The following is a 54,571-nucleotide window of genomic DNA, read 5'->3' as shown; positions in this document are numbered from 1 at the left end:
GAAGATAAATCTGAATTAGGTAGATTGTGAGTCTTGTATAGACGTTGCAGATTTTGCTGAACGTGCTCGTAGTGGGGTTCTAGCCGCAACGCTAATTGGTAGGCAGCGATCGCTTGAGGAATTTGATCCCCATAGGCTTCGAGAGCAATTCCCAATTTGCTGTAGGCTTCGGCCGACGGGCTGAGTTGAATTGCATCCCCATAAACCCCGATCGCGCCTGCTACATTCCCCTGAGCAAACAGCATATCGCCCAAGGTGATATAGTCTTCAGCCCCGTTGAGCTGTAGCTCGATCGGGTTAGGCTCTTGTTCAGCCTGCTCCTCAAATAGAGCCTGATCTCCAGAGGTCTCTCCAAAAGGATTCGCAGTCTCTCCAGAAAGCTGTTTAAACAAATCCAGAACGGCATCTCGATCGGCTTCATCTGGCTCCTCATAATGATCTATCTCGTCTGAATCGAGCGGAGCAGTCACCCTTAAAGGCATGGATGCCGATGGAACGGCGGGGCGATTCTCGATCGGGCGTTCTTCAAACCGAGTCTGAGCGGAATCAGGGTCAAGCGGAGGCTGCAAATAGCCATCAAAGTCAGGATGCAGATACAGAATCGGCAATGCCCAATACAACTGATTTGAGCCGTAGGAAGACAGTAGCCCTTGTCTTGCCCGACTTAAACTGAGGTCGATCGACGATCGCTGCCGCAAGTTGCGATAAAACAGACGACTCAAGGTCAGCGCCACATCGTCTGGAATGCGCTCTGCCATTGCCAACACAGCCGGAACACCTCGTCTCAGCAGTGCGTCTGCCAGGTTGCCATTTTCGGCTTCGCTCGTCGGGTCAGACGTAGCCGTGTAAACGCCTCGACAAGAGTTAAAAACTGCCATGCGGATGCCGTTGTTAACTAACAGACCCGCTAAATCGTCACCGCTCAAAACTTCAGTTAACCCCGTCTTATCGCTGACCAGATATAAATCGCCGCCCGACTCGCCCAGATTGCTGTGCCCTGCATAGTGCAAAACTTGATAGCAGCCTTGCTCTAGGGCTTGGGTGAGCTGCTCCCTGCCGGGCTGGTCAAGAATGGTGAGTTCGATCGCGGGCAAAGGCGCATTGCCCGATCGGGTCGCTTGCTCTCGCTGAAGTTCTTCATTCAGGTGATTGGCTTCTTGTCGGAGCGCCAAAACTTCTTGATCGGTAGGAGCCGCCAGCACCATGAGAATTTTGAGCGGTTGATTTTTCTCTAGAGTTGGCAGAGGTTGAGACTGCAACACCGTCGCCATTGGCGCAAACGCAGACTGATAGCGCGAGAAAATCACGTCAGTTCCGGTGGCGAGGGGGCGACCTCCCGCATTCAGCACTTCCCACGGCAGGCGAGGCAAACGATCGCCCCGCAGACCTAGCCGCAGCCGCAGATCTTCGCGTCGGTTTTGGGCAACCCCTTGGGCAGTCACCCAGCTATCGCGAATGGTGCCTTGAAATAGAGCGTTGTAGAGAGTTTGCCCTAATGTCAACAGGCTATGAGAAAGGGAAGATTCTGCCGGATCGCCACTCGTCGATCGCCCCGGAAAATGCCCACGCAGCAGCCCCAGTAAAGGATCGTGCATGAGTTGACCCGCTTGTGCCAGCCATTCATCGACGTTCCAAGTGACTAGCTCCTCGGCTAATGGCACCCCTGGCGACACCCGTTCTGTGCGAATCCAATACTCGTCTTCTCTGACCGGAGTCACAGAAATATAGAATTCCTGAGTCACAACTACTCTCCAAGAAGACCTAATCTATTAGCAATACCCAAATTTAACGATCGACTTTCCATATTCCTCATAACCACTGATAAAAGCGGCAGATCAGGCAAAATCTTTGAAATTCGGACCTTTTGAAGAATTTTTCAAAACTTCCTGTTTCCAGGATTACAAATTTTTGACCCTTCTTGCACACAATCTATAGCAATCCTGAATGATTTGTGGGATGGGCATCCTGCCAGTACAGGATAGAAGCCTTCCACAAAGCACAAAGGGCTTTATGCATGAATACTCTCGACGAAAAGTCGTTACCGAAAGTTCATTCAACTGGCGCATTTATTTCCGGGAAGCTGCGAAAACTCTGGAATTAGGAGTTGGTAGATGCACCCTGATTAAAATCCTCAGTCCATGCCTAGTGGATTGGGGATTCTTTTTATCTGGGGATGCGGTGACGCGGTGTCCGACTTTCCTAAAACCGCCCAAAAGCAGCCCTCACCCTAGCCCTCTCCCGCAGGTGAGGGAACCAGAGATCGGTTGAAAGTCCTTCACCCAGCGCTCCTGCCGTGTATACATAAGTCCTTTCGCTTCGTTGTGAGCGGCTTCTGCCCCCTAAATCCCCCCTTCTGGGGGACTTTGAAACTGAAAGTCTGAGGTCAAAGTCCCCCAGAAGGGGGGATTTAGGGGGCGACCTCCAGCAATCCGAACTTGAAGCAATTAGTGTATACACAAGCTCCTGCGGGAGAGGGATTTGGGGTGAGGGTTCTTAGTTGCATATCGCACGAGCTATCTCCCTTTGAGTGATATCTATCGCTGGGCAGAGTTATTAATCGTCTAAGCAACTGAAAATGTGTGCGGTTCTGCTGTGGTTTGGACACGATCGCCCCTTTCAGACCGATAAAAAATGCGCCCTTTCTCCCGATCGCTGAAGAATGTTGACCACCAATCGCTCTCACAAATCGGTTTGTTCACGGGTCTGCTGGTAATCACGATCGCGCTAGTCATCTTATATGTTTCAAGTGAGAAAACCTTTTATTGGTGGGATTACACCACTTATCAACGGCTGCTTGACGAAACGGAATCTGCCTTTCGCACTTCACCTCTTCGAGCGCTGATTAGCACTTGGCGATCGGCTGGAAGTGATTATGGCAAATACCCGACCCTATTGCTCTTGCCGTTGCGATTTGCGTTTGGAGAGTCTCGCTTAGTCTATATTCTCAGTGTGTCACTCGTCTATTTTGTGCCGTTTACTTTGACGTTGGCAGCGATCGCGACTCAACTCATCCCAACCGCTCAACCCAATCACGTTCGCTGGACAACAGTGTTAGTCACGATCGCCACTCCGATCGCTTGGGCACCGACTCTGCGCGGCTATGTTGATATCGGAGCCGCGTTGCTGATGGCGCTTGCAGTCTATGTTTATTTGCAAGATGTGAGGCTCAAATCTCGCAGGCAGAGTGTCGCGATCGGAGTTTTGTTGGGGTGTGCGCCTTTGTTTCGTCGTCACTATGCCTATGCCGTGATCGCATTTTTAGTCGCGTTGGGTTTGCAAGCGCTAATTGATGCGGCTTCTCAATGGCGGCAATCTCCTCGGCAGGCAGGTCGAGAGTTGATCAATCGGGGATTACACATTGGGCTGATTGTGGTCGTCAGTTTGGCAACGATCGTCCTGTTCGGCAGGCACTTTATTCTACGAATTCTGCACAACGACTTCAGCAGTTTATATACGTCTTACGAGGTTTCGCTCGGTCAAGGCTTGCAATATTATGGCATCTCATTTGGCTGGGTTGCCTGTCTGATCGCGGCTTTGGGCTATGCGATCGGGCTTAAAACTCGCATCTTATCCAGTTCTGCCGTTCGCTTTATCGTCTCGTTTTACGGGATGCTGTTTTTGCTGTGGGTGATCAAGGTGAAAACCATTGGCGTTCATTACACCACTCATTTCACACCCTTGATTATTCTCGGTTTGGTTGCCTTTGGCTGGACGATTTGGTTGACGCTGAAAAAAAATCGACGGCTCGCTTTAGGAATTTTTGTCGCCTATCTAGCCATTAATCTGATCATCGGACTGGCTCCGGTGAGTGGACTCGATCGCACGTTTCTGCGTCCCACTCGGTTCGGGATGAGCGTCCTTCCGGATAACACAGGCACTCCGTTAAGCGAGTTGTTTGCCGCTAACAATGCCCCGTTGCGGCGAACAGATTACAACGAAGTCGTGCGGTTAAATCGCTATCTGGTCAGCCTGACTCCTAATCACGAACCTATCTATATTGGCGGCTCTTCTGCTTTGTTTAACGGGAGTATAATCACTAGCACAGACCAAACTCTGCATCACAAACAGGTGCTAAATTTGCTGCCAGTCGAAGATGTTGACTCGCGAGATCGCTATCCGATCGATCAATTATTACAAGCAGAATACGTCGTCGTCGCAGAGCCATTTCAATATAACTTGCGCCCAGCCGAGCAAGATGTAGTCAAAGTAATCAACGAAATCTTTGCAACCCATTGGCAAATTGCTCAAGATTTTAAGCGGCTTCCTGAAGTGTTTCGGTTGACAAATGGGATCACAGTCAACATTTATAAAAGGCAGCGATCGACTTCTTTATCAACCGCTATTAACACCTTTGAAGCCATGCGGAACTTTGTCGGCTCATCGCGCCCTGGCGGTCAATTTGATTGGGTTGCGACCACCAGAACGTCAGGCTATTCACTTTGGGAACAAGCGGATGTTCTCAATCTGGCGACCAATTCAGACGCGAGCCAGTCCACTTCTTTTCTATACATCAATCCGCTTCCTAAGACGAGAGCAAAACTCACCGCAAAGATTCAGCCCAACGATCGCCCCTGCCGCCATCTAGTCACCCGTTTGGATGCCATCGATCGTCAGTCTCGCATTCTCAACACGGTTCAACAAGACCACGATCTAGCCCAACCGATCGAGCTTTCGCTGCTGATTCGCATCGAGGGCGCTGACTATTTGCTATTGACGATCGCTGAAAATTTGCAGAGCCACGATCGCTGCAAGCTCACGCTCAATTCGCTCAACATCATCCCAGACTAATCTAAAGTCATTACCTCTTCGTTTTGCGATAAAATTGAGTATGTAGTTATGTTTCTGCCGATCTCGTGAAGTAATCGGCGGCAGGAGACAAGCTTGTATAGAATGCGAATAGAAGTCTTTTCGCCAAAGCCTGAAACCAGACTAGAAGAGGATAGAACACAATGGCAGTTACACAGCCCCCTTTACCGTTTGCTAAAGACGCGCTTGAGCCATATGGCATGAAGGCAGAGACGTTTGATTATCACTACGGCAAGCATCACGCTGCCTATGTCACAAACCTCAACAACCTGATCAAAGATACTGAGCTTGACAGTAAGCCGTTAGAAGAAATCATCACCGCATCGTTTAAAGACCCGGCCAAGGTTGGGGTGTTTAACAACGCGGCTCAAGTTTGGAACCACACCTTCTTCTGGAACTGCCTGAAAGCGGGTGGCGGTGGCGCTCCGACGGGTGAAGTTGCTGAACGAATCAACAAAGACTTCGGCAGCTATGACAAGTTTAGAGAAGAGTTTAAGGCGGCCGCAACCACCCAGTTTGGTAGCGGTTGGGCCTGGCTCGTTGACGACGGTGGCACCCTCAAAGTCATCAAAACCCCCAATGCAGAAGACCCTCTCGCTTACGGGCAGAAAGCACTTCTCACCCTTGACGTGTGGGAACACGCCTACTACATTGACTTCAAAAATGCGCGCCCCGCGTTTATCGACAACTTCTTAGACAAGCTAGTCAACTGGGACTTTGTTGCCCATAACCTCGCTGCCTAGTCAGATTTAGTTGAAAGATAGGATAGTTAGACAGTCACGAAGCGATCGTGGCTGTTTTTTTGCAACTTGTGCTAGATAACACCCACAAATTCAACGAGTACGATATGGTAATTGTGTAAAAATTCTGATCCCAGGATCTTGAGTCCCTAGCCTATATGGACAGCAACAAACTCGCCCATTATATAGAAGCCACCAATGGCATCTCAAAACCCTGGCTATTAGCGCAACTGCGACTGATCAAATTAAAAGAGCGCCAATCGACCCTTTCACCCGAAGACTATGAAGCTGCGCTGGCAGATCTTCATCAAGACTTGATGAGTTTAGGCGAGTGGTGGGTTGGTCTTGAAGAGGAAGTATTTTAACCCCTATGCCCCGACGTAAAAAAGCTCTCGAAGAGATTAATCTCAGCGATCCGCAATATTACTTCAGCCGCGAAATGAGCTGGCTAGAGTTTAACAATCGAGTGCTGCACGAAGCGTTTGATCCTCGCACTCCTCTGTTAGAACGGCTCAAATTTATGGCAATTTATAGCTCTAACCTGGATGAATATTTCATGGTGAGAGTTGCCGCCCTTAAAGAACAAGTCGAAGCGCAGGTCAGCAAGCTCAGTGCCGATGGGCGCACCCCCCAAGAGCATTTAGACATGATCTATCAACGGCTGCGCCCAATGGTCGAAAAGCAGCATCGCCATTTTGAGCAAGCGTTGCGCCCTCAATTAGCGGCTCAGGGCATTTATCTGCTTGACTATATTGATCTCAATCAAGAGCAGCGCACCTATCTGCAAACCTATTTTGAGGAGCAGGTGTTTCCGGTCCTGACCCCGTTGGCGATCGACCCCAGCCATCCGTTTCCCTACATCTCAAGTCTCAGCCTCAATTTAGCGGTGGTGGTCAAAGACGGCATCACGGACGAAGAATTATTTGCCAGGGTGAAAGTGCCCAAAGTTTTGCCGCGATTTATTCAGTTGCCGATCGAAACTCAAGATTTGCCCACATCGGTGCCAAAATCTCGCCCTCCCGTTTGGGCAGGCGTTCCCCTAGAGCAAGTGATTGCTCACAATTTAGATCCGCTCTTTCCAGGCATGAAGATTCAGGAATACTATCCGTTTCGCATCACCCGCAACGCCGATCTAGATCTTGAAGAAGACGAAGCCGAAGATTTGATGCTGGCGATCGAGCAAGAATTGCGAAAACGCCGCTTTGGAGGTTCTGTAGTTCGCATCGAGCTTCAGCCCTCAATGCCCGAAGGCATCCGCGCAATGCTCATGCAGGAAATGGGCTTAACCTCCAACGATGTCTACGAAGTCGAAGGATTGCTCTGTCTGCGAGATCTGTTTGGGCTGATAGACCTACCCGTGCCCGAACTCAAAGATCCGCCTTGGAGTCCGGTGACACCGCCCCGACTCAAACGAGTCAACGAAATCGATATCGAAGATCTTGCCGAAAGCGAAGAAGACTTTTTCTCGGTGATTCGCAAACAAGATTTGCTGGTGCATCACCCTTACTATTCGTTCTCTAGAAGTGTGCAGCGATTTATTACTGAGGCGGCTCACGACCCAAGCGTCTTGGCCATCAAGATGACGCTCTATCGCACCTCTGGAGATTCTCCGATCGTCAGCGCTTTGATCGCGGCGGCTGAAAACGGGAAGCAAGTGGCTGCGCTCGTCGAACTCAAAGCCCGATTTGATGAAGAAAACAACATCCTCTGGGCAAGAAAGCTAGAAAGTGCAGGAGTTCACGTCGTTTATGGGCTAGTCGGACTGAAAACTCACACCAAACTCGTGTTAGTCGTGCGGCGCGAAGAAGGGAAAATTCGTCGCTATGTCCACATTGGCACGGGAAATTACAATCCCAAAACCGCCCTACTCTATACCGATCTGGGAATGTTTAGCTGTCACAACGATCTCGGCGCTGACCTGACCGATTTGTTTAATTTCTTGACAGGCTATTCGCGTCAGCAGTCTTATCGCAAATTAGTGGTGGCTCCGGTCAATTTGCGCGATCGCCTCCTCACCCTAATTCACCGCGAAATCGACCATCAGCGCAATGGTGGTCACGGGCGGATCGTTGCCAAAATGAATGCTCTCGTTGACCCTAGACTGATCGTTGCCCTTTATGAAGCCTCTCAAGCGGGTGTCTCGATCGATCTGATCGTCCGGGGAATCTGCTGTTTGTGCCCCGGTGTGAAGGAGGTCAGCGAAAATATTCGCGTGGTCAGCGTGGTCGGTCGGTTTTTGGAACATTCGCGGATTTTTTACTTCCATAACAATGGTCAAGAAGAAATCTTGATGGGCAGTGCAGATTGGATGCCTCGCAACCTCGATCGCCGGGTCGAAGCGGTGGTTCCGATCGAAGACCCTGATCTGATCAAAGACCTAGAAGAAATTCTCGGCATTATGCTGGCAGACAACCGCCACGCTTGGGATTTGCAGCCCGACGGACGATATGTTCAGCGTCGCCCCACCAATGGCAGCCCCGAACAAAGCTCGCAAAAAATCTTTATGGAGATGGCGCAGCAGGCAACCGCTATATAAGGGGTCAGGGGTCAGGGGTCAGAGGTCAGAGAAGTCACTATGTTTAACTGATTGAACTAAAGAAAACTCGCGCAGAAATGAGCAAGAGGCAACGGGTGCTCAACTCCGGTTGCCTCTTGTTTTGTTTGAAATCTTTGTTCCCATAATATTTCTGATCTAAATCTGCACATCCCCGATCTAAACTCGACACCCTTAATCAACAAAACCGTTTACTATAGCGCTTACATCCACCCCTATTTCTTCCATAAAGACACGAGAATTAGGTCAAAAAAAGCTAAAAATTTAGCTCATAAGCAAAAAATAACAACTTCAAATAAAAAAACAATCAAAAAAGCTCATCTTTCTTGAAAAAGATGTGAACAATGATCAAAAAGTAAGCTACAGTTGGATTCAAATTTTTGAATGTAAATTAGCAACCTTGCACCCAACCCAATGACAACTAAAGTTCCTACCACCCCCACTTCGGTTGACTTAATTCCTGTTGATCTCGACATTGACCCAACTGAACTAGAAGCCTTAGACAACGAAGAGTTGGAGCCAGAAGCCCTGGTGCGATCGGTGAAAGGGAAAACTAGCGATTATCTCGGTCTTACTGATGACTCAGTTGGGATGTTTCTACGAGAAATGGCCCGCTATCCTCTGCTGACTCAACCGCAAGAGATCGAACTTGCTAGAGAAATCGCAAAAGGCGGTGCCCAGGGTGAAAAGGCAAAGCGCAAACTCGTTCGCGCCAACCTTCGTTTAGTAGTTTCTATTGCTAAAAAATATCTTAATCGTGGCGTTCCCTTTCTTGACTTGATTCAAGAAGGAGCAATGGGGCTGATGAGAGCCGCCGAAAAATTCGATTATGAGCGAGGCTACAAATTCTCGACCTACGCATATTGGTGGATTCGTCAGGGCATTACCCGCGCGATCGCGTCTCAGTCAAGAACAGTTCGCCTCCCCGTTCACATGGTCGAAAAACTTAACCAGGTTCGCAAAGTGCGGCAAACGCTCACCCAAACTCTAGGACGTAAGCCTACTAAGCAAGAACTTGCCGGGGCGCTAGATATGGATGAGGACAAACTAGAACAAGTCTTAGATGTGAGCCAGCGTACGCTCTCACTTCACGCTTGGGTGGGGCGAGACGAAGACACTGAGTTGATGCAGCTCATTCAAGACGCTGACAACATAGCGCCCAATCAATCGCTTGATCACAATCTGCTCTGCGATCGCCTTAACTCGGTGTTAGACCATTTGAGCGATCGTGAACGAGAAATCATTAAGCTGCGGTTTGGCTTAACCGATGGACAGCACTACACCCTAACTGAGATCGGTGAGCGCTACCAGCTTTCTCGTGAGCGAGTGCGTCAGATTCAGGCAAAGGCAATGAGAAAATTGCGCCATCCTCGCCGTCAGGCTCTGCTCAAAGACTGGATGTAAAACCTGCCATAGACTCAGCAATATTGAATCTTAGTACTGGTTAATCCTTACGGTAGAGGACTCAATATGTGGAAACTGCTACATTCTACCTAAGTATTAAGCTCAATATTTCGGGTTCAAATGTTGTCTTGTGAGCGTCAAGTGTTGCGTGTATTAGTCGTCGATGATCATGAACTAACTCGTGTGAGCCTTAAGCATGCGTTGCAGCGGCAAGCAGGGATTGAGTTGGTGGGTTTGGCAAGCAACGGGCGAGAAGCGGTTGAAATGGCAGATCGTCACTTGCCCGATGTCATTGTCATCGATCTACAAATGCCCGTGATGGATGGGTTGAGCGCATCAACTCAAATCAAAGTAGATCATCCAAATATCAAAATTCTGGCTTATTCATCTCTAGAAGATCCTCAGACCGAAGTGATGCTTCAGACCGCAAAGGTTGACGCTTTTTGTAAGAAAGACATTGCCTTTCAGGAACTCGTGAAGGTGATCAATCGATTAGGTCAACGACCAGAAGAAGCCGATGCTTATTGAGAGCAAGTTATGACATGCCCTTTTATAAATAGTTGGCGGGCAAAAGAGTCAAATCTTTTGCCCGTCTGTTTGATTGACTTTATCTTGGAGTAATTGATAGCGTGTAAGGATTGCGTCCCTGGGCACGATCGCCCACATAGACCGAGTAGTTACCCTTAATCCAGCGCCCTGGAATCTCGATTTTGCCGCCCGACAAACTATCGGCTTGCACACAAACGGCTTGCCCTTTGACTCCAGTAATCAGCAGCGTCGGTTGACCAGCACCCTTGAGGCTGAAGCGAAGGTTGCTATCTGCGGTCACTTGAATTGTATGGTTAGGGGTGTCGGCAACAAACCCCGCACAGCTTGAATCTTTTTTGGTTCCGCCAGACGTGCCATTGAGCATCACTGCTGAAGAGTTTGGAGAGATTGCCACAATTTGACTAGAAGCAACTCCCGCAAGTGCTAGAACGGCAGCGATCGTCGTAGGCACCACTGACCAACGCTTAGATGATTTCATCGAATTCACCCCCCTAGAACTTGAAATACTTCACAGTTTTAGTATTACAAGTGACCACAGGACTGAACTGAGGGTTGTTACTCTTCCTAAAGTGGCACTGTTTTGATTGTTGATAAACAACAAAAAAATCTCGACTACGATGAGGTTCGATATCGTTCTAATAACTCTGATAGATAGTCGTATCCATCCACCCCGATCGCTTCAAGAATATACGATCGCTGTCCTTCTAACACTTGCTGAAATGAGTCGCCTAATCGCCCTTGCAAAATGGTGAGTAACCCAGCAGACTGTCGCCAATCGTTAGACCCCATTTGTTCAAGTTTATACATGGCTAGAGAGGCGGATAAGACTGCTTTACCATAGTTTTCTAGTTGATAAAACGCTTCAGCAAAATGAGCCAAATTGATCGCTTGAATATAGAGATCACCCGAAAATTCAGACGATCGAATGCCGCTCTCTAAAAACTTCAGCGCTTTTTCCGCTTCGCCCAAAATTACATAAGCATTGCCCAAACTGGTATAGCAAAGTGCCTTGCTTTGTCCGTCTCCTAATCTTTCCGAGCGTTCCAGTCCTTGTTCTAGATAGGCGATCGCTGTTTCATAAACTTCTGGTGCTGACTCAAGCTGTTGGGCTTGAAAGACCTCGCTGTAACCCAGATTTGCGAGGGCGTTGGCTTCTCCCATGAGATCGCCGCTTTGCCGACTTAAAATCAATGCCCGTTGGCTATAGCTAATCGCTTCCGCGTAGGCTTTTTCAGTCACACCAATGCGGCTGAGATGATTCAAGTTAGCAATTTCACAGGGACGATCGCCTGCTTCATGAGCGATTTCTCTCGCCATAGCATGCATCTCTTTTGCCAAGTCAAGCGGCCCTCTAACTCGCTGTGATGAACCCAATAAAGTTAGAATTCGCGCTTTTTCTTGAGTGCCCTCAGCGTGTTTAAGCGGTTCGCTCAGATAGCTCATGGCGTTGCGGAAATATCCTCCTGTGAAAGAGGCAAACACGGTGCCATAAAGCGGGAAATAATCGCGTTGAGAAAAGACTCGTAATCCTTGCAGGGTGATGCGGAATGCGGCTTCGGTGTAGCGATCGCGATTCAAAGAATTCAGCGAGGTTGATCGACTAAAGCCGTTTGCCAACTGCGACCAAATCACGCCAAATGTCAGAAAAATTGCGATCGACAGTTTTGCCCCAGCTTTGGAGTTATAGACCAGATTTTCTGCCCAGTTCACCAATCCATGCTCGATCGCTTGCAGCACGATCGCCAACTCTACCCAAGCTGCCAGCGTCACCTCGGTCTGACTCGCTGCCCAATCGCTGCCAGACTGCTGCTCATAGAGCGCTTGAAATAGAGACTTTGGCACCGCTCCGATCGGCTGTTTTGCCCAGGTTGCCCAAGGATTATTCTGCCCTAACGCACCCCCAAATCCCAGTTGATCGGGATCATAAATCCAGCTAACCAGATGGCCTTGCAGATGTTGCCACGACTCCAACCCACGGGCAATACCTTCTGCAAGCTGCTGCATTTCTTCTTTCGTTGCAGGATCAGAAATCGGCTGCTGGCGCAGCGTAGCAGCCAGTTGTTTAAGCTGCTCAGGCGCAAGCTTTTGAGGATGATTGGGGTCAGTAAACTTGAGGAAAGCCAGCAAGCGTTGAGCCGATTCAGCCTGAGTGATCTGATGCAGTGCGCTGACGATCGCTTCTCGCGATCGATTTTGAGTTTGCCAGCGATCCCATTCTCCTCGAATCGTTTGCAACGCTCTTAATGAACGAGTTGCCTTCGCTTGTTTTGCCTCGTTTTTAGGATCGTCGGCTTGTTGCTGCGTGGTTGTGAAGCGATCGCGCAAACATTGCTCAAAGTCTTCTCCAGTGCCCGGTTCGGCTTCTTGCAACAGCATTTGATAAACTTGCTCTTTAGAGCGAATGTTGCCCTTGAGCGTGAGTTGCACAATCTGATCGATGAGTTCTAAATAGCGATCGTGAAGGGGAGATGTCTCAGACATAGAGGGCAAATTCAGCGATGAAAAGGGTTTGCTGACTGAGGGAAACTAGATTTGAATGCCTCTAATCATAAAAGCAACTGGCAAAAATCACCGCAAAATCATTCTAAAAAATAAAGGCGCAACTGCTTGCACCCTTAAAATTACAAATTAAATCTGCGTACGGGCATGGCACTGCCGTGCCCATTATCTCTGCCATGAACTACCACTTGAGCAAATTAAACTGCTCCATATCCACAGTGTCGCGATTGCGGTAAATGGCAAGCACGATCGCCAGCCCAACCGCCGCTTCTGCTGCCGCGATCGTAATCACAAAGATGGTAAAAATCTGCCCCTTAATCGTCTGCGGATCGAGGTAGTTAGAAAATGCCATCAGATTTAGATTCACAGCGTTGAGCATGATCTCGATCGACATCAACACCCGCACCGCATTACGACTCGTAATCAAGCCATAAATGCCAATGCAAAAAAGCGCGGCGGCAAGAAGTAAAAAGTACTGAAGTTGCATAGTCCCAAACTCTTATTGAATAGTGCTATCGCCGCGACCCGTAGTAATCAGATCACGCGGACGTTCTGGCAAGGTCAGCGATTCAGTTTCACCCGCCTCAAGCTCAGTTTCGGGCAGAAACTCACGACGGGCAAGCACAATCGCACCCACCAACGCCATTAGCAGCAATATCGAAGCCAACTCAAAGGGCAATAAGAAATCGCTGAAGAAATGTAGACCGATGCGGACGATCGAAGAATCTCCAACAGCAGTTTCGGTCGAAATCGCCCAAGGAGTCGTCACCACCATCGTTCCCAGCAGGGCAAAAATGCCAAAACACACGAGCGCCGTTGCCACCTGACGAATCCACATTCTCGGCACTACTTTGAAATCTTCGCGCTTGTTGACCAGCATAATGGCAAACAAAATCAGAACGTTGACCGCTCCGACGTAAATCAAGACTTGAGCAAACGCCACAAAGTCCGCATTCAGCAACAAATACAGTCCCGCGATGCTAATAAACACGCCGCCCAGCAAGAAGGCTGAGTAAACGATGTTCTTTAACAGCACCACGCCCAATGCAGACCCCAGCATCATCACTGCCAACACGCCCAACGAGACGATTTGAACCCCTTCCGCTAAATTCACGTCCTTCACTCCTATGCTTTAGGTTCTTTGTCTAAGATTTCTTCAGGGCGCAACCCAGAACGACGCGAACCTGCGGGGAGATCGTGAGGATCAGTAACCCCCTTGGGCAGGTAAGCAAATTCTCTTAAAGGGGTCACCATTGGGTCGTTGGTCACCTTATAAGGGAGGCGACCTAACGCTACGCTGTCGTAGTTTAACTCGTGACGATCGTAAGTTGACAGCTCATATTCTTCAGTCATCGACAAACAGTTGGTTGGACAATATTCGACGCAGTTGCCACAAAAAATGCAAACTCCGAAGTCAATGCTGTAATGCTTGAGCTGCTTTTTCTTAGATTCTTTGTTGAATTCCCAATCGACCACGGGCAGGTTGATGGGGCAAACTCGCACACAGACTTCGCAAGAAATGCACTTGTCAAACTCAAAGTGAATTCGCCCTCGAAACCGCTCTGAAAGAATCAGCTTTTCGTAGGGATATTGAACGGTGATGGGGCGGCGGCGCATGTGGTCGAAGGTGACAGACAGCCCTTGACCGATATATTTACCCGCCTGAAACGCCTCTTTGGTATAGTCACCAACTTGCTTAAGAAACTTGAGCATCCGTGTTCTCCAGAAAATGAGAGTAGGGTCAGCCGCCAAACGCGATCGGGAATGCTAACTTTAGACCCGCCGTGAGCAGCAAATTGACGAGCGAAACGGGTAAGAGGAACTTCCACCCCAAGTCTAGCAATTGGTCAATCCGCACGCGGGGAACCGTCCAGCGCATCAAGATCGCAATGAAGACCAAAAAGTAAGCCTTTAACAACGTCATCGTGATGCCCAGCGTTGCCAAGCTCACTTGCAGCCAGGGAGTGTTTTCACTCACACCAATCAAGTTGGCGATCGTACTCACGCTGACCGGAAATTCCCAGCCGCCCAGATAAAGCACCGCGAACAGCAGCGCAGACAGAGTGAGGTTGACGTAAGAACCCAGATAAAAGAGGGCGAACTTCATCCCAGAATACTCAGTCTGATAGCCAGCGACGAGTTCTTCTTCGGCTTCTGGCAAGTCAAAAGGAATGCGCTCACATTCTGCCAGGGCGGCAATCCAAAAGATCAAAAACCCGACGGGTTGTCGCCAAATGTTCCAGCCGAGAATGCCGTAGCCTGACTGTTGCTGCACAATATCTACAGTGCTGAGGGAATTAGACATCATCACGATCGCTAACACCGACAGCGCCAACGGCAACTCATAGCTGATCGATTGGGCGGCGGCTCTCAAACCACCTAACAGCGAGTATTTGTTGTTAGAGGCATAGCCCGACATCAAAAGCCCGATCGGGACGATGCTAGACAGCGCAATCCACAAAAACACGCCCATTCCCACGTCGGCGACGATCAGATTTTGCCCAAACGGGACAATCAGGTAAGAGAGAAAAACGGGAATGACGACGATCGCCGGGCCCAATGTAAACAGAAGCCCATCTGCTTTAGATGGCGTAGTATCTTCCTTAAAAACTAGCTTTAGCCCGTCTGCTAGAGGAGCCAAAATGCCCAACGGGCCGATAAATTCTGGGCCAATTCGCTGTTGGGCGGCGGCAGAAATTTTTCGCTCTAGCCAAACTAACACCAACACGCTCACCGTTGCTGCCACCAGCATGATCAGCATCGGCAAAGGCAACCAAAGTGCTCTCGCAGCCCCAGGCGGGATGCCAAAACCTCTGACAGATTCAATAAAAGTTCCTTGAAGGTCAATTCCTGGGTTCATGCTTTCCCAACTTGCGTCAAGTCATTCTCTAGTCGCCACTGACTCACCTGAAGATGAAGTTTTTGGGCGACATTCAACGCCTATCAGTATATCTTTCCTAATGGAACAGAACCGCATCAAAGTGCTGAATTTATAGCTCTTTTGGTCATCAAATTATTCAATCGTCTGCATTCATTCCAATGAATACTGATTTGAGTCAGGCGGCGATTCGGAGTTTCTGACAGTTGCCGATCTTAACTTTCCATAAAAGAAGCCCCCAAACGCAAGAAGCTTGGAGGCTGGAGTTCCTGAAAATCGTCACCTGACTATAGTTGCAAGGGATCGCTGAGAGAGCAAGAGGGGTGACACCCCGTATCTGGGGTTAAGTTAGCGATCGTCGATCGATACATAGGGTACTGAATGCAGCCCAGTGTAAATCTGCGTTGGTCGGAAGATCCGGTTTTCGTTCAATTGTTCTTTCCAGTGAGCCAGCCAGCCCGCGACGCGAGAAATCGCAAACACAGGCGTAAACAGGTCTGTAGGAATTCCCAGCTTGCGATAAACCAAGCCTGAGTAGAAATCGACGTTGGGGTAGATGCCCTTGCCACCAAGTTTTTCTTCGACGGCTCGTTCTAGCTCAGTCGCGATGTCGTAATATTTGTCGTGCCCAAACTTTTCAAACAGTTGTTCTGCAAGTTCTTGCAAAATAATGGCTCTGGGATCTTTAACCTTATAAACTCGATGCCCGAAGCCCATAATTCTGGCTTTGCGCTGAAGCCGATCGTCCAGATAAGGACGAACATTTTCAACCGAGCCGATTTCTTCCAGCATTTCGATCACTTCTTCACTGGCTCCTCCGTGAAGCGGACCTGCTAACGTGCCCACAGCAGACGCAATCACCGCATAGGGATCGGTCAACGTCGAAGCCGTCACCATTGCCGAGAACGTAGAGGCATTGATCGTGTGCTCGGCATGAATCACCAGACACACTTCAAAAATTTTGGCGGCTAGCGGGTCAGGTTCTTTCTCATTCAGCATGTAGAGAAAGTTGGCGGCGTAGTTCAAATCATCGCGTGGCTGAACCGGATCGTTTCCCTTTCGCATCAGTTGAAAGGCGGCAACCATTGTCGGAATCTTTGCCAAAAGCCTGACGACCGCCTCCCGAATATAGGTGGGGTCATCTAAAGCACGGCGAGAGTAAAACAAGCCCAACGCCGCCGCGCAAGCCTGGAGTGCATCCATCGGATGACCGCTTTCAGGAAAGCACTTCATCATGTCTCGAATGCGGTACTTCAGCCTTCGATGATATCGAATTTCATTTTTGAAGGCTTCTAATTCTTCTTTGGTTGGTAATTCTTTCCAGATCAACAGATAGGCAGTTTCCAAAAAGGTGCTTTTTTCAGCAAGTTCTTGGATGGGAATGCCCCGATATTCCAAGATGCCTTTTTGCCCGTCCACGAAGCTAATGCTGGACTGGGTTACTGGAACGCCTTCTAGACCTGCCCTAAATTCGCAGACAGTCATGATTCACCGTTATCTATACTTTATAAGTCTCAAGCTAACTTATCAGATTTAGTAGAACAGATTGTAGTGTCTGAACTAAACCCTCGATCGCTCACGTCCGCGTACCACATTTTTGTGATTGTCTATACAAACCTGACCTATAGATAAACTAATGTTTGCGGTTTTTTAGAAAAGATAATATTATTGAGACATAAAGATTTACACCTTGACTTAGGTTGCATTTACCAATAGGTCAGACGGCTCCTGATGAGGTCTGCGATAGATGGCAGGGGTGAATCCGCTATCTTTCTATTCTCTCGTAAGGAGTTTTATGCCACACAGCCATTCTCATCGTTCGTCTCATTCCCACGCTAAAACGAGCACCGCTTCAGAGCTTCGCAAAGCAAATCGACCCGATTCTAAAGCCGAACCGCACCCCTCGCATCAATGGCGAGAATCAAACCGCAGTCGCCCTGCAAATACTAAAATCAGTTTGACGAAGCTAATCGAGCGAGATGCACCGCTTCAAACCAACAGTCAACTGGTGTTAATGTATGGTCCTTTTCAAACTGAGATGCTGCCTGAAGCCGGACAAGGCGTTGCCTCCTGGATTAAAGACTGTCTTCGCAAACATGGATTGCCTAGTTTAGTCAGATTTGATTATCGTCGTCGCGCTCAAATCTTTCGTCGAGACGAGTTTCAACCCTGGTTAGAGCCACTGCTCGAACGGCAAAGCTACCCCAGCTATTAAATAGCAATTTCCTTTGCAGACTGCACCTTTTGGCACTCTTTGCACTATCCTCATCCGATAAAGTGGATGAATCGTGACAATCGCCAAAAGGTGCAAATTTTATGACTACGCCTGTCTACGACGTTATTTTACAGCAGGGTCGATTGCTGCGCCCATCGGGTCAGAGCGAAACCGTAGATATTGCGATTCAAGACGGTAAGATTGCCGCGATCGCGCCCCAAATCGAGGCTACGACTCACCTTGAGTTAAACATTCACGAACAACTAGTCAGTCCGCCTTTTGTAGAGTCGCACATTCATCTCGACTCAGCGCTGACTGCCGGAAATCCGCGCTGGAATCAAAGCGGCACCTTGTTTGAAGGCATCGAGATCTGGCGAGAGTATAAGCAAAATCTTTCGCTCGATAACGTGAAGCAACGGGCGATCGCCACCCTCAAACAGCAGGCGGCTCAAGGCGTTCTCTTTGTTCGTAGTCACGCCGATGTCAGTGAAACCAGTTTGACGGCTCTGCAAGCTTTACTAGAAGTGCGAGAAGAAGTTAAAGACTGGATGACTTTGCAAATCGTGGCGTTCCCGCAAGATGGGATCTATGGCAATCCCAAAAACGACGAATTGATCGAAGAAGCCATGAAAATGGGTGCGGATGCAGTGGGCGGCATTCCTCACTATGAGCTAACTCGTGAGGATGGGGTGCGATCGGTGCATCGCATTTTTGAACTGGCGGAGAAGTACGATCGCTTAATCGATATTCACTGCGATGAAATTGATGACGACCAATCTCGGTTTCTAGAAGTGGTTGCCGCTTGTGCAATTCGATCAGAGATGGGTTCACGAGTCACTGCCAGTCATACGACAGCGTTCGGCTCTTACAATAACGCTTACGCTTTCAAGCTTTTGGGATTTCTGCAACGCACTCAGCTTAATTTCATTGCCAATCCGCTCATTAACATCACGCTGCAAGGACGAACTGACACCTATCCCAAACGTCGTGGAGTAACTCGCGTTAAGGAACTCTGGCAGCAGGGCAGAAATGTCAGCTTAGGGCATGACTGCGTGCAAGATCCGTGGTATTCGCTCGGCACGGGCAATATGTTAGATGTCGCGTCGATGGCAGTGCACGTTTGTCAGATGACCGGAACTTCAGAAATTGACGCTTGCTATGACATGGTGACGGGAAACGGAGCTAAAACGCTGCACCTTGAAGACTATGGGATCGAGGTCGGCAAACCTGCAAATTTAATCGTTCTGGATGCGGACGATCGCACCAATGCGATTCGGCGGCGTGCGATCGTCCGCTTTGTCATTTCGCAGGGGAAACTGTTGGCTGAAACCCAACCTCCTCAGACCACTTGGAGAGGAGCCGTAAGTTAACAGATGAACGGTACAATGGTTAGGCTCAAATTTGGCGCTTGGGAGCGATCGTTGCTATGTCGATCGGACAAAAAATCTACGAAGGCAAAGCTAAGATCCTCTACACCACAGACGATCCAGACATTCTATTGACGCACTTTAAAGACGATGCCACTGCCTTTAATGCTCAAAAGCGAGGCAGCATCCAAGGCAAAGGAGAAATCAACTGTGCGATGTCTGCTCACCTCTTCAAGCTAATGGAATCTAACGGGGTGCCCACTCACTTCATCGACTGCCCTGCACCTAATGAGATGCGGGTTAAATCTGTAAAAATTTTGCCACTAGAAGTCGTCGTCAGGAACATTGCGGCGGGTAGTCTCTGTCAACAGACAGGTCTGAAGCTTGGAACAATTCTCAGCAAACCCTTCGTGGAGTTTTACTACAAAAACGATGACTTGGGTGATCCTCTGCTGACGCTCGATCGGCTGCGTCTACTTGATCTGGCTACCGATGATCAGGTGGATCAACTAAGAAGAATGGCCCTGCGGATCAATGACCTGCTCACGGCTTTCTTTGACCAGTGTGGAATCACTCTGGTGGACTTCAAGCTAGAGTTTGGCATTGATTCAAAAAATCAACTTCTTTTAGCCGACGAAATCAGCCCTGATACTTGCCGCTTGTGGAACCAAACTGAAACTGACCCCGATCGCCGCGTCATGGATAAAGACCGTTTTCGTCGTGATTTAGGCAACGTTGAAGAAGCCTATCGGCAAGTGTTAGAGCGAGTTTTGGGTCAAGTCGTCTAAAAAACAACGCTCGATCGTCTTTCAGGGATTGAGTTGATTGATGAGTGGTGAACCCCAACAATGCGGTAGAATTTCACAGTTTGCTAAGGATTGTAACCGCTTCTTGATATTGTGATGTTGAGTCTGCTCATAGCAGAATTCTGGTGTGAGGACGTGCCAAGTAACGTGAACAAAATGCGCTTATCCCCTGTTTTAATGGCAGCTTTTGCGGCTGTCGCCACCGTCGGCTGGTCGAATTCTGCAAAAGCCCAAACCCCTGACGGCTCCCAAGAGTCACGGGTAGATTCTACTCAGGCGATGGAGACAAATTCTGCTGCTAAACCGAGTCAACAGCAAGAAAAGGCGATCGCGCTGAGAAAGCGATCGAGCCAAGATGTCGTTGTTGAGACGGTTAAGGTTGCCGGGGTTTCTGTCCCGGATACGATCGCAGCCCAGCCTTTGGCAAAACCTTTTCGGTCAAAATTGGCGATCGCCGCAGTTCAAATTTCTCAGACTCAGGGAGGCGCAGTTGACGAGCAGCAGCCCACGCCAATCCAGCTTAACCCACCGTCTCCGACCTCGCCCACGCTGACTATTCCAACCGCGCCGTTAGCACCTGGTAGTCAGACCTCGCCGCCACCAACGGCGCAGCCGACTCCCCAAGAAACTCCAGCACCCGATAGCCAACCCGCAACCCCTGCTGTACCTTCGACCACTCCACCTGCTACTCCAACACCCGAAACCACTGAACCAGAGCCTAGAGTGCTGGTTGGCGAAGTAGTTGTTGTCGGTGCAGAGGCAGATCTGCAAGCTGAGGTCTATCGAGTCATTCGCACTCAGCCTGGACGGACGACCACTCGCTCTCAGCTGCAAGAAGACATTAATGCCATCTTTGCGACCGGATACTTTCAAGATGTCAAAGCAACGCCAGCAGATACGCCACTTGGGGTGCGAGTCACCTTTGAGGTGCAGCCCAACCCCGTCTTAAAGTCTGTGCAGCTAGAGGGCGCTCGTGTAGTGCCTGCTAAAGTCGTCAGTGATATCTTTAGTCCGCAATATGGCACCACGTTAAATCTGCGACAGCTTCAGACAGGCATTCAAGCCTTGACCAAGTGGTATCAGGACAACGGCTATGTCTTAGCCCAAGTGGTCAATGTGCCTAAAGTTGCGGCTGACGGCTCGGTGACGCTAGAAGTTGCAGAAGGGGTGGTCGAAGGGCTGCAAGTTCGGTTTGTCGACAAGCAGGGCGAAGATAAGGATGCCAAAGGCAATCCGATTCGTGGTCGCACTCGTGACTTCATCATCACTCGTGAGTTTGAGCTAAAACCGGGCGATGTGTTTAACCGGACGACGGCTGAACGAGATCTGCAACGGGCGTTTGGGCTAGGCATTTTTGAAGACATCAAGCTGTCCCTTAACCCAGGTCAAGACCCTCGTAAAGTGATTGTGGTCGCCAACGTCACCGAAAAGAACACTGGAAATATTGGTGTTGCCGGGGGCTTTAGCTCTGCAAGTGGTTTGTTTGGCAGCGTCAGCTATCAGCAGCAAAATGTGGGCGGCAATAACCAAAAGCTGAATGCAGAAGTGCAGATTGGTCAGCGCGATCAACTCTTTGACCTGAGCTTTACTGACCCCTGGATTGGGGGCGATCCGTTCCGCACGTCTTACACGGTTAACCTGTTTAGACGCAGGACAATTTCGCTAATCTTTGATGGCGGCGACCCAGAAATCGAGTTACCAAACGGCGATCGTCCTCGTGTCTTAAGAACGGGTGGCGGCATCACCTTTAACCGCCCTCTCGAACGAAATGTGTTTAAACGCGCTGAATGGAACGCTTCGCTCGGACTGCAATATCAACGGGTTTCGATTCGAGATGCCGATGGCAAACTCCGTCCTAGAGATGAGCTAGGCAACCTGTTGAGCTTTGACTCAAGCGGCAAAGATGACTTGATCACCGCCAGGTTGGGGTTTGTGCGCGATCGTCGCAACAACTTTCTGACTCCGACCAGTGGTTCGGTTCTCAGCTTTAGCACTGAGCAATCGGTGCCGTTGGGCAGTGGCAGCATTCTCTTTAATCGATTGCGAGGGAACTATAGCTTTTACGTTCCAACGCGACTGACTCGATTTACGCCAGGATGTCGAGACAATAAACCTCTTAGGATTGGAGAAAAACCGCCTACAGGAGGCTGCCCGCAAGCGTTTGCGTTTAACATTCAAGGCGGCACCATAGTGGGCGATCTGCCACCCTATGAAGCGTTCCCACTGGGTGGAACAAACTCGGTGCGTGGCTATGACGAAGGCGACGTGGGCAGTGGTCGTAGCTATCTGCAAGCCACCGCAGAATATCGGTTTCCCCTCTTCTCGATTATCTCTGGTGCTTTATTCGTCGATGCTGCTACTGATTTAGGCACTGGAAAAAATGTTCCAGGTGATCCAGCAGGTGTGCGAGGTAAGCCAGGAAGTGGTCTTGGCTATGGCATTGGGGTAAGGGTTCAGTCTCCTCTCGGCCCGATTCGGATTGATTTTGGTATTAATGATCAAGGCGGGAACAACATTCGCTTTGGGTTTGGAGAGCGATTCTAATGGCAGAAGTTGGGTTTCGGTTAGGGGCAGAAACCAGCCCGAGCTTGTCTTTACAACACACTCTGGCGCAGGAGGTGACTCGATCGGGCATTGGGCTACACTCTGGAACATCAACCCAGGTGCGAATTCGACCTGCCGCCCCTGGAGCAGGGCGCTATTTTGTGCGAGTTGATTTGCCCGATGAGCCGATTATTCCTGCCCAAATTGAGGCGGTTAGCCCCACAATGCTCTCGACTGAGTTGATCAAAGGCGATGCTAGGGTTCGCACAGTTGAACATTTGCTGGCAGCGCTGGTGAGTCTGGGCATTGACAATGCTCGAATTGAGATTGACGGGGCTGAAGTGCCTTTATTAGATGGCTCCGCTCAAGAATGGGCGATCGCGATCGCTCAAGCTGGCACCGTTTCTCAATCTGCACGAGTCACCCGATCGCTTTTAGAACCGATTTGGATTCATCAAGGCGATGCGTTTGTTGCCGCGATCCCGGCTCCAGAATTGCGGTTTAGCTATGGAATTGATTTTGAGTTAGCGGCGATCGGCAATCAGTGGCATAGTTGGTCGCCCGATCGCGATTCTTTTTTGACTGAAATTGCCCCGGCCCGCACTTTTGGGTTAGCTCACCAGATCGACCAGCTTCGCGCTAGTGGTTTAATCAAAGGGGGTTCGTTAGAAAATGCTTTAGTATGCGACGCTGAAGGCTGGTTGAATCCTCCGCTGAGATTTTCAAATGAGCCAGTGCGCCATAAGCTTTTAGACTTAATAGGGGACTTGAGTTTGCTGGGAACTGTGCCGATCGCCCATTTTCTTGCCTATAAAGCAAGTCACCGTTTGCACACCCAGCTTGCCCAAAAAATTTCCCTCGCCCTATATTCACCATCCAACTCATGTCAACCCTGATTGATACAAATTCAGAAAATGCGGCTGCGCTCCCGGTTGATCTGCCCACTGAGGCCCCCGAAACCGCTCCCCCAAAAACCGTGTTCACCGTTGAAGAAATTCATGCACTGTTGCCGCATCGATATCCCTTTGCGATGGTCGATCGGATTATTGACTATGTGCCTGCAAAAATGGCGATCGGCATCAAAAATGTCTCCTTTAACGAGCCGCACTTTCAAGGACATTTTCCGGGCAAACCGATTATGCCAGGGGTGCTAATTATTGAGGCAATGGCGCAGGTCGGCGGCGTAGTGCTGACCCAAATGGCAGACGTGCAGGGCGGACTGTTTATGTTTGCTGGCATTGATAACGTGCGGTTTCGTCGCCCCGTAGTGCCCGGTGATCAGCTTGTCATGACTGTGGAACTGTTGTCTGTCAAGGCTCGTCGTTTTGGTAAGATGCGCGGTCGTGCCGAAGTAGACGGTCAATTGGCTTGCGAAGGTGATTTAATGTTTGCGTTAGTCAGTTAATTTTGGGTTTTGCAATTTTATGGCAACCCTGATTCATCCAACGGCGGTTATTCATCCCGGTGCTCAACTTCATCCAACGGTGCAGGTGGGGGCTTATGCGGTGATTGGGGACAAGGTGACGGTGGGAGCCGGGAGTCTCGTGGGTCATCATGTGGTGCTAGAGGGACGCACCGAGATCGGCGATCGCAATCACATCTTTCCGGGGGCGGTGATTGGGCTAGAGCCTCAAGATCTGAAATATGACGGGGCGGTCAGTTTGGTTAAGATTGGCAACGATAATCAGATTCGGGAGTTTGTGACCATTCATCGAGCCACGTTTGCAGGTGAAGTCACGGCGATCGGCAATGGCAATATGCTGATGGCAAACGTTCACGTTGGGCATAATTGCTCGATCGAAGATCAGGTGATCATCTCAAATGCGGTGGCTTTAGCGGGTCACGTTCACATTGAATCACGAGCGCGGTTGAGTGGCGTGCTGGGCGTTCATCAGTTTGTGCATATTGGGCGACACGCGATGGTCGGTGGCATGGCTCGTATCGATCGTGACGTTCCACCTTATATGACTGTGGAGGGCAATCCCTCACGAGTGCGATCGCTAAATCTGATCGGATTGCAGCGATCGGGCTTAGCAGATGAGCATGACGGGCAGACCATGCAGTTGTTGAAGAAGGCGTTTCGGTTAATCTACCGTTCGGGATTGACGCTGAATGAAGCGATTGAGCAGCTAGAATTACTCCCTGAAAACGCGCATTTGCAGCACTTACAGTGGTTTATTCGCCAGTCTTTGATGCCTGGAAGAAGAGGACTAACGCCCGGAAAACGCACGAGGGATGACGGATGACCGATGAACCGCTCCAACCGTCAAAACCAGTCCGCGTTTTTATCAGCACAGGAGAAGTCTCTGGCGATCTCCAAGGTGCTTTGTTGATTCAAGCGTTGCAGCGACGATCGCAAACACTCGGCATTGAGCTAGAAATTCTGGCCTTGGGCGGCGATCGTATGGAGGAAGCCGGAGCAAAACTGCTCGGACACACTAGCACGATCGGCTCGATCGGGTTGCTCGAATCTTTGCCCTATGTATTGCCCACTCTAAAGGTGCAGCAGCAAGCAAAGCAATATCTCAAGATCCATCCGCCTGATGTGGTGGTGTTGATTGACTACATGAGTCCCAATGTGGCGTTTTGTAGTTATTTGCCCAAACATTTGCCTCAAGTGCCAGTGGTTTATTTCATTGCGCCTCAAGAGTGGGTGTGGTCAGCGAGTTCTTACAACACCGATCGCATTATCGGCGCAACCAGCAAAATTCTGGCAATCTTTCAAGAAGAAGCCAACTATTTCAAACGCAAAGGCGGAAAAGCGACCTGGGTTGGGCATCCATTAGTCGATCGAGTGCAAGCGGCTCCGAGTCGAGAAGAGGCGCGATCGTCTCTGGGCATTCCGTCAGACCAAACGGCGATCGTGCTGTTGCCTGCATCTCGTCAGCAAGAGTTAAAGTATTTGATGCCTGTGATCTTTGAAGCGGCACAGCAAATTCAAGAAAAGTTGCCCCAAGCTCACTTCTGGATTCCGCTAGCGTTGGAGAAATATCGCTGGGCGATCGAGCAAGCGATCACAGAATACGGATTGCGGGCGACTTTGTTAGACAGCAATCAAGGACAGACGACCTTGCAAGCGATCGCTGCCGCAGATTTGGCAATCACAAAATCGGGCACCGTAAATCTCGAAATGGCATTGTTAGATGTGCCGCAAGTGGTGCTTTATCGCGTCAATCGCGTTACTGCCTGGATTGCTCAAAAGATCCTCAAAGTTTCGATTCCCTTTATGTCGCCGCCCAATCTGGTGGAAATGAAGCCAGTCGTCCCCGAATTTCTGCAAGACGAGGCAACCGTAGAAAATATTGTTCAGGAAGCGATCTCGCTGCTTCAGCCCGATCGTCGTCAAAAAATGCTGGCAGACTATCAAGAAATGCGTCGCGCCGTGGGAGAAGTGGGAGTGTGCGATCGAGCCGCCCAAGAGATTTTAGATCTGCTTTAACGTCAGTTCGATGAGGTTGTTCGCTTCGTTGTAGAGGGCTTGTGCCCCCTAAATCCCCCATTCTGGGGGACTTCAGTCCCGATTTTTAGTTCAAAGTCCCTCACTGGTGGGGGATTTAGGGGGCGTTCCAGAGGTGCAACCGCAGCGAGGGATCTCATTGAATTCACGTTACTTTAACAAGATGCGATCGACAAACTTTTCGATCAGTTGGTTGGCGATCGGCGTGTCTTGCAACTGATTTAAGATGTGATCGAGCAGATGTGGCTCGTCTAAATATCGCGCTTGATAGCGACTAATGCGAACGGCTATATCATGGGCATCGACTTCGGGGTGAAACTGGAAGCCGTAAAACGGTTTGTTAGCAATCTTGAAAGCGTGAAACGGACAGAGATCAGAGTACGCCAACAAAATTGCCTCTTCGGGCATCAATACCGCCCGTTCTTTGTGTCCAGAAACGGCTAAAAAGCCATCAGGAACATCGTGAAAAAGCAAATCACTCGCCGCATTTTCAGTCAACCAAAGCGGATAGGTGCCCATCTCCATATTCGCTTTATCGACAATTACACTGCCTCCTAGCGCTTCGACCGCCGCCTGAAACCCAAAGCAAGAGGCGAAGACGGGAATGCTTTCGTCAAGACAGTGAATGATCAGCTTTTTAGTCGGCTCGACAAAAGGATATAACGTGGGTTGAGTCACCGAGGCATCACTAGAACCACCGATGAATAGAGCGTCGTAGCCATCGATTTGAGCGGGGCTAAAGTCAGGTGTGGCAAAGACATCCAGCACTGAAAACTGATGTGCCTCTAAGCGACCATAGCGCACAAACTCGTCTAACTCTTCTAGCCGAGTGATCGTGTCGCTACGAATTTGTAAAAGGAGAATTTTGAGATCCGATCGCTGCTTTGTCATGAAACTTTTAGAAGACCCTTCGCCTAGTAAAACTTACTTCTCCCCTAAATTTGCACTAGCCGGGAGTTTTATCTTGAATTCACACAGACGATCGTTTGAACTGCGATCGCTCCCCTACAAAGACTCAAACTGCGCGGTAAATCCTTCGATCGTCATGCACTCATCTTGAAAAGACTCCGCATCATTCACGTCTTCTACCTGAAATTCCATAATTCGCCGCTCATCGTCTTTCATCTTCTTGCTAGAGAGCGGTTTGGTTTGATATTTTGCGGCAATGGCTTTAAAAGCAGTGGCATGAATGCGCCAGCTATCAGCAGAACAGTAAACGATGACACGCCACATGAGAGTTTGCGACAAGGGACGGGTTTATTGTCGCATTCGATGGGGAGCGTTGGGGCGATCGGGGATGATATTTAAGAGGGTTGAGCAGTGATAACTGTAACGACAAAACGTAACTACAATAAGGGAGCTGTAGCGATCGTCCAGCAATGGAGTTTGAATGGGATGAAGAAAAGCGTCTTTCCAATCTTCACAAGCACGGAATTGATTTTGTTGACGTTTCCGCCGTGTTTGATGGAGATATGGTAACGGTTGAAGACGATCGCCACAGCTACGGAGAGCAGCGTTTTGTTACGTTCGGTTTATTGCAGGGGCGAGTTGTCGCTGTTGTCCATACTGAACGGGATGAGTTGACCCGCATTATTTCCGCAAGAAAGGCAACTAAATATGAGCAACGAGCCTATTTCGAGCAACTCTCAAACTGATTGGCAACGACTAGATGCAATGAGTGATGAAGACATTGATTTATCGGATTGCCCAGAAATTACGCCTGACCTTTTTGCCAAGGCTACGGTTCGACGGGGGTTACCTGTGGCAAAAAACAAGGCACAGGTGACGTTACGAATTGATAGTGATGTTTTAGAGTGGTTCAAATCTCAAGGACAAGGTTATCAAACTCAAATCAATACCTTGCTACGATCGTACATGGAAGCACATCGGTCATGATATTTGTAGTATCGCCAGCATTTTGCGTTTAGTTACGTCGCTCTGATTATGAGTGTTAGCAGTGATTGAAAAGCGATCGATATAATTAGTAATGTCTCTTGCTGAAGAGGTTAATAACTGTGACTCAATTGCTTGAACAAGCGATCGCCCGATTAAAGACCTTGCCTGCGAGCGAGCAAGATGCGATCGCGATAATGATTTTAGAAGAACTTGAAGATGAAGTTCAATGGGATGGGTCATTTGCAAAGTCTCAGGATGCGCTTGCCAAACTTGCAGCCGGAGCAATGGCAGAGTATCGCTTGGGTAAAACTCAAGCGCTAGACCCAGAGACATACTGTAGAGACGCAGTATAAATATCTAATCGGCTGTTTGACTTTTGGGCTTCTACACTCATTCTCAAAGGTCGTCAAACGGGTTAAAAATATCCATCATCGGACGATCGCAGTTAGGCAACTCTGACGGCGGACGATCATTACTCCATGCCCACCAGACCTGACCACACTGACATTGATAAAATTCTTGCCACTTTTTGCGATAGTCGTCTGAAAAGACGGGCGATCGTCGATTCACCCAAACGTGATCGGCTTCGAGGCAAGACTTATGGCAAGCCGGGCAGCAAAACTCGTGAGCGTGGATGGCGGGTTCAGTCCAGGTCGGAGCGGTTGGATTAAAAGCGTCCATGAATCAACGAATGAAGGCGACTCTGCTTATTATGACCTTTTCAAGGATTGGCGTAGCGATTTTGGGTCAGGGCGATCGCTAGAATTAAGTGCGCCGATCGAGTCGTTTTTAGGTATCGTCTTAGTGATGCCGTTCATCTACCTTGAGAGTAGTCCTGAAAAACGTTTCGCCCTCGTTGAAGGATTCAGCCCCATGAGTCTGCTCAATCTCATCTCATTTTTTGGCATTTTTGGCTTGTGTGCGATCGCGTGGCTCTTCTCAGAAAACCGCAGTCTGCGAGTCTTTCCCTGGCGCGTGTTTAGCATGGGAATTCTTTTGCAACTGGTGCTAGGAGCGCTAGTTTTTTGGTTGCCCTTTACAAGAGAGGCGCTGCAAGTCTTTAGTAATTTGTTAGATGGAGTGTTTCTGGCCGCAGACACTGGCGCAAATTTTGTCTTTGGAAACAATATAGTTCCTTTGCCGACAAAACCTGCAAGCGTCAACCTGGGTTATATTTTTGCCTTTCGAGCGTTGCCGACCGTAATCTTTTTCTCTGGATTGATGGCGTTGCTCTACAACATTGGAGTGATTCAAGTTGTCACCAACGTGTTTGCAAAAGCATTCTATACAACGATGCGATTGAGTGGGGCTGAAGCGTTGAGCGGCGCGGCGAATATCTTTGTGGGCATTGAGGCGGCGATCGTCGTCAAGCCCTTCTTGGCAAAAATGACCCGCAGCGAACTCTGTGCGATTTTATCTTGCTGTTTTGGAACGGCGGCTTCATCGGTGCTGGCAATCTATGTGAGCTTCTTGCGTCCTGTCTTTCCCAATATTTTGGGGCATTTGGTTTCGGCTTCGATTATTGCAATTCCTGCCTGTTTTGTGTTGTCTAAAATTTTGGTGCCAGAAACCGAGATTCCGCTGACAGCGGGTGGCATTCCAGTTGAGACTGACGACAATGAAGACTTTGAAGGTGCGCCGAGAGAAAGAGTTGGAGGCGAACCCATTGAGCGAGTTAGCCCACTGGATGCAGCGATCGTAGGTGCCTTAGACGGGGTGAAAATGTCGGTGTCGATCGCCGCAGTCCTCATCCTAATTTTGGGGTTAGTTTCGCTAATCAATCAAATTTTTGCAGGCTTGGCAGGCATTCCCGGTGTGATTGGTCAGTTTTTTGGCATTGTCACTTTGGCGAATATCGCGGGTGTATTGTTCTTGCCATTTACATTTTTGACGGGGGTCTCTCTAGAGTGGAACGAACTGTGGGAATCGTCAGTGATTATTGGGCGCAGACTGCTCGAAACCGCGATTCCGCCTTATCAGGCATTGGCGATCGCCGCCGCTCGTCCGGTGAATCCTCTCAGCGATCGTGCGGTTTTGATCGTTAGCTACGCGCTGTCTGGGTTTGCTCACCTGGCATCGGTTGGCATTTTTGTGGGAGGCACGATCGCGCTGATTCCGTCTCGTCGTAAAGATATCTCAGAGCTTGGCTGGAAAGCCCTGTTTGTCGGCACGTTAGCCACTTTAATGATTGCGTGTGTAGCAGGGTTTTATGACACCGGAAGCACTAGCATTTTGGGCAATAAACCAGCACCTGCGGTCATTGCTCCCGCAAGTGTGCCCTCTCCGCCCCCGGCTGCGGTGCCTGCAAAAGCTTCCCCTGCTGCAAAAACTCTTTCTGTTCCGGCGGTTCCATCATCTGAGAAGGCAGCCAAGCCTGCTAAGGCGACGACTCAAAAACCCGCAGTGGCTCGTTGACGATCGCCCATAAACTCAAGTTTGTATTGCATGACTTTCCTTAAATCCTTAATTCCAGAAAAAGATCAGATTGGGTTGCAGCGATCGTACTTACTCGCCGCAATTTTTTTTACGATCGTGTTGCTGATTTCGCTAAACCGCTATTTTGTTTTTTATGCATCTTATGATCACGGATTGTTTAATCAAGTTTTTTGGAACAATTTGCATGGGCGTTTCTTCCAAAGTTCTCTAACGTCTGCAAATTCGGTTGCATCGTTAGAAGATGGCGTGATTCCAACCGTGCATTTTTTGCACTTAGCTCATCATTTCGTCTTAGATTTCCTGCTGTGGATTCCTCTCTATGCAGTGTTTCCTCATCCAGTGACGTTAATCGTGTTGCAGGTTGGGTTGACCACCATTGCAGGACTCGTACTCTACGCATTGGCGCGGCATTATCTTCAGCCTCAATTATCGCTGTGGATTACAGGCAGCTATTACGCTGCGATCGCCGTGATCTCTCCAACCCTTGCTAATTTCTATGAGCAGTGTCAGATTCCTCTGTTTACGTTTGCGTTGCTGTTAGCGTTAGAAAAACAGCGCTGGGGCTGGTTTTGGCTGTGTGCTCTGCTCGTGCTAGGAAGTCGGGAAGACGCAGGGATCGTGCTCTTTGGGGTCGGAGTCTATCTAGTGCTGAGTCGCCGCCATCCTTGGACTGGGTTAGCCGTGTGTTTGACCAGCTTTAGCTATATGGCGATCGTGACCAGCCTCATCGTGCCGCAAATCTCTACAGACAGTTCACGATTGTATTTTGCCCATCGGTTTAAGCAGTTTGTAGACAGTCCAAATCCGACCATAATGCAGGTGCTGTGGGGAATGGTGACAAGGCCGATCGCGCTGCTTTCTAGCCTGTTTTTGCCCCTCGATCGCCGCCTCAGCTATCTCGCCGGACAGTGGCTCTCGCTCGCGTTCATCCCCGCTCTGTCGCCGACTGCTTGGACGATCGCCGGATTTCCACTGTTAGCGCTGTTTTTGCAATCAGGACTTTCTGCCCTATCGCTCAATCTGCGCTATGCCTTGGCGGTGGTGCCCGGACTGTTTTATGGAGCGGTGCTGTGGTGGTCGCGCCATCCTCATTGGTTTACGCCCCGGTTTCGCCGCTTTTGGAGCGTTTGCCTGGTGTTCTCGATCGTCTTCACGGTGACTAACAATCCCAATCGGGCGCTGTCGTTTATGGTTCCTGACTCGATTCGTCCCTGGGTGTTTGTGCCGCTGACGCGCCAGTGGAACCATGCTCACCAGATCAATCAGGTGATTCGTCAAATTCCTGCGGATGCCAGCGTTTCTGCTAGCACTTATTTAATTCCTCATTTGTCGAGTCGGCGGGCGATCATTCGACTGCCAAGACTCCAGATTCGCGACGATCGTGACCAGGTGATCACTGTAGACTATGCGGTTGCCGATTTGTGGCAGATGCAAGAATATCAAAAGGCGTTTGCAGATAGCTTGGCTGATTTGCAAGCAACGCTGCCCACGTTAGAAAGAATTTCGGCTGACGGAACCTATGGGGTGCTTGACGTTCAAGATGGAGTAGTGTTGATGCAAAAGGGTGTCTCATCAAACCCTGAAGCCCTAGCAGCTTGGCAAACCCTGAAAGCAGAAATCAAGCAAAAATCTCAATCTCAATCTTCTGCAAGACTCGATCCGAATGTTGATAGACTTGCTGAAAATCAGATTTAATAACCTTTTTGGTCAATATTGATAATGACGTGGTTAAACCTTTTGTCTTTTGTCGGCATTTTTGCGCTCTGCGGCATCGCCTGGTTAGGGTCTGAAAACCGTCGCGTGATTCCCTGGAAGGTGATCATCTGGGGCCTTGGCTTGCAGTTAGTGTTGGGGCTGCTCGTCTTTTCCTTTCCCGGCACCCGGCTTGTGATTCAAGCGCTCAGTGATGGCGTTAACGCGATCTTAGATGCCACCGAAACAGGCGCGCGGTTTATTTTTGGTTCTCTGCTTGTGCCTGAGCCAAATCGGGTGCCGGGTCCCGTTTTAGCAGGGCGCTGGATTGCACGAGCCGTCACGCCGCCTTATGTGCCAGTGGCGGGCGATCGTCTCAGCCCTGATAATCTCAACTTGGGCTATGTCTTCGCGTTTCGGGCGCTGCCGTCGGTGATCTTCTTCTCGGCGTTGATGTCGCTGTTTTACCATTTGCGGTTGATTCAACCGATCGTCAATGTCTTCGCCAAGTTGTTTCGCCGCACAATGGGCTTGAGCGGCGCAGAAGCGTTAAGTGGCGCGACTAATATTTTTGTTGGAATCGAGTCGGCTCTGGTCGTCCGTCCGTTTTTAGCGGAGATGACTCGCAGCGAGTTGTGTGCCGTTCTCACCGCTTGCTATGGCAGCATTGCTTCAACGGTTTTAGCGCTTTACGCGCAGCTACTGCGTCCCGTTTTTCCTAACATTACTGGACATTTGATTTCGGCTTCGATCATGGCAATTCCGGCTTGCTTTGTCGTGTCTAAACTGCTGGTGCCCGAAACCAATGTGCCTAAAACGTTGGGGAGTCTGCCAGCAGAGATCCCCGAAGATGCGAGTAAAGAAACGAATGCAATGGAAAGCGTGATCACGGGCGCAATGGATGGCGTGAAATTGGCGATCGCGATCGCGGCTCTTTTAATCGCTGTTTTAGGATTAGTTGCCCTCGTCAATCTTTTCTTTGGCAATCTCGCATCACTGGCGCAAAGCAATAATCTATTTATTCGTCGTCTCGGTCTGATTTTTGAAGTCGTGACGTTACAAAACATTGTCGGCGCACTGTTTTTGCCGTTGACTTTTTTAACAGGCATTTCGCTCAACTGGCAAGAGCTTTGGCAATCGTCGGTTTTAATCGGACGCAGATTGCTCGAAACCGAAGTTCCGGTTTATCAGCAGTTAGCGGTTTTAGCAGACAAAGGCGCAATCAGCGATCGGGCCCTGCTGATCGTCAGCTATGCGCTCTGTGGTTTTGCCCATCTACCCGCCGTGGGCATCTTTGTTGGGGGATTTGTGAGCCTGATTCCGTCTCGCCGCAAAGATCTGAGCGAGTTAGGCTGGAAGGCTCTCTGGGCAGCGACATTAGCGACTTTAATGATCGGCTGTGTCGCGGGCGTATTTGCGTCGAACAATCCGACAATTTTAGGCAGATAACTTAGAGCCGGAGACTTACATGAAATTAAATCGAAACTGGCTGATTGGGTTAGCCTTCGCAGCGTTTATCGGATTCACCACATTTGGACAAACCGCTTGGCTAAATCCCACAGTGGCACAGGCAGAACCGCCGATCGTCACTCCTAGTGCATTCCCCGCATCTCCGGCAACTCCGCCCACTGCAACTCCTAGTGTTCGTCCTACGGTTAAAGCTTCTCCAACGCCTTCTGCAACTCTTGTTCCCGCGATTCCAACCCTTCCGCTTACACCCATTTCTCCGGCTCCCGTCGTTCCGATCGCGCCTGCTTCGATCGCGCCACCTTTGCCAGTGAGTGGCGACTATAAAGACCCCAATAAACGCTTTAAGATTGCCATTCTCAAAGATTTCACCGTCAGCCCATTAGCAGGATCGGTGTTGATTGAATCGCGGGATGGCAGTTTAGCCTACACGGTGCTGGTGCGATCGCAGGGTGAACTAGCACTGCAAAATGGCGATGCAACCTTCATTAATGATGCTTTGGCAAAGATTGCTCAAACTGCCTTTCAGCAAGGAGAAGGATTTCAGACTGGGCAGTGGCAAGCGATTCCAGGCGGCATCAAAATGGATTGGACAGGCAGCTTGACGATCGCCGGAAAAAGCCAGCCCATGAGCGGCGTAATTTTAGTCCGTCAGCTACCAACCGATGTGGCAATGATCCTCATTGCCGCGATCGAGTCAGCCGTTGAGCAAGTGCCGGGAGCAGTTTCAGCACTGGTGGATAGTTTGCAGCCTCTTTAACTTTCAAATCTTCTCTAATTGATTGAGCCAGACCGCTCATCTGGTAAACTTAGGAGTTCTGAGATCACCCAACAAGACTTGCTGCAAGGAGACTCCTATCATGGCGCGGATGTATTATGACGCAGACGCTAACTTAGATTTACTGTCTGGAAAGACGATCGCCATTATCGGCTACGGCTCTCAAGGACACGCTCACGCCCTCAACCTCAAAGACAGCGGCATGAACGTGATTGTGGGGCTATATCCGGGCAGCAAATCTGCAATCAAAGCCAAAGATGCTGGGTTAGCGGTGCATAGTGTTGCCGACGCAGCAAAAGCGGCAGACTTCATCATGATTTTGCTGCCCGATGAAGTGCAAAAAACCGTCTTTACCAACGAGATCGAACCCAACCTTAATGAAGGTGACGTTCTCGCCTTTGCTCACGGCTTTAACATTCACTTTGCTCAAGTGGTGCCGCCTGCCCATGTCGATGTGGTAATGGTTGCCCCCAAAGGGCCTGGACATTTGGTGAGACGCACCTATGAGCAAGGCGAAGGCGTTCCGGCACTGTTTGCGGTCTACCAAGATGCGTCAGGTCAGGCCCGCGATCGGGCGATGGCATACGCCAGAGGCATTGGCGGCACCCGTGCTGGAGTGCTTGAAACCACCTTCCGCGAAGAAACCGAAACCGACTTGTTTGGCGAACAGGTTGTGCTTTGCGGCGGCTTGAGTGAGTTGATCAAAGCCGGATTTGAAACCTTAACCGAAGCGGGCTATCAGCCAGAGTTGGCTTACTTTGAGTGTCTGCACGAAGTCAAGCTGATCGTCGATTTAATTGTCGAAGGTGGCTTGGCAAAGATGCGCGATAGCATCTCCAACACGGCAGAATATGGCGACTTGACTCGCGGCCCTCGCATTGTCACCGATGCCACTCGCGCCGAGATGCGAAAGATTCTCCGCGAAATTCAAACCGGACAGTTTGCCCGTGAGTTTGTGTTAGAAAACCAGGCAGGCAAACCCGGCTTTACTGCCATGCGCCGCCGCGAAGCAGAACATCCGATCGAAGAAGTCGGCAAAGATCTCCGGGCCATGTTTAGCTGGCTAAAGAAAGTCTAAAAAGCTTCTGAGTGATGAGTTGCGCTCATTTACACACTCATCACTCTATTTAGATTTTCCGTTCTGTTCAGCTTTTTGAATTGCGTCTTGAGTACGATCGTAAGGGCTGGTTTTCGGTCGCCACTCAGGAAACATACTAATCATCATGCCATCGAGTGAGCGACGAGCCTGAAAACTGTATTGCCCGATCGAGGGTGGCAAAAATTGATCGCCAAATCCAACATAGATCAAACCGAGAAGCAATATAAATCCAACGGGAATTTTCTTAAGCATAAAGTCCTGCTTGGGGAGAAATAGATTCTGTGTCTCAATGCTCGAAAGCAGCCCTGAATTTCTCAAACTAAACGCGCTCTTGAAGACTAATCACGCTTTCAAACCCTGAAGTGGTAGTGAAGCGATGCGCCTACTTCAATAATGCCTTGAAATAAAAAAGGTGGTTGTTCCAATGATGACTGATCAACCCTAATTTTCAACCCTGATTGGAACAAAGGAAGGCTCTTTTAGAGTCTACTGAGAGAGTTATGGTTGACTAAAATTTATTGTTAAGGTGTCTTATGGTCAGATTGGTTACGAGGGGTGTGTATGGAGTTGCATTGCTGCTAATAGCAGGCGTATCATTACCACTGATTCAGTCTGTTTCGGCTCAATCTCTTCAACCTCAAACCGTTGATTCTGCAAAAAAACGCCCTGCAAAATCTACAAAATCAGGTTTACTTCCCTTCTTTGATCAAGCTGATAATCTAGTTACGGTTCGCTTTCCTAGAAATCAAAAAGTTGATATTACTCCGGTTCCACCTTCGCTGAATGCGTTTGATCAAAAAGTGCTAAATACCTGTGGAACCTTTGGCAGTAAGGTCAGCACCATCAGTATTAGAAGATTGCTGTCAGAGTCGCCCCAAGTGGTGCAGCAAATTAAACAAACCGTGGGTGGAGAATTGTTTTCAGGTCGGCGCAGTGACAATCAATTTCGCGATGATTTGGTGACAATATGGTCAGACCGCCGTGCCTTTGAGCATATTTTTTGTGGACAGATGCGAGGGGCAACTCAAATCGGCGGTCTGCACTTTGTCGGGCGATATCTGCAACTGCAAAATCAGGGCATTGCTGGACGGTTGCCTAACAATTCTAAAGCCGAAGAAGTGATTGCTGGAGAAGTTTATACATTAGGTGTAGAGATTCGGCAGGGCGATCGAGTCATCACCAGAGATTCTAAAAAAGGTTACTCCTACGTCAGCAATGCCCAAGAGATTTTGGTCGATGCGACTCGCGCATTTAAAGCTTTTAGAACTACCGCTAGTGCCAACCAAGCTTGTCTTTATACCGTGCGTGATGCCTCGTCAGCACCGCCCTTTCAAGCGGTATTTGTAAAAACTAATCGAGCGATCGTCACCTTCTATCCTGACGCAACCCCAAAGCCCAACGAGGCATCTTGCGGGCAGTAACTCAAATTAACGTGAGTTCGACGAGGTTTTCACTTCGTTCTCAGCGGCTTCTGCCCCCTAAATCCCCCACTTTGGGGGACTTTAAGCCAAAATTTCTGGTTCAAAGTCCCCCAATCTTGGGGGATTTAGGGGGCTTCCCGAATTCATAATCGGAGTGAACCACTCCTATCGAACTCACGTCAAATTAAGGAGAATTTCACCCTATCTCATATTCATAACGAGTATGATTTAGTTAGAAAGTCAAACACTCCTTGATTATTTAACTATGGCTCACCTCACCCAACGCCGCCCCGAAAACGTTGAGGGCGACTTCTACGTGGATCAAACCTGCATCGATTGTGACACTTGTCGATGGATGGCTCCTGATATTTTTGATCGAGAAGCCGGAAGATCGGTAGTTTTTCATCAGCCTCAAAGCGAAAGTGAACGTTTGCACGCGATGCAGGCATTGTTGGCGTGTCCTACTGCGTCGATCGGCACCGTTGAGAAACCGACAGACATCAAAATCGCGCAGCAGAGCTTTCCGGTTTTAGTCGCCGAAAACGTCTATCACTGTGGCTATCACGCCGAAAACTCGTTCGGAGCCGCCAGTTATTTCATTCAACGTCCCGAAGGAAATATTCTGGTCGATTCTCCTCGATTTGCGCCTCCACTGGTTAAACGCTTAGAAGCAATGGGCGGCATTCGCTATCTCTATTTGACGCATCGTGACGATGTTGCCGATCACCAGAAATTTCACGATCATTTTGGTTGCGATCGCATTCTCCATACCGATGAAGTCAATCGCGGCACTCAAAGCGTAGAACTCAAACTCACGGGATCAGATCCGATTCAGCTAGAGCCAGATTTGTTGATCATTCCCGTCCCCGGTCACACCAAGGGACACACCGTTCTGCTCTATCAAAATAAGTTCTTGTTTACTGGCGATCATCTCGCTTGGTCTGCACGTCAAAATCACCTGGTTGGGTTTCGCGAAGCCTGCTGGTATTCGTGGGAAGAATTGCAGCGATCGATGCAAAAACTGGCGAACTATTCATTTGAATGGGTTTTACCAGGGCACGGACGGCGCTATCATGCAGACGCTAAAACCATGCACCAGGAGATGCAAAAATGCCTGACGTGGATGGGGTTGAATCTTGATAGCGGCGAGTGGAATTAAGGGACGACAGTTCTTTTGTTCACTATGTCAGTGACGATCCCAACCGATTTAAGCCATCTATCAACTGATCAAACCAACCTTTGAGCGTTAGCAAATGACGCGCCACAAAAATTCCCGTCAACAAACCTACGAGATGTCCATCCCAAGCCATACCTTTACGAATTGGTAAAATTAGCCAAAGGGTGTGCCCAAATCGTTGAGTAAAGACCACTACCATGAGGGTCATCACCAGCATCAGCACAGACGAGAGATTGCGATCGAAATACGCAAACGACCATAAAAATCCTATATAACCAAATAGCACGCCACTTGCGCCTACATATCTGGCAGGTCTACCGATTAGCCAGATGACAGAACCCGAAATCACGGCGATCGCGCCCGTAATGGCTCCAAATTCACTCGGTTCTCTGAGAAACACCAACCCACCGAAGATAAAATAAAACACAGTATTTCCCTCTAAATGCTGCCAATCGACGTGCAGAAAGGGGGAAATTAAAATTCCAGGTAGGCCAATCAGTGTGCGCGGAGCCAGACCCAATCGATTCAGCGCTCTGCCCAACAGTCCAAAATTAATGACTGCTACTCCTCAAGCGATGACGACTAAATAAATCAGAAATCTCAGTTGATAGAGCCAATCGTTAATCACGCGGCTGACATCATTCAGCCGCTGTCGAGCCATCAGAGCGTTGGAGATGGAAGTTGTGGATCGTGGTCATCACCCGTAAACGTCGGGTCGATAATCCTCGGCGATTGTGATGAATCTGACTTAAGTAGCCGTTGCGTCCTTCGACTGGAGAAGAGGTGCGTTGGAATTTAGTCACCATCGAGGTTGCCCAAGTTTGCCACTGGGTGAACTGCTTGCAAGACATCGCCGTCGTGATAGGGTGGCGCATCAACGCTGCTTGAGCGTGTTGGGCAGCGATTTGGTAAGCAGCCTTGAGGGTTGGGGTTTTAGTGCGAACACTTTGCTGGTGCCAATAGTGGGCAGGCAACAGGGACTGCTTCACCCAATCACCAGTGGATAGGTCACAGTTTTGAGCGCTCAAGCGTTGCTCGACCCACTCCCACCAGAGGTCAACCACGGCTGCCAAGTCGTGCCGCTGACGCTCAAACTTGGAGGGACTGCCCGGTTTATCTGACAATTGATAGGTTTGTTTCAGAGTGTTCAGGATGGTCGCTTGCTGTTGGAATTCAGATTCAACCCTTTTGCTCGTCTGAGGAATACCCAGCCGAATCGCAAAAGGATGGAGCGTGGTCGTCAGGTGATGCAAGATGGAGCGATATTGGGCTTGAGCCTGCTCTAACCCGCTTTGCTGGACTTGCAGTTGCTGCTTTAAGGAGGCGTTTGCTGCTGGGTCACCCAATTCGCGAAGTCGCCGGTTGACTCGAAACAGACGATCAGACAACTCACTGCCGATCCCTTGCGACAGTTCCCGCAACGCATGAAACAGATCGGCGATACTCGGACATCCCAGTTCATCAAGCGCGAGTTTGACCAAGGCTTTGGCTCGGTCACTGACGCAGTAGTGGATGTTCAACCCTAGTTTGCTCAACGCCTGCTGGGTGTGATGCTGCCAAGTCTCATACCGATAGTCCTGGGACATCTCCTCCACCAGGATGAATCCACTGGGCAAGTCCACAGGACTAACACCACCTGGTCAAAGAACGTTTCATCGACGCTGACACACGCTTCAACCGGCGTTTGAGGATGCTCTAACTGAGACTGTGGCAGACGTTGATAGTCCAGAATTTGCGTCTCCATCTGAGTGCGAATCTGGCGCAAGGAGCTAACGGAGACCCCTACATGCTGTTCCAGTCCCAGCAGTCGGAAAAACTCAGCTAAGCTCTCACAGCCCACCCCTCGTTTGAAGCAGAAGATAAAGATTGTGGCAATCCCCAGCCGTTTTAACCACTGCGCTCCGACGGGACTCTCCCACACCTCTGACTCTGGATGCTGATGCCGATGCTTCATGGCTTGCTGATGTCGATGCACACTACTCTTGGAAATCCCGGTTGCCTGAGCAATGGCTCGAATCGTCAGGTGTCCTTTTGCGGAAAATGCTTGGAAGACTTTTTGACACCGTTCTCGTATATTGAGTCTCATCCGTTCCCTCATTTAACCCTTGAGGATAGGATACTTGCCCTCGCGCTGGGTCGCAGGGGTTTTCTATGCTGAGGCGAATTCCATCTGCTCAGGGCCTTCCTGTCCCGGCTTAAATCGGTAGCCGGCTGCTTCTGGTTCAGCTTATCTTGGCGCGTTTCCCAATCCCAAAACCCAGGCTGTGTCATTGCAATTGCTCTATCACTGCTCTATGACTATGATCTCACATCTATCTCACTTAAGACTGCTCTCATGAATTTTTCGAGGTGCCCTATTGCATCATAAATATGCCAGGAACGAGACTTGAACTCGTGACACGAGGATTTTCAGCCCATAAGCCTGATTGCTGAAAGCTTTAATGTGTTTAGCTTTCAATAATCCAGTTGCAAAACTTGACTAAAGTGTGACTAATTTAGACGCTGCATTGTAATTATCTGAACAGAGACAAAAACAGCCTAATGATGCTGAGTCGCTGCCCTCTCTTCTATTTTTTGCCTGATTTCTGAAGCCACTTCCTCCAGGGCGATCGCCGTCTCGACGCGTCCCATCAGAAAGTGATCAATCAGATTCTTGAGCAGATTTTTAATGCTTTTCATCAACTCGGTATTGAGATTAGTCTCGATCTGAGGTTGATTCATTTTTCCTTTTATAGCCCAAAATTCCAGAAACGCTTTGCCCGTTCTGAGCCAACATAACGTTAAAGACTGCCAGATGTATTTTCATATCGTCGCTTAACTCATCAATCTCTCTAGTCAGCAAGAGGATCGACTGCCTCATTTGTTCTTGACTCTTTCTCAAGTGTTCAAAATCCCGTTCGGCTGCATAGCGCTTCTTTTCTCCGTCGCCATACCATCGCACCATTCCCCAAACGGCAGATCCGGCACCTGCTAGAAAAGTGGCAAGTGAGATAAGAGTTTTTGTATCAAATTGGGGGTTCATGCTGCGATCACCTCCCCATAGAGTTCCATCTGCCTGATCTCCCACCCCTCGAATGCCGTGCCATTCACCACTGAAGGCAGCGAGGTGATCATATAAGCCGGATAAAAATCAGCCGCATTCAGATCGTAAAATTTGCTCACGGTGGCGTTAGCGCCTGAATTGCCGTAATAGTTTCCCGTGAAACCAGTGTTGGTATCTGTAAAGGTTGCCAGGTTTGCCCAATCAGGAGAGATAAGAATTCTTGAATCTTGCTGCGGTAAAAGTGATTGAACCGTGGATGTTATTTTCGCCTCTACATCCGATAGAGCAAGATTTACCCCTAGATTCTTTGCTCCTCGAATATTGAAAGTTTTAGGGGTGTAGATGCCTCCTGTAAAAGCAAACTGCATATAAATTGAACTCAACTTGACCTGAATGGGTGCCTTCGCTTCAGAGTTGTAGAAAAGGATGAAAAAACTAGCAGAATCAGCAGCCGGATCGACTCGATTTGTAAGGGTAGCGGTGGTACTCTTATCGGCCATCAAAATAGCCGCACTCACATTAGTCCATCCCAGTCGAGCGCAAAATATAGCGCGTCTGGGTCGGAGCGGGTTCGTGCTAGGTAAAAATGGATTTAGATAAGTGCCCGTGTTTAAGTTGGTGCCTAGATAGTTGAAAATCCCGTTCTGAGCAACCGTTGTAGTCGCTGGACGGGTGAGAATAACGCTTGATTGATACGACTCGATCGCTCTTGCACTCTCAGCAAACCATCCCACAGCCGCACTGACATAGGTGAGGGTGAGGCGCTGATCTTTGGTGTAGATCTGCAAATCGATCGCTGCCGAACTAATCAGTTTGCCATTGCGTCGCACGATCGCTTTTTTGAGCAGAGAGGTAGCACCTATATAGATGAGGCTGATCACCTGCCCTGCTGTGGGATTCGCTGGCAGAGTTAGATCGGTGTTGCCAGATGCCCCTGCTAAATCAAGGAAATAGCCATTATTTGCCACGAGATTAGTAGCGCTCGCGATCGATTGCCAGATTAGCCCCTGATTATTGGCGTTATTCGTCTGAATCAATCCCACTACATAGGGTTCGAGATTTGTGACAGCAGAGGCATCGATCGCCGTTGGCTGAGATGAGCCGGGTGCTTGAGTTAGTGGCATTAGCTCAACTCAGTTACAAAAACACTACCCCCGGCTGCATCCCAAATTCCACTAACAGCACCCACATATCCAAAGGGGAGTTCTTGATAATCCCCTGCCCCTAAGTTAAAGGAATAGTCTGTGAGGCTGGCAGTTTCCCCTAAATTGACGTACAGCGTACCGGATGCCGCGCTGTAGAAAATTAAACCCTTCCGGTTAGGGTTTGCGGCTGATAGGACTGTGTTTGTGATTGCAGCCGTTACGGGTGTAGACGTGGCGGCGGTGCTAACAACGGCTGCTGGATTTGATCGGGCTAGTGGCATGAGTTCCTCTAATAAATTTAGGATTTGCGCTTGCTGTGTGGAAAAATCAACCGGATGTTCTGACTCCGGTTCATCATTCGTTACAAAGATTTTGATTTTCCAGCCTAGCGAGTAGGTTCTATAGGCGCGATCGCCCGTGCGAACTGCAATACACTGATCAGTCAAGCCGAATGGCGGGCGCTTGAAATAAAGCACCTGTGGATTATTCGTGGTGACACGAATCGGCACTCCATACAATGCCAAACCGTCACCCTGGACGATATCGACTTTGACCTCTTGCAGAAACTCGAACTCAAACCGAAACCATTCCCCAGTCGTGGGAGGTGTCCAGTCCCATTGGGTCGAAATCGATATCTCAGAAAGCAGGTTCCACATTAAGAAGAAAGGTTATCGATTTTCGATTCGATGCGAGTGAGGTCAGTTTTCAGGGTATCGGGGTCTTTCCCGGTGTACTCCCACACCCACACCGTGAGATCAGGGAGCCATCGCACTGGAAGGAAGACAAGCCCGTAGCGATCGGACAAAGGTGAAAGCTCAAAAATCGTTTCTTGATTCAACGGAACCACACGACTTTCTAACTCTGCCCGATCAACCACTTGCCGCATATATGCCGCTCGTCTCCAAAGGTTGGGAGTTGACGAGGTTGTTTTTACTTTGATCACCCGATTGGTGAGTGTTGCCATCAAAGCACCTGGTAGCGCTGTGCTAGGGCGATAGAAGTTCACCGCGCCTACAAGTTTCCAAGAATCTGCAAGCATCTACGGAAGAATCAGGGTAGTTTGTCGGCTCCGATCCACTTCACGGTCGGGAGTCCAAATCAGATTCGCCTCAAAGTCCTCAAGATGTGCCAGTGAAGAAAACTGAGGAGGCAAAATTAGACCGACCGTATCGATAACGGTTTCGGTTTCCTCGTACTCGATTTCAATCTCTCCGGTGGCGATCATTGCCGCTACTTCTTGAGGTAAAAAGCCTTCAATCACTGGCAATTCATCCATTAGATAAACACCCGTCGCTTAGGAATGTTCACCTTGACGATGCGACGGCCCCGCGTGGTTTTGCCCACAAGAGACGCGATCGCGTTACCGATGTTGGTCGTTGAGCAAAACACCCGCACAGTGTTTTGAGCGACCCCTTGAGCTTGATTACCTAGTGGATTATTGAGCAAAGTTTGCTCCAATCCGAGAGACAGCCGGGGTAAATAGCGGCCAGCCAATCCATAAAGCATCGCCTGATCATTCGCTTCGCTCACTAGAAAGACTCCTAGATCGCCCTTGATCGATTCGTAAATCGCGCTAGGGGAGCGAAATGCAATGTTTGTCCCCGTCTTACCCGCATATCGAGCGTAGTAATTGCTTCTATCGTTCCGTGCCATAATTTAGCCCTCTTTTTTGGTTGTTTATAGGGAATTAAGGCAGGTAGACAACGGGTAGAAACTTGATTTCGCCCCCGCTGCCCGCAACGGTAGCGTTTAAGGTTGCAGAAACAGAAATGCGTCCGTTATCTACATCAAGGTTGATGCTTACACGGTTTTCACGAGTCGTTTCGGGCATTGCCTTCTCTGCTGCTTCCATTGCGCGGAGAACTTCGATTAACTGCCCTTCAAGAGTCGTTGCCGTAGGGGTGATTGGTGCTGCCATTTGATTTATAAGGGTTGAGAGTTGCCCTTTTTGTGTGCCCCAAACAACGCTCAAACTCGTTAGTCGAGGCTTAAAATTCTTGTCGTACCTTAAGCCTCGACTAAGAAACCACTGCTAGCTTTTATCTTCCGCAACTGAGAGCGGATCAAAGTACCACCGCCGTCCGATTTTAGTTGCCCACACCTTACCGACTTGGGCCCAAGAATAAGCAGTCGTTTCGTGTATATAGAATTGCTTTGCAAACTGCTGTGTTGTTATCAATCGAGCAAACTGCTCATCGCTAATAACTCTTTTTGGTTTGAATAGATATTTCTCTAAAAATACTTGATCCATTGTGGTTTTAGATCGGTCTGACCAGTGGGAAAGAATTTGACTATCCGAGGTGCAACACGAATTGTTTTAAGTGCGGTTCCTTTACGCTTGCCGTCGCTGTAAATTGAGTCGGTTAACCATAAAGGAGATATTGAATTTTGCAGTTTTTTGATTGCCTGTTCAACATCGTCATCACTGGCATTAATAATCAATTTTGAGTTGTCTCTAAGGGTAAGTATCCCCATCCTTTGCCCCTTAGTATAGGTAGGGAAATCACTTGATTTTGTTGCCTCTTTAGACTTGCCATAGTGAGGTATAGAAACAACATACTTGGGAGATCCAAATTTGTTGTTATCCTTTACTTCGGCATACTGCACAATGGCTTGAGGTATATCAGCACCTAATCGTATCTGCCACCAATCAGGGACAGCAGCGTAGCAACTGTCCTTATCACACTGAATCGATTCTAGTGCAAAGATGCGTTCATAAAGCAGTTCGTAGACATCTGCTTCACTATCTGGAACTTCAATTGTTTCCTCTTCAAAATCTATCTCGTCTTGCGTTGTGCCGTCCTCGTTAGATTTAGTACAAGCCTTAAACACTCTCACTGTTATCTCTTTCTTTTTAGCGTTGTCATCAGCTTTGTCATGGAGACTTTGTATGCAAGGGTCTTTGCACTTATCAGGCGTTGTTGTCGTTGTCGTTTCATCAGGCGATGGTAGAGGTAATCCAGTAGTAGGATCTATTATTGGCTCCACTGGTACTCTAGGCTTTGTCGTTGTAGTTGTCGTTGGCGGTGTATTCGGTGCTGTGGTTGTGGTTGTAGTTGTGGTTGTAGGAGGTGTTTGCGTTCGTGTTTCTGGCAAAGGAGAATTGCTAGTCCGTGGCACTGGAGAACCGTTAATCGTCACGTAAGGTTCGTCAGGATTTATGGATTCTGTTATTCGCTGTGGAGGTGAAGAGTTGGGACGTGGGACAGGCTTCCCATTAATTGTGACTTGTGTCTGCGGTTCATTTGAGGGTTGGGGAAAGCGTTCGTCAAGCTTTCTTTTGATGCGTCTGATCTTTTCTAGGAGTCGTTCACTAGGGGGTGCCGTTGGGTCTGGTGATGGAAAGTCAGTAGGGCCTTCATCGGGGTCTGGTGATGGGAAATCAAGGGGGTAGGGATAAGGGTAGGGCTTAGGTGCCTGTATAGGTTCAGGTTGAGGTGTGGGGCTTTCCGTAGGAATGGGTAAAGGGTCGTTCCAAGGGTCAGGCGCAAACCGTCGCTGTTGATCTAGTGCCTCTTCTCTCTCTTGTTCATGCGGTGGGGCTGATTGGCGATCGGCTTCATCTTGCCTAGCTCGATCGTTATTGCGCTCTCGCTGTGGCTTGAAATCGTCCTCGGTGAAGATGGGAGGGTAGCCGCTAACATCCGGTGATTGGCTACCAGGGGGAAGATTTACGGGTAACTGATAAGAGGGAGGAATGTAGTTTGGATCGGGTTCGATCGTTCCAGCCTCGGCAATGTACTCTACTCTTTCTACGCCAAATGGACCTTGAAAACTGCTGAAAGTCAGCCGCTCAAACGAAATACGCACGGCGTTCCTATTTCCAGGAATACGAGGATTTCCCCAGTGGTATTCATCCCAAGGCACACTCCCAAGTGTTGAATAGGCACCGCCAAAAGCGTTTCCATGAACAATACCAATATTAGCGACTGAGTAGAATTTAAAGCCCCGCCATTGGTAGGTGTAGCGAGTTGGGGTGTCTTTGGGTCTGCCGTCGTCGTTTTTAGGGTCTGTTTTGGGGTGTTTTTTGAAGGGGTCAGCGAGTCGATCGAATAGATCATCAAACGCGTTCCGAGGATTTTTTAAGGCGTTGCCTACATTGTTTTTTAGGGCATTGCCTAAATCGTTAAGCGACTCTCCAAACTTTCTCGCTAAATCACGCCGAATTTGGTCGTTTCTTTCACTCTGCTCTGGTGTTGACGGAGTGAAATTGTATCCGCTCTCTGACGCGGCGGATTGAAGGGCCTGTTCAATTGCCATGCCAGCCAGTGCCGTACCCGCGCCTCCTCCAGTTCCGAGTACGTTTGGTCTAGTAGATCGGCTAGGTGGAAGGGGCGATCGGGCGATCGGAAGTCGTGGGGCCCGTTGAGCCGATGGAAACTGTGGACTTTGAGCAGTTGGCAGAGGTGAAGGACTAGCAGAGCTTAACGGATTGGATAGCCGTCTGGCTTCATTCAGGGGTGACAGAGATTTGCTAGAACTGCTTCTCTGCCCTGTTGGTTGATATTGCCTATTGCCTGTTTGAGCCTGGTTATTCGACTCTTGAAATCGCTGGTTAGCCCTTTGGATCTGTTGGTTTCCTGGTTGAAACCCTCTATTCGCTTGCTGCGATTTTTGAGCCTGCTGGACTCGCTGCGATCGTTCAGCCCGTTTATTCGCAGGCTGAACTTGCACGTTGACGGGTGAAAACCCTCTAGAAGGTGAGCTAGTCCCCGTACTTCTCGCATTAGAAGATGGTAATGCCATTGTGATCAGGTGGTGTAGGCGTTTCCGGTGAGGTTGGCAGATCCCGGCACCTCTTTTGCAGCCATCCAAGGCTTGATTCCGCTCGTGAGCAGAGCAGAATCGACTTCGATGATCGCTCGTGCAACAAACAGGATTCGTCCCTCTGGATTGGGCTTCCAATCCCAGGAAGCGATCGGCATGGTAAAGTTTGCCTCTTCTAGCCAGTTGATCCGCGGATTCACATCCCGGTAATACATCATCAGCCTCATAAGCTCTTGCTCAGTGGTGGCGATCGCGCTGGGTTTAGTGGGAAGTGCTGACATAGATTTGGTTCATTACTGACTGTCCATCTATAAACATTCCCCTCGGAAAGCTAAAAGCCCCTCTCAGACCATTCTGAAAGGGGCTTTAGGTGAGAATAAGGCGATCTACTCTACAAGAGCGCTTTCTGGTTGCCAATCTTCATCACTGTCGTTAGTGGGTGGCTCACCCTCGACTACCAGGTAGCTCCATGAATACTTTTCGCGCTGGATGCCGATAATGTAGCCAACGGTGCGATCGACCGTGACTTTCTGCCCCAAGTGATATCGAGCAGGCATGAAAGGGATGACTGAGTTATCAATTTTGATTTCTTCGATCATGGTTGAGTCTCCTTGAGAACGGTGAAGCCCCTACCAGAGAAATCTGATAGGGGCTTTTTTAAGGTTCCCAAGTTGTGAGGGTTAGCGCTTGAAAACTGAGGTGATGATCACGGTGATGGTTGCTGAGGCGATGAGGGTAAAGGCGAGCTGCACGACCCACTGGGTAGCCTGCTGATAGTTGTTGAATCTATCGTTGAAGCGATCGGCTTTCTCATTCGACTTCTCTACGTCATCCGTCAGTTTGTCGAGACGGTCTAAGACCTGCTGAAACTTGCTTTCATCGTCTGGGTTTGTGGTCATAATGGGCTAGAAACTACAATTTCTTTAATGATAAGCCCCTCTCAGAATGGTCTGAAAGGGGCTTTCTGTGCGTTCCTAAGCTGTGAGAAAAGGACGATCGCTGACTACTCAGGCAGAAGTCGCAATCTGCCACGCTCGATTAGGTGATTGAGACGTGAGATTAAGGGTAGTGGTGAACTGAAACCAGACTGATCAATCAGCTCCTCAAAGCTTACGGTTGATCGACCTTTGAGAGCATCTAAAACCGCTTGCTGTGCTTTAGTAACTGGAACATCAGAAGCTAGAATTTCAATCTGAACTGTCACTAGTCATCCCTCCTAACGATCTTGATATCAGTGTATCGAGTCGAGTCATAATAAGCCTTAGTTTCCTCTGAAGTGGGAAAACCAACCCCATCAGCATCTCGCTTAGATGCCTTTCCGCTAGAGCGATCGTGATCCTCCTGGTTCGAGTCTTCATCAAATTCGCCATAGTCTGAGATGTTAGAGCGCGGGTCTACGCCTTCTTTGCAGTTTTTGGCGATGTAATCTCGCGCCTCTTCTCCTGTATCATCCATGCCAAAAAGGAAGTTGAAGATGTTCACTTCTTCTTATCCCCCTTGTCTGGATGATCGAGTTCGATCATCCAGCCGCCGTTACCAGGTTGGCTGTAGTCAGAGAAAAAAAGTCTACTGAGCCATCCAAACATTAGTTTCGAGCCTCCATAGAGACAGCCCGATCGCCGTCGTAATTGACGACGATGAATTGACCGTTAGAGCGCTCGAACCATTCTGAGTTGCCTTGGGTATAGGCAGGGGCACCAAAGCGCCGCCGCATGGCATGGAAGGATTGAGGGAATCGTAGATGGTTCATGGCGTTCACTTCTGAATCTGTGATTGCGCCAAAGGAACTGTATTGGGTGGCTCCAGACTGTAGTGCCTGGTTCATGGGGACATCTGGGAACTGGGTTGTAGGAGGACGATCGCCGCCCAATCCATTCACCGCATTCTTAAAAAGGTCTCCAAAATCGTCGTAGGTCATGGCGATCGCCGCTGGTGACAGCACCACGATCGATGCAGCGACGATCGCACTGAGCGATCGTCTGTGTAACGGAAGATTCATAATACAAAGGCTCCATGTTGGTTTGAGATCTCGCATGGGGCAACGCCGAGGGTGAAGTACCAGTTCACCCTTGGCCCTACCTGGAGGGGTGGGTTATTCTCCCAGCGCCGGGGGGCTGCGGGGAGAGTCGATCAGGTTAATCATTGGCAGTTTTCCAGGTTTGAGTTTTTAGCGCTGAAGTGATCTAGTTGAGATTGATAACTCTTCGATCAGCTTGTCGGCTTGCTCGACGGCTATCTCTGCAAAGTCTTCAAGTGAGGGGGCTTGATGCTCCCACACATCGTCAATCTTGCAGAATTCCCAGTGGGTGGAAGCGAGCAGCCCTTGCAGTGCGATCGCTGCGAAGTATTCCCGTTTGCTGAGTCCGTGATGGGTGGTAGAGCCGATCGGCTTCTCATCAAAGAAGTCAGTGCTGTGAAGGGGAAATGCGTTATCGGTCGGTCTTGTGGTCATAATTAAGTCCTCTACAGTTGGGTTAATTGGCTGTGGAGCGTCCAGGGAGAGTTACCGCTCTGCCCTGGTTTAAGTTTTCTGGTCTACCTCCTAACTGATCGTTACTAGCGCTGAAGTGTGAATGAGTCACGCCTCAGCGTTTTCATATGAACTTGACTCTTCTAGGAAAGCCTCCATATCCCAATTGGCGGAACGAAGTTCTCTGAGCAAAGCCCTGATTTGAGGGACTGTCAGAGACATAGGTTTGACGCGACGTTCCCACCTGCTAATTGACACGACAGAAGTGCCTAGTCGTCTAGCAAGTTCCTCTTGAGATATATTTCCTAGCCTTTCACGAAGCGCTTTCAAGGGTGATTTGCCCTCTTCTGATTGCAACTTTTCTTCTATCATCATATCATCAGGACTAGTCCCAAAGACAAGTCTTGAAGACAAGTTTTTGGGTGTAATAAAGCTACACGGGGTTGTGATTGTCAGTCCTGTCCCCGTGTGGCTAAAACCTATGATCCAACGAAACACGGGATTTCCCTACCCCTACGGTTTCTGACGACCTTCTCCACTCTCAAGAGGTGCCTATGACTGAAGACGAAACTCACGACGAGATCATCGCTCTATTTGATGAGCTACCCATTTATCGAAAAGAAACCTTGTTAAAGGAACTCAGACAAACCTTTGATCTGGACTTCGACGAGGACAACGACGCGGGTATCGAAGTCGAAATCATTGACGACGAATACGCTGCATAAAAAAGCGATCGCTCTTCCCGGCTGGGGAATGCGATCGCCTTCAAACTTTCATTTCTTATTACCTAAAGGATATCGCATGACACCCCTAATTCAGATCATCACATCCCTCACCGACGAAGAAAAAATCCAACTGATCAGCGCCCTCTGTCACAAAATTCTCTATCCCAATGTCAATCGAGGGCTGAGATATTACGGGCTGGACAGCATTTTAGAAGTCGAACCAGAGTATGAAGCCCTCGATGTCAGTGCGGCTAAAAGCCTGATCCGCTCGATCGTCAACCATATCTAAAAAGCAAGCGGAACGTAACCAGCGTTCCGCCTTTTTCAATGGTTTTAGCTAAAACCATCGTCGTTTAGGAACTTGAAATGAAAACTGTAACTTCAAATTCAACTCGATTCTCCTTCATCCCAGAGCCAGATGACAAGTTTCTTAAACTTTTCTCCCATCGGCATGATTACATTTGGGCAAATTCACAAGCCATCTGGCAGACAGAAAGCCGTCACCCTCTCAGCGATCGGCTGATCAATCAGCAGTCTTATCTCTATGGCGTGCGGTTTGGGGCTGAAACCAACTACATGATGATCGACCTTGACACGGGCGGGCTTTACCATCCAGCGCGTGACCCGTTTGCCCGCGATCGCATCTTAGAGGCGCTCGAACCACTCGGTTTAGTGGCTCACATTGCCATCACGTCCAGCTATAGCGGCGGCATTCATCTCTACTTCCCCTTTGAGCAGCCCCAAAAAACTTGGCGCGTCGCTCTAGCGGTGAAAGTGGCGTTAGAAAATGCCGGGTTCACGATCGCTCAAGGGCACCTGGAAGTCTTTCCCAACTCCAAACCCTATGACGCTGATGCACCGACTCTCTACCAGGCTCATCGCTTGCCCTTGCAGATTGGCTCTTATTTACTCAATCGCGACGGTGAAACCTGCTACCCCTCTAAAACTGAGTTTGTGTCTCAGTGGAAGTTTTGCCAGAAACGCAGCGACGTGACGACAGCAGCGCTCGACAAGGTGATCGCCCTGGCGCGCATTGACCAACCGCGATTGACCGGGAAAGCCTCTAAATTCCTCAATGACCTCAATGCAGATATCGAAACGGGTTGGACGGGTCACGGTCAAACCAACTTTTTGCTAGGACGCATTGCCATGCGGTCCTACATCTTTGAGCAGATGGACGGCGCAGAGTTGATCGCTCACATCGTCACCACTGCCAAACTGTTGCCCGGTTATCGAGATTGGTGCCGTCACCAACATGAGATCGCCGATCGGGCTGCACATTGGGCCCGGTCCATCACCAGCAGCACTCGTTACTTCCCTTACGGCTCTACACCCACTAACACAAACCCCATACCTGAAATGAACTGGAGTCAGCAACAATCCGACCAAGCACGAGAACGTATTCAAGCCGCGATCGCCTCGATGCTCAATGCCAGCACCTTGCCTGCTCAAATTACCGCTCGATTTACAGCCCTTAAAGCGGCTGGAATCGGTAGCAGCACTCTCTATCGACACCGCGATTTGTGGCATCCCGATTTTCTACGTTTAGAAATAATCAGTGAAACGAGAAGCGGCGGGCTGTTTGAGGAGTGTGAGAGCGAGTTTCTAGAAAAGTTGGAAGATGTCGAAAAGGGCGATCAGTCAGAAAAATGCCCTACAAGCTTATTAGGGGGCACCCCTGGGAATACCCCACACAGTCAGCGTTTCAGCGATTCTTACACCCCTAAAATCGTGGAAACAGAGGGAATAGACGCTACAGCAAGGCTTTCAGACGATTTAGGGTGCAATGGGAGGCAAAACGATGATTGATCACAGTGATGATTTGAGTCGGTTGAGCGCTCTTGTGTCCCTCCTCACAGAGTCAGCCCCTAACGGTCGATGGAAAGATGAGCCACTGTTCATCAAGTGGCGTAAATCGCGCTACTCCCTATCTCTAGGGGAATTCGTGAACCTGACTATCTTTCTAGAACGTGAATGGCGGCAGATCGTAGAGGCTAGAAAATATGTGCAACTGGATCTGTTAGGAGGTGCAAATGAGCAGAACCTCTGATTGGGTGCCTACCAGTGCCGTGTGTGAGCAGTTGGGTTTCAGCGTCAAACATATCTGGAGACTGCGAGACGAGGGACTCTTCAAAGAGAAGATCCATTGGCGAAATATCTCTAGCCCCCAAGCTGCTAGACCGACCTACCGCTGGCACCTTAAACGCTGTGAGGAGGCTCTAGAGATTCCGCCTGAGATGAGATAGGAGGCAAGGGGCGATCTAGTCTCAGCATCAACGCCTCATATGCTCTCTGATGAACCTCCTCACTAATCCAAGCGTGATAAATCTCGCTGTGGACTCTCACGCTATGTCCCATCTGTTGAGCCGCTAGGCTGATGTCTAAGCCAAACTCCATCGACCTGACTGCCCAAGCGTGACGCAAATTGTAGGCAGGGAAAGGCACCTCATAGCGGATGAACTGGTGACTGACTCGACTTCCTAGATCAGAGTTATTCCGACCGCTCACTTTTGGCAAGTTGACCGCTCTCAAATTCCATTGCTCTAACCATTCAGGGTAGAACGGGTAAACTCGTCTCTGCCCTGTTTTGGTCGGTTCTTCCACTTGCAGCACCGGAAATTTATCCAGATTGCAGTGAAACACCTCGTGCGGTCTAATCCCATAAGTGGCAATCAGCCCGTAAACATATTGCCATTGAGGATTAGGGATTTTCTCCCTCCATGCGGCGATCGTCGCATCGACTGGTAAGTCACGCGGTGTCACCTTACTCGGTGAGTAGTTCCCTCTCAATGGCTTAAAATTGGCATCTAGCCCCGCAAACGTTGCTATCTGTGTCAAGACATCAACGTAGCGCTGACGGCTTCTAGAATCTGGTTTCGTAGCGGTGACAGCACTCGCAAGCAATTGCAGTGTGAGAGGTTCATCGGATGGCAACTGAGAAAAAACCTGACAATAATCTGTCTTCCATGTGGTTTCGCTTTTGGGCGATCGGTGCCGTCGAGTGAAATAATCAGCCTCAAATCTGCTCACCCAATCACCCACACTCAACGGCACGATCGCAGATAATTTTAAGTACGGTTTCCATGAAAACTCTCGACAATCGAGCAGCGCACCGACTTTTCTCGCTTCTTGCTCTGCCAACTTCAAACCAGCCGGGTTCGCGTGGTAGCCAAGCGTTAAACGCTGTTGAGATGGTTTCTCTCTGCCTGAGTCTGGTTTGGGCGGAAAGGTTGACCTCAAATAAAGCCGATTCCCCATCGCCTCAATGCTGACACCCACATTAGAAGCTTTCAGCCGTCCGTTAGCCTGTGCCAATCTTCCATTCATCATTTGACTAAAACTTACCTAAAAAACAGGGGATGATTAGGGACTATTAGGGATGATTAGGGATGATTGCAAAAAAGCGAAAATCCCGTAACCCCTTTGAAATGTGAGTTACGGGATATTTTATTCCATCTAAAAGATGCCAGGAACGAGACTTGAACTCGTGACACGAGGATTTTCAGTCCTCGATTCAATGCCTATGCAGTAAGGGTTTCAGCCTTCGATTCTAACCTTTCCCCCAATTTTCCCCCAATCCTTACTTTTTTGGGTATTGTTAGGAAAATTTGACAACTTTTGGGGATGTCAATATTTTTCACTTTTGAGAGCTAATCTTCTAATCTCTGAATCTTGGTTAGTGCGATCGCAGCTTTGAGATGAATGTGCGATCGCATAGAATAAATGGCTTACACTGATCAATCTTCGGTCTGTAAGTCCGGCACTTGAGAAAAATCCTTCAGATTTCGGGTCACAAGAATTGCATTTGTAGACCGTGCGATTGCAGCGATTCTCAAATCCTGAGTTCCAATGCGTACCTGCCCTCTCAATTCAGCAAATTGACGACTTGCCGAATTCGTCCAATCCAAAATCGTGAAGCCGTTGAGGTACTGCACCGTTTGTCGCAACCCCACGTAAGCCCAGATTAGTCGTTCAGACTGTGCAGGAGCCGAAGCTCGTCGAATCGCACTCAACCATCCCTGCACTCGTTCCTCAACCGTGATCGCAGTTAACGCCACAAGCTCATAGCCAACCGAGTCAAGATGTTTGATGCAGGCGAGATCACCATTTTCTAACAACGTGACGTGCTCTGTGTCCAAAATGTATCGCATCGGATCAAGCCTAACTCTCGACTAAATCTTGCGCCAAATCATCGTTCTGCCGAATCGCCTCAATTGACTGATTCACTTCATTTCGCAACGGATTTAGCCTTAACTCAGATCTTGCACCATTCCTAATAAGCTGAGGATAGGGGCTTGATGCTAATTTCAAACCCTTGCTCATTAATGAGGTCACGGTGCTTGTGAATCTGACGAAGCAGCTTGACCCAGGCGACGTGCGGCAGCAGTGTTGCAACGGCTTTGACACAGACTTCGCCCCAATCGAGGCGCACCCAAGTGGGAAAGGTTTGAGATACCCAATGTGCCAGGAGGTCAGCGATGAGAGACAGCATTAACCAGCGATAGATTCCTAGCCGAGTCTTCTGACCAAAGCAATCCAAGCCAAAGCGATGTTTGATGGTTTTGAAGAAGCCTTCAATTGCCCACCGTTGTCGTCCTAATCTCACGAGATAGACCCCGGAATCCGGGTGAGTCGA

At 49.2% G+C, this 54,571-nt stretch carries 64 protein-coding genes and 1 pseudogene (1 of these 65 cut by a window edge); 29 read left to right on the top strand and 36 right to left on the bottom strand.

Annotation, left to right across the window (positions count from 1 at the left end; all coding sequences use genetic code 11):
* Window positions 1-1,742 carry the 5' portion of a CHAT domain-containing protein gene (locus C7B65_RS15405; RefSeq protein WP_083582983.1) on the bottom strand. It extends 964 nt beyond the left edge of the window, so the window shows 1,742 of its 2,706 coding nt (coding positions 1-1,742); the start codon lies at window positions 1,740-1,742; its stop codon lies beyond the left edge, outside the window.
* 889 nt (window positions 1,743-2,631) lie between these two features.
* Here C7B65_RS15405 and C7B65_RS15400 point away from each other — a divergent pair.
* From C7B65_RS15400 to C7B65_RS15375, 6 genes are all read left to right on the top strand, one after another.
* Window positions 2,632-4,788 carry a hypothetical protein gene (locus tag C7B65_RS15400; protein ID WP_073072635.1) on the top strand — a complete coding sequence of 719 codons (2,157 nt, stop codon included), beginning with the start codon at window positions 2,632-2,634 and terminating at the stop codon, window positions 4,786-4,788.
* A 161-nt stretch (window positions 4,789-4,949) separates the two neighbouring features.
* A complete protein-coding gene (sodB, locus tag C7B65_RS15395) occupies window positions 4,950-5,549 on the top strand; it encodes a superoxide dismutase [Fe] (protein ID WP_073072637.1) in 600 nt (199 codons plus the stop codon).
* 155 nt (window positions 5,550-5,704) lie between these two features.
* Window positions 5,705-5,911 carry a hypothetical protein gene (locus C7B65_RS15390; RefSeq protein WP_073072638.1) on the top strand — a complete coding sequence of 69 codons (207 nt, stop codon included), beginning with the start codon at window positions 5,705-5,707 and terminating at the stop codon, window positions 5,909-5,911.
* A 5-nt stretch (window positions 5,912-5,916) separates the two neighbouring features.
* A complete protein-coding gene (ppk1, locus tag C7B65_RS15385) occupies window positions 5,917-8,082 on the top strand; it encodes a polyphosphate kinase 1 (protein WP_073072640.1) in 2,166 nt (721 codons plus the stop codon).
* 432 nt (window positions 8,083-8,514) lie between these two features.
* The gene (locus C7B65_RS15380; RefSeq protein ID WP_073072642.1) at window positions 8,515-9,504 is read left to right on the top strand and encodes a sigma-70 family RNA polymerase sigma factor; all 990 of its coding nucleotides are present in this window, start codon (window positions 8,515-8,517) and stop codon (window positions 9,502-9,504) included.
* A gap of 120 nt (window positions 9,505-9,624) precedes the next feature.
* Entirely contained in the window at window positions 9,625-10,032 is a 408-nt protein-coding gene (locus C7B65_RS15375; RefSeq protein WP_073072644.1) for a response regulator, read from the top strand.
* Between the two features lie 79 nt (window positions 10,033-10,111).
* On the opposite strand, the gene C7B65_RS15370 is transcribed toward C7B65_RS15375, so the two are convergent.
* From C7B65_RS15370 to C7B65_RS15340, 7 genes are all read right to left on the bottom strand, one after another.
* Entirely contained in the window at window positions 10,112-10,531 is a 420-nt protein-coding gene (locus C7B65_RS15370) for a hypothetical protein (RefSeq protein ID WP_073072646.1), read from the bottom strand.
* 134 nt (window positions 10,532-10,665) lie between these two features.
* Entirely contained in the window at window positions 10,666-12,534 is a 1,869-nt protein-coding gene (locus tag C7B65_RS15365) for a tetratricopeptide repeat protein (protein WP_073072648.1), read from the bottom strand.
* Between the two features lie 199 nt (window positions 12,535-12,733).
* Complete coding sequence (gene nuoK, locus C7B65_RS15360; protein ID WP_073072649.1) at window positions 12,734-13,039, bottom strand: NADH-quinone oxidoreductase subunit NuoK; 306 nt, start codon at window positions 13,037-13,039, stop codon at window positions 12,734-12,736.
* 12 nt (window positions 13,040-13,051) lie between these two features.
* A complete protein-coding gene (locus C7B65_RS15355) occupies window positions 13,052-13,666 on the bottom strand; it encodes an NADH-quinone oxidoreductase subunit J (protein ID WP_073072738.1) in 615 nt (204 codons plus the stop codon).
* An 11-nt stretch (window positions 13,667-13,677) separates the two neighbouring features.
* Window positions 13,678-14,265 carry an NAD(P)H-quinone oxidoreductase subunit I gene (gene ndhI / locus C7B65_RS15350; protein WP_073072650.1) on the bottom strand — a complete coding sequence of 196 codons (588 nt, stop codon included), beginning with the start codon at window positions 14,263-14,265 and terminating at the stop codon, window positions 13,678-13,680.
* Window positions 14,266-14,293: 28 nt separating this feature from the next.
* Window positions 14,294-15,412 (bottom strand): NADH-quinone oxidoreductase subunit NuoH, encoded by a 1,119-nt coding sequence (nuoH, locus tag C7B65_RS15345; RefSeq protein ID WP_073072651.1) that lies wholly within the window; start codon window positions 15,410-15,412, stop codon window positions 14,294-14,296.
* A 366-nt stretch (window positions 15,413-15,778) separates the two neighbouring features.
* A complete protein-coding gene (locus tag C7B65_RS15340) occupies window positions 15,779-16,915 on the bottom strand; it encodes a citrate synthase (RefSeq protein ID WP_073072652.1) in 1,137 nt (378 codons plus the stop codon).
* A gap of 310 nt (window positions 16,916-17,225) precedes the next feature.
* Between C7B65_RS15340 and C7B65_RS15335 the strand changes: the two genes are divergently transcribed.
* The 8 genes from C7B65_RS15335 (at window position 17,226) to lpxB (ending at window position 25,801) form a co-directional block, all read left to right on the top strand.
* Window positions 17,226-17,645 carry a hypothetical protein gene (locus C7B65_RS15335; protein WP_083582985.1) on the top strand — a complete coding sequence of 140 codons (420 nt, stop codon included), beginning with the start codon at window positions 17,226-17,228 and terminating at the stop codon, window positions 17,643-17,645.
* Window positions 17,646-17,746: 101 nt separating this feature from the next.
* Entirely contained in the window at window positions 17,747-19,015 is a 1,269-nt protein-coding gene (codA, locus tag C7B65_RS15330; protein ID WP_073072654.1) for a cytosine deaminase, read from the top strand.
* A 56-nt stretch (window positions 19,016-19,071) separates the two neighbouring features.
* On the top strand, window positions 19,072-19,800 hold the full coding sequence (gene purC / locus C7B65_RS15325) for a phosphoribosylaminoimidazolesuccinocarboxamide synthase (RefSeq protein ID WP_073072656.1): 729 nt from the start codon (window positions 19,072-19,074) through the stop codon (window positions 19,798-19,800).
* A gap of 174 nt (window positions 19,801-19,974) precedes the next feature.
* The gene (locus C7B65_RS15320) at window positions 19,975-22,362 is read left to right on the top strand and encodes a BamA/TamA family outer membrane protein (protein ID WP_073072658.1); all 2,388 of its coding nucleotides are present in this window, start codon (window positions 19,975-19,977) and stop codon (window positions 22,360-22,362) included.
* Window positions 22,362-23,258 carry a UDP-3-O-acyl-N-acetylglucosamine deacetylase gene (gene lpxC, locus C7B65_RS15315; RefSeq protein ID WP_073072660.1) on the top strand — a complete coding sequence of 299 codons (897 nt, stop codon included), beginning with the start codon at window positions 22,362-22,364 and terminating at the stop codon, window positions 23,256-23,258. The genes C7B65_RS15320 and lpxC overlap by 1 nt, the downstream gene beginning before the upstream one ends.
* A complete protein-coding gene (gene fabZ, locus C7B65_RS15310) occupies window positions 23,246-23,767 on the top strand; it encodes a 3-hydroxyacyl-ACP dehydratase FabZ (protein ID WP_073072662.1) in 522 nt (173 codons plus the stop codon). Before lpxC ends, fabZ begins: the two co-directional genes overlap by 13 nt.
* 19 nt (window positions 23,768-23,786) lie before the next feature.
* Window positions 23,787-24,608 (top strand): acyl-ACP--UDP-N-acetylglucosamine O-acyltransferase, encoded by an 822-nt coding sequence (lpxA, locus tag C7B65_RS15305; protein ID WP_073072664.1) that lies wholly within the window; start codon window positions 23,787-23,789, stop codon window positions 24,606-24,608.
* Entirely contained in the window at window positions 24,605-25,801 is a 1,197-nt protein-coding gene (lpxB, locus tag C7B65_RS15300) for a lipid-A-disaccharide synthase (protein WP_073072666.1), read from the top strand. Before lpxA ends, lpxB begins: the two co-directional genes overlap by 4 nt.
* A 168-nt stretch (window positions 25,802-25,969) precedes the next feature.
* On the opposite strand, the gene C7B65_RS15295 is transcribed toward lpxB, so the two are convergent.
* Together C7B65_RS15295 and C7B65_RS15290 are read right to left on the bottom strand one after the other, a co-directional pair.
* The gene (locus C7B65_RS15295) at window positions 25,970-26,710 is read right to left on the bottom strand and encodes a type 1 glutamine amidotransferase (RefSeq protein WP_073072668.1); all 741 of its coding nucleotides are present in this window, start codon (window positions 26,708-26,710) and stop codon (window positions 25,970-25,972) included.
* A 114-nt stretch (window positions 26,711-26,824) separates the two neighbouring features.
* Window positions 26,825-27,052, bottom strand: coding sequence for a hypothetical protein (locus tag C7B65_RS15290; protein ID WP_073072670.1), 228 nt, complete (start codon window positions 27,050-27,052; stop codon window positions 26,825-26,827).
* Window positions 27,053-27,198: 146 nt separating this feature from the next.
* Between C7B65_RS15290 and C7B65_RS15285 the strand changes: the two genes are divergently transcribed.
* The 3 genes from C7B65_RS15285 (at window position 27,199) to C7B65_RS15275 (ending at window position 28,068) form a co-directional block, all read left to right on the top strand.
* Complete coding sequence (locus C7B65_RS15285) at window positions 27,199-27,474, top strand: BrnT family toxin (RefSeq protein ID WP_073072672.1); 276 nt, start codon at window positions 27,199-27,201, stop codon at window positions 27,472-27,474.
* Complete coding sequence (locus tag C7B65_RS15280; RefSeq protein ID WP_073072674.1) at window positions 27,437-27,715, top strand: BrnA antitoxin family protein; 279 nt, start codon at window positions 27,437-27,439, stop codon at window positions 27,713-27,715. Before C7B65_RS15285 ends, C7B65_RS15280 begins: the two co-directional genes overlap by 38 nt.
* Window positions 27,716-27,834: 119 nt before the next feature.
* Complete coding sequence (locus C7B65_RS15275) at window positions 27,835-28,068, top strand: hypothetical protein (RefSeq protein WP_073072676.1); 234 nt, start codon at window positions 27,835-27,837, stop codon at window positions 28,066-28,068.
* 43 nt (window positions 28,069-28,111) lie between these two features.
* On the opposite strand, the gene C7B65_RS15270 is transcribed toward C7B65_RS15275, so the two are convergent.
* The gene (locus C7B65_RS15270; protein ID WP_073072678.1) at window positions 28,112-28,396 is read right to left on the bottom strand and encodes a hypothetical protein; all 285 of its coding nucleotides are present in this window, start codon (window positions 28,394-28,396) and stop codon (window positions 28,112-28,114) included.
* A 192-nt stretch (window positions 28,397-28,588) separates the two neighbouring features.
* Here C7B65_RS15270 and C7B65_RS15265 point away from each other — a divergent pair, with 192 nt between their 5' ends.
* The 5 genes from C7B65_RS15265 to ilvC all read left to right on the top strand — a co-directional run bounded on the left by C7B65_RS15265 (window position 28,589) and on the right by ilvC (window position 35,166).
* Window positions 28,589-30,130, top strand: coding sequence for a NupC/NupG family nucleoside CNT transporter (locus C7B65_RS15265; RefSeq protein ID WP_106254053.1), 1,542 nt, complete (start codon window positions 28,589-28,591; stop codon window positions 30,128-30,130).
* A gap of 30 nt (window positions 30,131-30,160) precedes the next feature.
* Window positions 30,161-31,846 carry a DUF2079 domain-containing protein gene (locus tag C7B65_RS15260; protein ID WP_073072682.1) on the top strand — a complete coding sequence of 562 codons (1,686 nt, stop codon included), beginning with the start codon at window positions 30,161-30,163 and terminating at the stop codon, window positions 31,844-31,846.
* Between the two features lie 24 nt (window positions 31,847-31,870).
* Window positions 31,871-33,292: a NupC/NupG family nucleoside CNT transporter gene (locus C7B65_RS15255; protein WP_073072684.1), complete on the top strand. Its 1,422-nt coding sequence runs from the start codon at window positions 31,871-31,873 to the stop codon at window positions 33,290-33,292.
* Between the two features lie 19 nt (window positions 33,293-33,311).
* Window positions 33,312-34,070 carry a hypothetical protein gene (locus C7B65_RS15250; RefSeq protein ID WP_073072686.1) on the top strand — a complete coding sequence of 253 codons (759 nt, stop codon included), beginning with the start codon at window positions 33,312-33,314 and terminating at the stop codon, window positions 34,068-34,070.
* A 100-nt stretch (window positions 34,071-34,170) separates the two neighbouring features.
* Window positions 34,171-35,166, top strand: a complete 996-nt coding sequence (ilvC, locus tag C7B65_RS15245) for a ketol-acid reductoisomerase (protein WP_073072688.1) — start codon at window positions 34,171-34,173, stop codon at window positions 35,164-35,166.
* 45 nt (window positions 35,167-35,211) lie between these two features.
* Here the strand turns inward: ilvC and C7B65_RS15240 are convergent, their stop codons facing one another.
* Window positions 35,212-35,439 carry a hypothetical protein gene (locus tag C7B65_RS15240; RefSeq protein ID WP_073072690.1) on the bottom strand — a complete coding sequence of 76 codons (228 nt, stop codon included), beginning with the start codon at window positions 35,437-35,439 and terminating at the stop codon, window positions 35,212-35,214.
* 281 nt (window positions 35,440-35,720) lie between these two features.
* On the opposite strand from C7B65_RS15240, the gene C7B65_RS15235 reads away from it, so the two are divergent.
* Complete coding sequence (locus C7B65_RS15235; RefSeq protein WP_106254052.1) at window positions 35,721-36,608, top strand: EndoU domain-containing protein; 888 nt, start codon at window positions 35,721-35,723, stop codon at window positions 36,606-36,608.
* Window positions 36,609-36,873: 265 nt separating this feature from the next.
* Window positions 36,874-37,767, top strand: coding sequence for an MBL fold metallo-hydrolase (locus C7B65_RS15230; RefSeq protein ID WP_073072691.1), 894 nt, complete (start codon window positions 36,874-36,876; stop codon window positions 37,765-37,767).
* A 22-nt stretch (window positions 37,768-37,789) separates the two neighbouring features.
* Here C7B65_RS15230 and C7B65_RS15225 read toward each other — a convergent pair whose 3' ends face one another.
* From C7B65_RS15225 to C7B65_RS29625, 21 genes are all read right to left on the bottom strand, one after another.
* Window positions 37,790-38,305, bottom strand: coding sequence for a rhomboid family intramembrane serine protease (locus tag C7B65_RS15225; protein WP_223257400.1), 516 nt, complete (start codon window positions 38,303-38,305; stop codon window positions 37,790-37,792).
* Window positions 38,306-38,423: 118 nt separating this feature from the next.
* Window positions 38,424-39,371: a DUF6399 domain-containing protein gene (locus tag C7B65_RS15220; protein ID WP_143162061.1), complete on the bottom strand. Its 948-nt coding sequence runs from the start codon at window positions 39,369-39,371 to the stop codon at window positions 38,424-38,426.
* Complete coding sequence (locus C7B65_RS15215) at window positions 39,317-39,871, bottom strand: helix-turn-helix domain-containing protein (protein WP_181314411.1); 555 nt, start codon at window positions 39,869-39,871, stop codon at window positions 39,317-39,319. Before C7B65_RS15215 ends, C7B65_RS15220 begins: the two co-directional genes overlap by 55 nt.
* A 452-nt stretch (window positions 39,872-40,323) precedes the next feature.
* Window positions 40,324-40,506 carry a hypothetical protein gene (locus tag C7B65_RS15210; protein WP_073072698.1) on the bottom strand — a complete coding sequence of 61 codons (183 nt, stop codon included), beginning with the start codon at window positions 40,504-40,506 and terminating at the stop codon, window positions 40,324-40,326.
* A complete protein-coding gene (locus C7B65_RS15205; protein ID WP_073072700.1) occupies window positions 40,481-40,807 on the bottom strand; it encodes a hypothetical protein in 327 nt (108 codons plus the stop codon). The genes C7B65_RS15210 and C7B65_RS15205 overlap by 26 nt, the downstream gene beginning before the upstream one ends.
* Complete coding sequence (locus C7B65_RS15200) at window positions 40,804-41,952, bottom strand: hypothetical protein (protein ID WP_073072702.1); 1,149 nt, start codon at window positions 41,950-41,952, stop codon at window positions 40,804-40,806. The genes C7B65_RS15205 and C7B65_RS15200 overlap by 4 nt, the downstream gene beginning before the upstream one ends.
* A complete protein-coding gene (locus tag C7B65_RS15195; RefSeq protein ID WP_083582989.1) occupies window positions 41,952-42,629 on the bottom strand; it encodes a hypothetical protein in 678 nt (225 codons plus the stop codon). The genes C7B65_RS15200 and C7B65_RS15195 overlap by 1 nt, the downstream gene beginning before the upstream one ends.
* Complete coding sequence (locus tag C7B65_RS15190) at window positions 42,629-43,012, bottom strand: hypothetical protein (protein WP_073072704.1); 384 nt, start codon at window positions 43,010-43,012, stop codon at window positions 42,629-42,631. Before C7B65_RS15190 ends, C7B65_RS15195 begins: the two co-directional genes overlap by 1 nt.
* Window positions 43,013-43,249, bottom strand: coding sequence for a hypothetical protein (locus C7B65_RS15185; RefSeq protein WP_073072706.1), 237 nt, complete (start codon window positions 43,247-43,249; stop codon window positions 43,013-43,015).
* Window positions 43,249-43,626 (bottom strand): hypothetical protein, encoded by a 378-nt coding sequence (locus C7B65_RS15180; protein ID WP_073072708.1) that lies wholly within the window; start codon window positions 43,624-43,626, stop codon window positions 43,249-43,251. Before C7B65_RS15180 ends, C7B65_RS15185 begins: the two co-directional genes overlap by 1 nt.
* Before the next feature lie 34 nt (window positions 43,627-43,660).
* Window positions 43,661-43,891, bottom strand: coding sequence for a hypothetical protein (locus tag C7B65_RS15175; protein WP_073072710.1), 231 nt, complete (start codon window positions 43,889-43,891; stop codon window positions 43,661-43,663).
* Window positions 43,892-44,005: 114 nt separating this feature from the next.
* Window positions 44,006-44,224, bottom strand: coding sequence for a helix-turn-helix domain-containing protein (locus C7B65_RS15170; RefSeq protein WP_073072712.1), 219 nt, complete (start codon window positions 44,222-44,224; stop codon window positions 44,006-44,008).
* Window positions 44,206-46,719, bottom strand: a complete 2,514-nt coding sequence (locus tag C7B65_RS15165) for a hypothetical protein (RefSeq protein WP_143162062.1) — start codon at window positions 46,717-46,719, stop codon at window positions 44,206-44,208. The genes C7B65_RS15170 and C7B65_RS15165 overlap by 19 nt, the downstream gene beginning before the upstream one ends.
* Before the next feature lie 5 nt (window positions 46,720-46,724).
* Window positions 46,725-47,021: a hypothetical protein gene (locus tag C7B65_RS15160; protein ID WP_073072716.1), complete on the bottom strand. Its 297-nt coding sequence runs from the start codon at window positions 47,019-47,021 to the stop codon at window positions 46,725-46,727.
* Between the two features lie 105 nt (window positions 47,022-47,126).
* Window positions 47,127-47,339 carry a hypothetical protein gene (locus C7B65_RS15155; RefSeq protein ID WP_073072717.1) on the bottom strand — a complete coding sequence of 71 codons (213 nt, stop codon included), beginning with the start codon at window positions 47,337-47,339 and terminating at the stop codon, window positions 47,127-47,129.
* A gap of 81 nt (window positions 47,340-47,420) precedes the next feature.
* On the bottom strand, window positions 47,421-47,639 hold the full coding sequence (locus tag C7B65_RS15150) for a ssr2422 family thylakoid membrane protein (RefSeq protein WP_073072719.1): 219 nt from the start codon (window positions 47,637-47,639) through the stop codon (window positions 47,421-47,423).
* Between the two features lie 104 nt (window positions 47,640-47,743).
* Window positions 47,744-47,944: a hypothetical protein gene (locus tag C7B65_RS15145; RefSeq protein ID WP_073072721.1), complete on the bottom strand. Its 201-nt coding sequence runs from the start codon at window positions 47,942-47,944 to the stop codon at window positions 47,744-47,746.
* The gene (locus tag C7B65_RS15140) at window positions 47,944-48,195 is read right to left on the bottom strand and encodes a hypothetical protein (protein WP_073072723.1); all 252 of its coding nucleotides are present in this window, start codon (window positions 48,193-48,195) and stop codon (window positions 47,944-47,946) included. The genes C7B65_RS15145 and C7B65_RS15140 overlap by 1 nt, the downstream gene beginning before the upstream one ends.
* A gap of 130 nt (window positions 48,196-48,325) precedes the next feature.
* Window positions 48,326-48,739 carry a hypothetical protein gene (locus C7B65_RS15135; RefSeq protein ID WP_073072724.1) on the bottom strand — a complete coding sequence of 138 codons (414 nt, stop codon included), beginning with the start codon at window positions 48,737-48,739 and terminating at the stop codon, window positions 48,326-48,328.
* Between the two features lie 168 nt (window positions 48,740-48,907).
* On the bottom strand, window positions 48,908-49,192 hold the full coding sequence (locus C7B65_RS15130) for a hypothetical protein (RefSeq protein ID WP_073072726.1): 285 nt from the start codon (window positions 49,190-49,192) through the stop codon (window positions 48,908-48,910).
* A gap of 126 nt (window positions 49,193-49,318) precedes the next feature.
* A complete protein-coding gene (locus tag C7B65_RS29625) occupies window positions 49,319-49,582 on the bottom strand; it encodes a helix-turn-helix domain-containing protein (RefSeq protein WP_073072744.1) in 264 nt (87 codons plus the stop codon).
* A gap of 182 nt (window positions 49,583-49,764) precedes the next feature.
* Here C7B65_RS29625 and C7B65_RS27860 point away from each other — a divergent pair, with 182 nt between their 5' ends.
* From C7B65_RS27860 to C7B65_RS15105, 5 genes are all read left to right on the top strand, one after another.
* Window positions 49,765-49,935: a hypothetical protein gene (locus tag C7B65_RS27860; RefSeq protein ID WP_181314410.1), complete on the top strand. Its 171-nt coding sequence runs from the start codon at window positions 49,765-49,767 to the stop codon at window positions 49,933-49,935.
* The gene (locus C7B65_RS15120; protein WP_143162063.1) at window positions 49,913-50,224 is read left to right on the top strand and encodes a hypothetical protein; all 312 of its coding nucleotides are present in this window, start codon (window positions 49,913-49,915) and stop codon (window positions 50,222-50,224) included. The genes C7B65_RS27860 and C7B65_RS15120 overlap by 23 nt, the downstream gene beginning before the upstream one ends.
* A gap of 77 nt (window positions 50,225-50,301) precedes the next feature.
* The gene (locus C7B65_RS15115) at window positions 50,302-51,744 is read left to right on the top strand and encodes a hypothetical protein (RefSeq protein WP_073072730.1); all 1,443 of its coding nucleotides are present in this window, start codon (window positions 50,302-50,304) and stop codon (window positions 51,742-51,744) included.
* Entirely contained in the window at window positions 51,737-51,985 is a 249-nt protein-coding gene (locus C7B65_RS15110) for a hypothetical protein (protein WP_106254050.1), read from the top strand. The genes C7B65_RS15115 and C7B65_RS15110 overlap by 8 nt, the downstream gene beginning before the upstream one ends.
* The gene (locus C7B65_RS15105; protein ID WP_073072733.1) at window positions 51,969-52,181 is read left to right on the top strand and encodes a hypothetical protein; all 213 of its coding nucleotides are present in this window, start codon (window positions 51,969-51,971) and stop codon (window positions 52,179-52,181) included. Before C7B65_RS15110 ends, C7B65_RS15105 begins: the two co-directional genes overlap by 17 nt.
* On the opposite strand, the gene C7B65_RS15100 is transcribed toward C7B65_RS15105, so the two are convergent.
* From C7B65_RS15100 to C7B65_RS28800, 3 genes and pseudogenes are all read right to left on the bottom strand, one after another.
* The gene (locus C7B65_RS15100) at window positions 52,135-53,265 is read right to left on the bottom strand and encodes a site-specific integrase (protein ID WP_073072735.1); all 1,131 of its coding nucleotides are present in this window, start codon (window positions 53,263-53,265) and stop codon (window positions 52,135-52,137) included. The two genes, C7B65_RS15105 and C7B65_RS15100, sit on opposite strands and share 47 nt — an antisense overlap.
* A gap of 407 nt (window positions 53,266-53,672) precedes the next feature.
* Complete coding sequence (locus C7B65_RS15095; protein ID WP_073072736.1) at window positions 53,673-54,086, bottom strand: type II toxin-antitoxin system VapC family toxin; 414 nt, start codon at window positions 54,084-54,086, stop codon at window positions 53,673-53,675.
* Between the two features lie 298 nt (window positions 54,087-54,384).
* A pseudogene (locus C7B65_RS28800) lies at window positions 54,385-54,571 on the bottom strand (transposase); the annotation flags it as partial.

The sequence above is a fragment of the Phormidesmis priestleyi ULC007 genome (assembly GCF_003003695.1).
Taxonomy (GTDB): Bacteria; Cyanobacteriota; Cyanobacteriia; order Leptolyngbyales; family Leptolyngbyaceae; genus Phormidesmis_A; species Phormidesmis_A priestleyi_A.
The sequence above is the reverse complement of the archived record's forward strand: the minus strand, read 5'-3'. Positions and strand labels throughout refer to the sequence as shown.

What these genes read in the sequence shown, in the direction of transcription:
- C7B65_RS15400 (WP_073072635.1), top strand. Translation starts at nt 2,632, where the DNA reads ATGCGCCCTTTCTCCCGATCGCTGAAGAATGTTGACCACCAATCGCTC.
- sodB (WP_073072637.1), top strand. Translation starts at nt 4,950, where the DNA reads ATGGCAGTTACACAGCCCCCTTTACCGTTTGCTAAAGACGCGCTTGAG.
- C7B65_RS15390 (WP_073072638.1), top strand. Translation starts at nt 5,705, where the DNA reads ATGGACAGCAACAAACTCGCCCATTATATAGAAGCCACCAATGGCATC.
- ppk1 (WP_073072640.1), top strand. Translation starts at nt 5,917, where the DNA reads ATGCCCCGACGTAAAAAAGCTCTCGAAGAGATTAATCTCAGCGATCCG.
- C7B65_RS15380 (WP_073072642.1), top strand. Translation starts at nt 8,515, where the DNA reads ATGACAACTAAAGTTCCTACCACCCCCACTTCGGTTGACTTAATTCCT.
- C7B65_RS15375 (WP_073072644.1), top strand. Translation starts at nt 9,625, where the DNA reads ATGTTGTCTTGTGAGCGTCAAGTGTTGCGTGTATTAGTCGTCGATGAT.
- C7B65_RS15370 (WP_073072646.1), bottom strand. Translation starts at nt 10,531, where the DNA reads ATGAAATCATCTAAGCGTTGGTCAGTGGTGCCTACGACGATCGCTGCC.
- C7B65_RS15365 (WP_073072648.1), bottom strand. Translation starts at nt 12,534, where the DNA reads ATGTCTGAGACATCTCCCCTTCACGATCGCTATTTAGAACTCATCGAT.
- nuoK (WP_073072649.1), bottom strand. Translation starts at nt 13,039, where the DNA reads ATGCAACTTCAGTACTTTTTACTTCTTGCCGCCGCGCTTTTTTGCATT.
- ndhI (WP_073072650.1), bottom strand. Translation starts at nt 14,265, where the DNA reads ATGCTCAAGTTTCTTAAGCAAGTTGGTGACTATACCAAAGAGGCGTTT.
- nuoH (WP_073072651.1), bottom strand. Translation starts at nt 15,412, where the DNA reads ATGAACCCAGGAATTGACCTTCAAGGAACTTTTATTGAATCTGTCAGA.
- C7B65_RS15340 (WP_073072652.1), bottom strand. Translation starts at nt 16,915, where the DNA reads ATGACTGTCTGCGAATTTAGGGCAGGTCTAGAAGGCGTTCCAGTAACC.
- C7B65_RS15335 (WP_083582985.1), top strand. Translation starts at nt 17,226, where the DNA reads ATGCCACACAGCCATTCTCATCGTTCGTCTCATTCCCACGCTAAAACG.
- codA (WP_073072654.1), top strand. Translation starts at nt 17,747, where the DNA reads ATGACTACGCCTGTCTACGACGTTATTTTACAGCAGGGTCGATTGCTG.
- purC (WP_073072656.1), top strand. Translation starts at nt 19,072, where the DNA reads ATGTCGATCGGACAAAAAATCTACGAAGGCAAAGCTAAGATCCTCTAC.
- C7B65_RS15320 (WP_073072658.1), top strand. Translation starts at nt 19,975, where the DNA reads ATGCGCTTATCCCCTGTTTTAATGGCAGCTTTTGCGGCTGTCGCCACC.
- lpxC (WP_073072660.1), top strand. Translation starts at nt 22,362, where the DNA reads ATGGCAGAAGTTGGGTTTCGGTTAGGGGCAGAAACCAGCCCGAGCTTG.
- fabZ (WP_073072662.1), top strand. Translation starts at nt 23,246, where the DNA reads ATGTCAACCCTGATTGATACAAATTCAGAAAATGCGGCTGCGCTCCCG.
- lpxA (WP_073072664.1), top strand. Translation starts at nt 23,787, where the DNA reads ATGGCAACCCTGATTCATCCAACGGCGGTTATTCATCCCGGTGCTCAA.
- lpxB (WP_073072666.1), top strand. Translation starts at nt 24,605, where the DNA reads ATGACCGATGAACCGCTCCAACCGTCAAAACCAGTCCGCGTTTTTATC.
- C7B65_RS15295 (WP_073072668.1), bottom strand. Translation starts at nt 26,710, where the DNA reads ATGACAAAGCAGCGATCGGATCTCAAAATTCTCCTTTTACAAATTCGT.
- C7B65_RS15290 (WP_073072670.1), bottom strand. Translation starts at nt 27,052, where the DNA reads ATGTGGCGTGTCATCGTTTACTGTTCTGCTGATAGCTGGCGCATTCAT.
- C7B65_RS15285 (WP_073072672.1), top strand. Translation starts at nt 27,199, where the DNA reads ATGGAGTTTGAATGGGATGAAGAAAAGCGTCTTTCCAATCTTCACAAG.
- C7B65_RS15280 (WP_073072674.1), top strand. Translation starts at nt 27,437, where the DNA reads ATGAGCAACGAGCCTATTTCGAGCAACTCTCAAACTGATTGGCAACGA.
- C7B65_RS15270 (WP_073072678.1), bottom strand. Translation starts at nt 28,396, where the DNA reads ATGGACGCTTTTAATCCAACCGCTCCGACCTGGACTGAACCCGCCATC.
- C7B65_RS15265 (WP_106254053.1), top strand. Translation starts at nt 28,589, where the DNA reads ATGAGTCTGCTCAATCTCATCTCATTTTTTGGCATTTTTGGCTTGTGT.
- C7B65_RS15260 (WP_073072682.1), top strand. Translation starts at nt 30,161, where the DNA reads ATGACTTTCCTTAAATCCTTAATTCCAGAAAAAGATCAGATTGGGTTG.
- C7B65_RS15255 (WP_073072684.1), top strand. Translation starts at nt 31,871, where the DNA reads ATGACGTGGTTAAACCTTTTGTCTTTTGTCGGCATTTTTGCGCTCTGC.
- C7B65_RS15250 (WP_073072686.1), top strand. Translation starts at nt 33,312, where the DNA reads ATGAAATTAAATCGAAACTGGCTGATTGGGTTAGCCTTCGCAGCGTTT.
- ilvC (WP_073072688.1), top strand. Translation starts at nt 34,171, where the DNA reads ATGGCGCGGATGTATTATGACGCAGACGCTAACTTAGATTTACTGTCT.
- C7B65_RS15240 (WP_073072690.1), bottom strand. Translation starts at nt 35,439, where the DNA reads ATGCTTAAGAAAATTCCCGTTGGATTTATATTGCTTCTCGGTTTGATC.
- C7B65_RS15235 (WP_106254052.1), top strand. Translation starts at nt 35,721, where the DNA reads ATGGTCAGATTGGTTACGAGGGGTGTGTATGGAGTTGCATTGCTGCTA.
- C7B65_RS15230 (WP_073072691.1), top strand. Translation starts at nt 36,874, where the DNA reads ATGGCTCACCTCACCCAACGCCGCCCCGAAAACGTTGAGGGCGACTTC.
- C7B65_RS15220 (WP_143162061.1), bottom strand. Translation starts at nt 39,371, where the DNA reads ATGTCCCAGGACTATCGGTATGAGACTTGGCAGCATCACACCCAGCAG.
- C7B65_RS15215 (WP_181314411.1), bottom strand. Translation starts at nt 39,871, where the DNA reads ATGAGACTCAATATACGAGAACGGTGTCAAAAAGTCTTCCAAGCATTT.
- C7B65_RS15210 (WP_073072698.1), bottom strand. Translation starts at nt 40,506, where the DNA reads ATGAATCAACCTCAGATCGAGACTAATCTCAATACCGAGTTGATGAAA.
- C7B65_RS15205 (WP_073072700.1), bottom strand. Translation starts at nt 40,807, where the DNA reads ATGAACCCCCAATTTGATACAAAAACTCTTATCTCACTTGCCACTTTT.
- C7B65_RS15200 (WP_073072702.1), bottom strand. Translation starts at nt 41,952, where the DNA reads ATGCCACTAACTCAAGCACCCGGCTCATCTCAGCCAACGGCGATCGAT.
- C7B65_RS15195 (WP_083582989.1), bottom strand. Translation starts at nt 42,629, where the DNA reads ATGTGGAACCTGCTTTCTGAGATATCGATTTCGACCCAATGGGACTGG.
- C7B65_RS15190 (WP_073072704.1), bottom strand. Translation starts at nt 43,012, where the DNA reads ATGCTTGCAGATTCTTGGAAACTTGTAGGCGCGGTGAACTTCTATCGC.
- C7B65_RS15185 (WP_073072706.1), bottom strand. Translation starts at nt 43,249, where the DNA reads ATGGATGAATTGCCAGTGATTGAAGGCTTTTTACCTCAAGAAGTAGCG.
- C7B65_RS15180 (WP_073072708.1), bottom strand. Translation starts at nt 43,626, where the DNA reads ATGGCACGGAACGATAGAAGCAATTACTACGCTCGATATGCGGGTAAG.
- C7B65_RS15175 (WP_073072710.1), bottom strand. Translation starts at nt 43,891, where the DNA reads ATGGCAGCACCAATCACCCCTACGGCAACGACTCTTGAAGGGCAGTTA.
- C7B65_RS15170 (WP_073072712.1), bottom strand. Translation starts at nt 44,224, where the DNA reads ATGGATCAAGTATTTTTAGAGAAATATCTATTCAAACCAAAAAGAGTT.
- C7B65_RS15165 (WP_143162062.1), bottom strand. Translation starts at nt 46,719, where the DNA reads ATGGCATTACCATCTTCTAATGCGAGAAGTACGGGGACTAGCTCACCT.
- C7B65_RS15160 (WP_073072716.1), bottom strand. Translation starts at nt 47,021, where the DNA reads ATGTCAGCACTTCCCACTAAACCCAGCGCGATCGCCACCACTGAGCAA.
- C7B65_RS15155 (WP_073072717.1), bottom strand. Translation starts at nt 47,339, where the DNA reads ATGATCGAAGAAATCAAAATTGATAACTCAGTCATCCCTTTCATGCCT.
- C7B65_RS15150 (WP_073072719.1), bottom strand. Translation starts at nt 47,639, where the DNA reads ATGACCACAAACCCAGACGATGAAAGCAAGTTTCAGCAGGTCTTAGAC.
- C7B65_RS15140 (WP_073072723.1), bottom strand. Translation starts at nt 48,195, where the DNA reads ATGGATGATACAGGAGAAGAGGCGCGAGATTACATCGCCAAAAACTGC.
- C7B65_RS15135 (WP_073072724.1), bottom strand. Translation starts at nt 48,739, where the DNA reads ATGAATCTTCCGTTACACAGACGATCGCTCAGTGCGATCGTCGCTGCA.
- C7B65_RS15130 (WP_073072726.1), bottom strand. Translation starts at nt 49,192, where the DNA reads ATGACCACAAGACCGACCGATAACGCATTTCCCCTTCACAGCACTGAC.
- C7B65_RS29625 (WP_073072744.1), bottom strand. Translation starts at nt 49,582, where the DNA reads ATGATAGAAGAAAAGTTGCAATCAGAAGAGGGCAAATCACCCTTGAAA.
- C7B65_RS27860 (WP_181314410.1), top strand. Translation starts at nt 49,765, where the DNA reads ATGACTGAAGACGAAACTCACGACGAGATCATCGCTCTATTTGATGAG.
- C7B65_RS15115 (WP_073072730.1), top strand. Translation starts at nt 50,302, where the DNA reads ATGAAAACTGTAACTTCAAATTCAACTCGATTCTCCTTCATCCCAGAG.
- C7B65_RS15110 (WP_106254050.1), top strand. Translation starts at nt 51,737, where the DNA reads ATGATTGATCACAGTGATGATTTGAGTCGGTTGAGCGCTCTTGTGTCC.
- C7B65_RS15105 (WP_073072733.1), top strand. Translation starts at nt 51,969, where the DNA reads ATGAGCAGAACCTCTGATTGGGTGCCTACCAGTGCCGTGTGTGAGCAG.
- C7B65_RS15100 (WP_073072735.1), bottom strand. Translation starts at nt 53,265, where the DNA reads ATGATGAATGGAAGATTGGCACAGGCTAACGGACGGCTGAAAGCTTCT.
- C7B65_RS15095 (WP_073072736.1), bottom strand. Translation starts at nt 54,086, where the DNA reads ATGCGATACATTTTGGACACAGAGCACGTCACGTTGTTAGAAAATGGT.